Consider the following 57671-nt stretch of genomic DNA (forward strand, 5'->3'; position numbering starts at 1 on the left):
GTGTCCCCATGCTGCGGAAGAAAACTTTGGTGTCTCCTTCATGGCGGTTCATTCGTACGCGGTCTCCGAGTAAAGCGCCTCCACTAAACGGACTTGTTGGGTCAACAGCAAGAACAGCAACGGTCTCATCTTTTTTTCGTGAAACGTTGACCAGTTCACTTACGAGAGAGCTTTTCCCTGCACCTGGCGACCCTGTGATGCCCACTAGATGGCTCTTACCACTATAAGGGAACAGCTCAGCTAGCAACTGGTCTTTTTGCTCATGTTCATCTTCAATCCATGTAATCGCCCGTGCGAGGGCTCGCTGGTCTCCTGCTAGAATGCGCCGGCTTAGCTCAAGCATGTAGCTGCCCCCTCTCCTCGATTAAGAATATGTTCTACTCACTCAACAGCATTTTTGAGATAACAAGCCTTTGAATCTCATTTGTCCCTTCATAGATTTGCGTTATTTTTGCATCGCGCATGTAACGTTCTACAGGATAATCTTTCGTATAACCATAGCCACCAAAGACTTGCACGGCCTCCGTCGTTACTTCCATTGCCGAGTCACCTGCGAAAAGCTTCGACATGGCTGATTCTTTACCATATGGTAGTTGCTGGCTTTCTTTCCACGCTGCTTGATATGTGAGTAACCTTGACGCCTCAACTTTCGTCGCCATATCTGCAAGCTTAAAACTAACCCCCTGTTGTTTAGCGATCGGCTTTCCGAACTGCACGCGTTCTTTTGCATAGTCAGTTGCTGCATCTAATGCGCCTTGCGCAATACCAAGCGCTTGGGCAGCGATGCCGTTCCTTCCACCATCGAGCGTTTTCATCGCAATCTTAAAACCTTCCCCTTCTTTTCCAAGCAAGTTTTCCTTTGGAACACGGCACTGATCAAAGATGATCTCTACAGTTGGTGAAGAGCGAATACCGAGCTTGCTTTCCTTTTTGCCAAATGAGAAACCAGGCGTACCTTTTTCAACGATAAATGCACTGCAGCCTTTATGTCCTTCCTCAGGTTCTGTCATCGCAAAAACGACATAGATTTCTGCTTCCCCACCATTTGTAATGAAAACCTTCGATCCGTCTAGAATGTACTCGTCGCCATCACGAACCGCTGTCGTTTTCATGTTTGCCGCATCACTTCCGGACCCTGGTTCAGTTAAACCGTATGCGCCCATCTTTGTTCCTTCTGCGAGCGGTCGCAAATACTTTTGCTTTTGGTCTTCATTTCCGTACATATAGATTGGCCAACTGGCAAGGGAAATGTGGGCAGACAGTGTCACGCCTGTAGAAGCGCAGACGCGCGATAGTTCCTCGACGCTAATGACGTAGCTGACGTAGTCAGCACCGATGCCTCCGTACTCTTCCGGCCAGGGGATCCCTGTCAAACCTAATTCCGCCATCATACGAAAGAGATTGCGATCAAAACGCTCTTCTTCATCACGTTCAGCTGCGGTCGGACCAACTTCGTTTTCCGCGAATTCTCGAACCATCTTACGAATCATTTCTTGTTCATCCGATAGAAGAAAATCCATTCCCTCTCCCCCTCATTTCGTTTCTAATTAGCAAGCAACGCTTTACCGATCACGTGCTTTTGGATTTCACTCGTTCCTTCGTAGATCTCACAAACTTTAGCGTCACGGAAAAATCGCTCGACTGGGACATCGGTTGTATAGCCATATCCACCAAACAGTTGCACAGCTTCCGTCGTCACTTTCATAGCTGTTTTTGAGGCAAATAACTTCGCCATCGACGCTTGTTTTCGCGAAGGCAACCCTTTGTCATAAAGGTTTGCTGCACGGTAGGTGAGAAGTTTTGCTGCTTCTATGTTGGTCGCCATATCTGCAAGTTTAAAAGCGACCCCTTGCTGTTTTGCGGGCTGACCGAATTGTTTTCGCTCCTGAACATACGACTTCGCTTCTTCTAACGCCGCTTCCGCTATACCGAGAGCTTGGGCTGCAATGCCAATGCGACCTGCATTTAAATTGGCCATCGCAATGGCTAAACCATCCCCTTCATTGCCAAGAAGTTGCCTCTCAGGGACAGACGCATCTTCAAATGTAAGCGAAGTCGTATTCGACCCTTTTAAGCCCATTTTCTTCTCTTTTTTCCCAACCATGAATCCTGGGGTATCCTTTTCAACGATAAAAGCGCTAATATTTGACTTTGAACCTAGCTGACCCGTGCGTGCAAACACAATGTACGTATCCGCCTCTCCCCCGTTTGTAATAAACACCTTTGAACCATTTAAAATATATTCATTTCCCTTTTTAACAGCTGTCGTTTTTAATGCAGCAGCATCGCTTCCTGCACCTGGTTCTGTTAAGGCAAATGCACCGAGGTACTCTCCGCGAGCTAATTTTGGTACGTAGTGTCTTTTCTGCTGTTCTGTGCCAAATGTGTAGATTGGTTTTGTACCGACAGATGTATGGACCGACAAAATAACACCGACTGCAGCACTCACTTTTGACATTTCATGAATTGCTAAAATATAAGAAGTAAAGTCCATTCCTGAACCACTGTACCGTTCAGGGAGTGGAACGCCCATTAATCCGATTTCCCCCATTTTTTTAATAAGGTGACGCGGGAACTGATCTGTTGCTTCCATATTGGGTACTTCTCGAGCAACTTCGTTTTGTGCAAATGTACGAACCATATGACGCATCATTTCTTGCTCATTTGTCGATTGTAAGTTCATTTGCACACCTCCTTCTCAATGCAAATCACCTTTCATATACATAAAATCCACGACCTGTTTTTCGGCCAAGCCAACCTGCTTTTACATATTTTCTAAGTAGCGGACACGGGCGGTATTTATCATCACCGAAACCTTCGTGAAGGGTTTCCATAATATATAAACACGTATCAAGACCGATAAAATCCGCTAGCGTCAGCGGGCCCATCGGATGGTTCATACCGAGATTCATGACTTGATCGACATCTTGAGGCGAAGCGACACCTTCATAAACAGTAAAAATCGCCTCGTTAATCATCGGCATAAGAATTCGATTTGATACAAAACCTGGGAAGTCACTTACGTCAACGAATACTTTTTGGAGAGCCTTAGCCATTTCTTCGACCTTTTCGTAGACTTCTTCTGAAGTGGCAAGCCCACGGATAATTTCTACGAGTTTCATGACGGGGACGGGGTTCATAAAGTGCATACCTATCACTTGATGCGGTCGCTTCGTTTCTGCAGCAATTTCTGTGATGGGTAACGATGATGTATTTGTGGCTAATATTGTTTCCGGAGGGGCAAATTCATCAAGTTGCTGAAATAATGTTTTTTTCACTTCCATATTTTCGACGACAGCTTCAATCACGATATCAGCTTCTTCTGCTCGTTGCAGCTTTGTCGTTGTTTCAATCCGCGCATTGATTCGCTCTACTTCATCGGCAGCGATACGCCCTTTATCGATTTGGCGTTTTAATTGTTTGTTAATTGCTTCACTACCTTTTTGAACATACCGTTCGTTAATATCGTGCAGTATGACTTGATAACCATTCGTTGCACAAACTTGCGCGATCCCTGATCCCATTTGTCCTGCGCCAATGACCATCACGCGTTGAATGTCCATGTTATTCCTCCTTCGTTTATGTCGTTTAGACACGAACCATTACAGCATCTCCTTGACCACCACCGCTACAAATTGCGGCAACACCTATTCCTCCACCACGACGGCGAAGCTCGTAAATGAGTGTTAAAATGATTCGCGCACCACTTGCACCGATTGGGTGACCTAAGGCGATGGCTCCGCCATTGACATTTATTTTCTCCTCATTTAGCTCTGCAATGTCACTGCTAGCTAATACGACAGCTGAAAATGCTTCGTTTATTTCAAAAAGGTCAACGTCATCTGCAGTCATGTTCGTTTGTTTTAATAGTTTGTTGATAACAAGCCCTGGTGTTTTCGGAAAGTTTTCTGGTTCAACGGCTACTTGACTATGAGCGACAACTTCCGCTAACGGTTGCCACCCCTTGGCTGTCGCATGTTCGTCGCTTGTCAGCAACATGGCCGCTGCACCGTCATTGACCGCCGGCGCGTTTCCTGCCGTAATCGTACCGTCAGAGGCAAACACTGGTTTTAAGGTGGATAATTTCTCAATATTCGTATCTGCGCGCGGGCCTTCGTCTTCACGAATGACCAGTGGATCTCCTTTTCTTTGCGGCACTTCAACAGGGGCGATCTCCTCTGCGAAATTCCCTTCAGCGATTGCACGAACAGCTCGTTCGTGACTACGGTACGCCCACTCATCTTGACGTTCTCTTGTAAGACGATATTCACGTGCCACGTCATTTCCGTATTTCCCCATGTGAGCGCCTGTAAATGAGCAGGTTAACCCATCATGAACCATTAAATCGTGAAAAGGCTGCTCTCCCATGCGAAAGCCAAACCGTGCCCCTTTCACGAAAAAAGGCGCATGACTCATCGATTCGATCCCACCTGCCACGACAACAGAAGCCTCATCTGCTTGCAGCAACATGTGACCAAGTGTCACACTTCTCATGCCAGATGCACATACTTTGTTTATCGTCTCTGATTCAACGTGCCAAGGGATACCTGCTTCATGCATCGCTTGCCGTGACGGTAATTGCCCTTGACCTCCTTGTAATACCGAGCCGATGAGTACGTGACTAATGTCATCACTTTTCACGCCACCCCGATTCAACGTTTCCCGGATCGCTTTCCCCCCTAAATCAGCAACCGAAAATGAAGATAACTTCCCACCTAACTTCGCAAAAGGGGTTCTGGCGCCACTGACAACCACTGTTTTCAAACCAACCCTCTCCTTTCACTTAAAACAAAACCTGTACGATTGAGCGTTCAATCAGAGGATTTGAAAATCAATTTCAACAGTTAGGATGCCTAACGTTCTTGCTAGACACCCTAGTTTTCTAACTCTTCAACCTTTACAGTTTCATTCCTTAAGCGTTTTCAAAATCCTTTTTTATTTCTAGTGAACGCTCTAAAATTTCAACAATATCTGACGTGTTCACTTCTTCTTCCACTTCTTTTGACTTTGTGCCGTCGTTTAGCATCGTTAAGCAATACGGACATGCACTACTAATTGTCGAAGGTTTTACAGCTAGTGCTTGTTCTGTTCGCGCCTCATTAATGCGTGTTCCTGTTTCTTCTTCCATCCACATCATGCCGCCACCAGCTCCACAGCAAAGGCCATCTTCACGATTTCTTTCCATCTCGACGACTTTGACTCCTGGAATGAGGCGGAGGATTTCTCTTGGCGGATCGAAGACATCATTGTAACGCCCTAAGTAGCAAGAATCATGGTACGTAATCGTTTCGTTCACTTCATTTATTGGCTTGAGTTTCCCTTCCTTCATCCAATCGTAGAGAAGCTCTGTATGATGGTACACTTCGGCATCTAGACCAAATTCAGGGTATTCGTTTTTTAATGTGTTGTACGCGTGCGGGTCGATGGTGACGATTTTTTTTACATCATGTTTTTGAAACTCTTCTATATTTGCGGTTGCAAGCTCTTGGAACAAAAATTCATTGCCGACTCGACGCGGTGTATCTCCTGAATTTTTTTCCTTATTTCCGAGAATCGCAAACTTCACGCCTGCTTCATTCATCATCTTTGCAAACGATTGGGCAATTTTTTGACTTCTGTTATCGTATGATCCCATGGAACCGACAAAGAACAAATATTCGAAGGTTTCACCTGCTTTTTTCAACTCTTTGACTGTCGGTGCATCAATATCTTCGCGCCCTTCACGCCATTTTTCACGCTCTTTACGATTGATCCCCCACGGATTACCTTGACGTTCTATATTTGTAATTGTCCGCTGCACGTCTTGATCCATCTTTCCTTCAGTAAGAACAAGGTAACGGCGCATATCAATGATCTTATCAACGTGCTCGTTTGCAACTGGGCACTGGTCTTCGCAGTTTCTACATGTCGTGCATGCCCAAAGTTCTTCTTCTGTAATGACATCACCGATCAAATTGATTTCATTTGGGTCAATCGTTGCTGCAACCTCGCCTTTTGCGGATGCGATTTGATTTCCGTTCGTATTTTTAAATGCAAACGCTGGCATCCATGGCTGTTGTGAAGTGATGGCAGCACCTTTTTCCGTCAAGTGGTCGCGCATCTTCACGATTAAATCCATTGGAGAAAGCATCTTGCCAGTCCCGGTTGCAGGGCACATATTCGTGCAACGCCCGCACTCGACACATGCATAGAGATCTAGCAACTGCTTTTGGTCAAAATCCTCAATCATGTTTTTGCCGAATTTCTCGGCCTCTTCATCTTCGAAATTAATCGACTGCAGCTGACCTTTTTCATGGGTCGGCCCTAACCAAACATTCGCAGGGCCTGCAATTAAGTGGGCATGTTTTGATTGCGGAATATATACAAGAAATACGAGTAAAAATAAGAGATGTATCCACCAAAATAAGAAAAAACCTGCTGCTGCCGAGGTAGGCCCTAACCATGTGAACACTGTTGCTATTGATGAGGCGATCGGTTCAGCGATTGTCGCCTGCTTACCTAGCCAGATCATCTCCATCCCTTTAGCAAATAACTTTGAAATCATTAAACCTGCAATAAAGATCAGGACGAGCCCTGCCTTAAAATTTCGTTTAAGACGAACGAGCTTTTCAACATAACGTCGGTAAAACGCCCATAGAACCGCAAACAAAATCATAACGACGACGAGCTCTTGGAAAAAAGTGAAATATGGATAAACAGGGCCTAACGGAAGATGCGAACCAATTGCAAGCCCTTTCCAAATCACGTCAATCGCACTAAACTGTACAAGAATAAATCCATAAAAAAGCATGACGTGAATGATTCCGCTTTTTTTATCTTTTAATAACTTTTGTTGACCAAAAACTTGTGTAAGAACAGCTTGCCACCTTTCTTGTACTGTTCGTTTGAATTCCGCTTTTTGTCCAAGCTTAATATAAGCCAATCGCGACCTTACAAGTTTGCTAAATAAGTAAATCGCATATCCAGTCACAAGGAGGAACAGAATCCAATTCAAGAAGACGAGGTTCATGACAACAACTCCTTTCTAAGAAGACTCGTTAAAACAGGTTTTCAGAAAATATAAATATTCACGACAATCATTTAACACACCCTCGTTGTGAATGAGCATTCACTCAAGATCTTTTTCGCTTCCACCCACCTTGTGATTCCTAGTCACATTCTTATGTGTACGAGAGTAATTTCATGACGATTTGGGCAAATTACGGTTATGATTTTGATACTGAACGTAAAGGAGCCCTATAATGACATTACTCTTTTATATAATCCTCGCTCTTATCATTATGATATTTTTTGTCATCCTCGACTTTAAGCTAGGAAAACAAAAACACCGTAAGAGCATCCCTGCTTACGAAGAGCCTGAGATGAGACAAAGTGAATGTACATTTTTCGCTCATGGCGATGAATTATTCGATCATTTATTTGCAAGCATTCGCCAAGCGAACGATCACATACACATGATGTTTTATATCTTTCGGGAAGATAATATTGGCAAAAAAATGTTATCACTCATTGAAGATAAAGCAAAAGAAGGTGTGGAAGTCCGGCTGCTCGTCGATTGGGTAGGATGGAAAGTATCTAGAAAAACAAAAAAACGTCTCCTACGTGCCGGTGTCAGTGTTCAGCAATCAAATCGTCCACGTTTCCCTTTCATCATCTATAAATTAAATGAGCGTAACCATAGAAAAATTACCGTCATTGATGGAAAAAAAGGATACCTTGGCGGATTTAATGTCGGAGATGAATATTTAGGACGTGATCCTAAGTTTGGTTTGTGGCGTGACTACCATTTGTTTATCGAAGGAGAATCCGTTTCCGATTTGCAGGAACAATTTTTACTCGATTGGAAACAAAACACGGAAGAAGCGATTGAAAAAAATCAACGGCTGTTTCCTTCATTGCAACCTGGTTCCTTAAAAATGCAATTGAAGGCCTCAAATGGTGCGTATGTTGAAGAGTCATTTGCACAGTTGATTAATCAGGCTAAACGTTCACTATTTATCGGTAGTCCTTATTTCATACCTGGGGAAGCACTGCACGCCCGACTCATTGAAGCTGCAAAACGTGGCGTCGATATCCAAATCTTATTGCCCAAAAATCAAGATCACCCCTTTGTGCAAGAAGCTGCATACCCGTACTTCAAAGCCTTATTAGAAGAAGGATGTGACATCCACCAATTTTATCGCGGTTTTTTTCATTCAAAAGCAGTGATTGTCGACGATGAAATTTGTGATATAGGGACAGCCAATTTTGATTTGCGAAGCTTCCATATTAATTATGAAATGAATTGCTTCATTTACGATGAACAATGGATCGAACAAATTAAGCAAGAAATAAAAAAAGACCTCGTTTATAGTCAACGAGTGACGTTAGAGGACTTAAAAAAGCGTAGCGTATTCGATCGAATGAAAGAAGTTATTTCCAGTACACTCGCCCCGCTCCTGTGAATTTTTTATATTTTTAACATCTATCTTCCAAAATGGTTCAACTTTATCAAAAAACGTCGTATACTAAGAGCAAGATGATAATAAACTATACAAATTTAAAATCATTGTAGCACCTAAAACTAAATCACAATCTCTAACTCATAAGAGAGGATGGCTTTTCAAAGGCTGCGCCTAGTGTCGCAATTTGAAGTCATCCTCTTCGTCATTTGAGAGGAGAAATGACACTGATTTTTCTTATCATTTACAGGAGGGGAGCATATGAAAAACGAAGAACAACGGACAAATTTTTCATTGGCAGCTTGTAAACGCGCGTGTTCACACGGGGTTAAGCAAAGCTTAGGACCTCATCGTGAGTTGACCTTTGCATTGTTTGGTGGTCTATTCATGGTCATTGCATTCCTCTTTGACCAAACTGGCTACCTTTGGACAGCGACGACCATTTATGCCATCTCCTACCTTATTGGAGGATATTACAAAGCGAAGGAAGGACTCACCGACTTATTTCAAGACAAATCACTTAACGTCGAACTTTTGATGATCATCGCCGCCATCGGTGCCGCTTCTATTGGCTATTGGGGAGAAGGTGCAGTACTGATCTTCATCTTTGCATTGAGTGGTGCCTTGGAAACTTACACGCTGCAAAAAAGCGAAAGTAACTTATCCGCTTTAATGGAACTGGCTCCTCATGAAGCCAACTTGCTTTCTGGAAATGGAGAAACAAACGTCGTCCCAGTAAAAGAATTAAAAATCGGGAACCACATTCTTGTTAAACCTGGCGAGCGTGTCCCAGCTGACGGTGAAATTGTCTCGGGAACGAGTACCGTAGATGAATCCGCAATCACTGGTGAATCGATGCCTGTTCATAAAAATGAAGGTGGTGTCGTTTATAACTCAACGATGAATCAACGAGGCGTCCTAACGGTATCTGTCACAAAAGAAGATGAAGATTCATTATTTCAAAAAATGATCGCGCTCGTTCAAGAGGCAAAAGAAAGTCGCCCCCCTTCACAACGATTGATCGAAAAACTAGAAGGGCCTTATGTAATCGCCGTATTAGCGCTTGTTCTTATAAGCTTTCTTTTCACTTATTTAGCGCTAGGCTGGACTTTTGAAACGGCACTTTACCAAGCAATGGTATTGCTTGTCGTTGCTTCCCCTTGTGCCGTTGTCGCGTCGATTATGCCTGCGATGCTTGCTGCCATTTCTAACGGAGCAAAACAAGGCGTGTTATTTAAGTCAGGGATCTATCTTGAACAATTATCAAAAATGAAAGCCATCGCGTTTGATAAAACAGGAACGTTAACGGAAGGAAATCCAAGGTTAACAGACGTCCGATTAAAAGAAGGCATCGATGAAACGGATGTGTACAATGCCATTGCTTCGATCGAGATGCGTTCTGATCATCCGTTAGCCTCGGCGATTATTAACGGTATGAAAGAACGGCAAGACATCTCATTTGTTGAACCGACTGATTTCGAAGATACCCCTGGTTGGGGGATTGCAGCAGGTGTTGACGGTTATACGTGGCGAATTGGAAAAAAAGCTTTTATGACTGGTGATACAGCACGATTTTCCTATATTGAAAAGGAGTGGTCGAATACAGGAAAAACGATCGTATTCGTAGAAAGGGACGAGGAAGTACTCGCAGCGCTCGCACTAAGTGATATCGTGCGTGAACATACCCGAGCAACAGTAGCAGCTATTCAAGACAAAGGCATGCATACGGCCATGATTACTGGTGACCAAGAAGCAACGGCAAAAGCGATCGCAAACGATATTTCTTTAGACACGTGGCTAGCAAATCGACTTCCCGAAGATAAGGTCGAAGCCGTTGAAACGTTACAAAATGATTATGGAAAAGTCGCCATGGTTGGTGACGGTGTCAATGATGCGCCCGCTTTAGCAAAGGCGGACATCGGCGTTGCGATGGGATCTGGTACAGATGTCGCCCTTGAAACAGCAGATGTCGTGCTGATGAAAAACGACTTAACAAAAATGAATGAAATCATTCATTTATCAAAACGACTCAATCGTATCGTTGCACAAAACTTGATCTTCTCTATGAGTGTGATCATTTTACTTGTCATCGGAACGTTTTTTCAAAATGTATCATTACCGCTTGGCGTTGTTGGTCATGAAGGTAGTACACTTATCGTGATTGCCAATGGGTTGCGGCTGTTACGAACGAAGCGAAAACAGTCAATGCACCAACTCCCCGACTTCAACGCGCCGACAAAAGCTTAACACAATCGCGTTTAATTCACGGGAGAACCTTGTTGGCACTTGATGCTTAGCACGAGATACGTAGACGACTTCGACAGGAGCTGGAACACGCTTTTTAAACGCTTCTTGGTATTCGTGCACGTAATCATCCTTGGCACCATAAATGAGCAAAACTGGACATTTAATGTATGACAAACGTTCCGTTGCCTTATACTCGAGGCCAATTTGATACATTTCCGCCAGACGTTCTGGCTCCGTCCGTTGAATATACGCTCGTAATTCGTCACGATGCTTCTTCTCTTTTTCATGGGCCTTAGATAACACGTTGGAAAGAAACGTCGTCGCCTTTAGCTTTGCTGTCAAAATGCCAATTCTAAATTGATTTTTTAATAAAATCGTATGAACATCAGCAAAACCACCACTTAAAATCAACCCACGTACACGTTCCGGATAGTGAATCGCTAATTCTTGTACGATCGATCCACCGTTTGAGTAACCAAACACGTACGCCGATTTGACAGCGCAAGCATCGAGAACCCGACAAACATCTTCAGCTAATAAAGCCATTGTCAGTGATTCTTCGCCTGCTTCACTTCTCCCGTCTCCGCGCAAGTCGAGCGTGATGACAAAAAAGTGCTTTTTTAATGCATCGACTTGGTGACGAAATGTTACATGTCCCATACTCGGCGGATGAACAAAAACGAGCGGTGGTCCTTCACCGCTCGTTTCATAATAAATACGCGTTCCTGTATGTTCAGGCGTATATGGCATACGAACGATCCTCCTTATACAAACACTTGTATTGTTAGTGTTAGCATAAGTTTGCAGAATCATGTATGCGCTTAACAAAATTATTTACCAAACCATTGTGCGATTTGAGGTGCTAAATGGATATAACCTAAATAAATCCCTAAGATGCCCATAATGCCTGGAAATGCTGGTGGCGCAGGAACTGGTAGACGAATAACCCCAAATATGATACCGACAATTAAACCTGCGAGTACTGCTAATATTGATTCTTGCATGTTTTCACCTTCTTTTTATGATTTGTTCTTAGTAAGCGCTTAATTTTTTTCGACACTTTTTGCAAACCCTTTCTTATCTTAACAGAAAGATGTTCGTACATCTAGTGTTTTCCATATTTCTTTTTTATACTCACAAAATTGGTTTTCTTCACTTCTTATAATTTGTATGCAAAAAAATAGATCAAGACCCAATTAATAAGGCCTTGACCTAGTTGATATGCGTTTTTACTTACATTCTTTCAGGAGCAGATACTCCGATCATCTTCAACCCGTTTTGTAACGTCAACTGCACGGCTTTAATGAGCGCAACACGGGCTTCTGTAAGCTGTTGATTGTCTTTATGAAACACTTTTTCAGCATTGTAGAAGCTATGAAGGCGCTGAGCTAAGTCGTAAACGTAGTTTGTTAAGCGGTGTGGTGACATTTTTTCAGCAGCATCTGCAATCGCTTGTGGAAACATCCCCATCTTCTTCAACAAATCAACGTCTTTTTCTGATGTAAGAAGTGATACATCTGTTGTTTCATCGACGTTAATGCCTGCTTCATCTGCTTGACGGAGCATGCTGCAAATACGTGCATGCGCATATTGTACATAATAAACTGGGTTTTCGTTTGACTCTGCTCGAGCAAGGTCCAAGTCAAAGTCAAGGTGCGTATCAGAACTACGCATCGCAAAAAAGTAACGTGTCGCATCAATACCGACTTCTTCCATAAGATCACGCATCGTCACCGCGTTACCCGTACGTTTGCTCATTTTTACTTTTTCACCATTTTCAAATAGGTTAACCATTTGAATAATTTGAACGTCTAGCTGATCTGGGTTATAGCCTAGTGCTTCAACTGCAGCTTTCATACGCGGGATGTAGCCGTGGTGGTCCGCTCCCCAAATGTTCACGAGCTGCTTGAAACCACGACGGAATTTATCTTGGTGATAAGAGATATCCGGCGTTAAGTACGTATAGCTGCCGTCACTTTTTACGAGCACACGGTCTTTATCATCACCGTAATCTGTGGAACGGAACCAGACCGCACCATCTTGCTCATATGTGACACCTTTTTCCTGTAATACATCTAAAATTTGATCAATTTTCCCATCACTATAGAGCGACGTTTCTGAGAACCAGTTATCAAAGCTCACACGGAACGCTTCAAGGTCAACTTTCAATTGATCGAGTTCTCGTTTCAAGCCGTACTCACGGAAGAATGAGCGACGCTCTTGTTCGTCTGCATTAACAAAACGGTCATTGTACGTTTCAGCAATTTCCTTTGCAAAACCGCGGATATCTTCACCGAGGTAACCATCTTCAGGCATATCAGCTTCATATCCTAACGCTTGAAAATAACGAGCTTCAATGGATACAGCTAAGTTATCGATTTGATTGCCGGCATCGTTAATGTAGTATTCACGCGCTACTTCATAACCCGCTGCATCGAGAATGTTACACAACGTATCGCCGACTGCAGCACCACGGGCATGTCCTAAGTGAAGGTTACCGGTCGGGTTCGCTGATACAAACTCTACTTGAATAGGGTGATTTCCTCCATAGTCGGATCTACCGTACGCTTCACCATTTTCAAGAACAGTCTTTACAACCTCTGTAATTGAATCATTGCGTAAGAAAAAGTTAATAAAACCTGGCCCTGCAATATCGATAGACGCAATAGATGCAGACTCTTGATCGATTTGTGCCACAATCGCTTCCGCAATTTCACGCGGTGGCTTCTTGGCAATTTTCGTTAACTGCATAGCCATGTTCGTGGCATAATCACCGTGATTTTTATCTTTCGGTGTCTCAAGAACGACTTCTGGGCATTCTCCCTCTGCCGCTAATCCACTCTCAAGCACCGCTCGTGTAATTTCTTCTTTTAATCGCTGTTCAATTTCCTGAACTTGATTCATCGTTCTCCTCCTTGATTTTAACCTGCATATCGTGATAACCCGCTTCTTGCCCTTGTAAAAACAACTCATAACCGACGTGAAGGGAACCAGTTTTTTGGACAGGGTCCCACTCAACATCTACGTGTTTCGTTTTTGTCACCATACTTAATGGACCGTAAGGACTTTGATACATTCCTTCAGTTTCTTGATTTGAAATAAAACGCTGCTTCATCTCTACATCACCGTTCCGAATGACAGTCATTTCACCAGTTTGCGCTTTAATCGTTTGTCGAATCGATGCGTTATCATCGGTTTGTTCATCAAATCTGAGGAACAATCCAGAAGACTTTTCAAACAACTCACCAGCTGCAAACCAACGATTTGTATGCTGCCGACCTTCGTCATGGATCACAGTTTTCATTTCAATTTTCACGGGCACCTTATGCGTTGTGTCGCTCATTTAACGATCCCTTTCCTTTATCCAATACGAACATTTGTAACTAACATATTATAGCTGATACGAGGAAGGTAATTCAAGTCTCGGTAAGCAATGCCAAGTCCTCAACCGATCATTTGGTGTTCTTCGCTGAATCAGACGTTTTCTTGAAATCCATGCCTAGTATAATCGATTCTTTTTAAAAAGCAAATCACACAACCTTTATACATTCACGTATATCCCAATTCCTCCCGTGGCAAACTATGGAAGGATTATTTCATTTTTCGTTCAATCACTAATCGTTAATCATCAAGATGATCCCATATACAAAGAGGTGGATGCGATGGAGGTTCTTACAAGACGCGCATATCGACGTAAAAGAAGGTTCCTTCGACGAACAATTCGTTTCGCTTTACTAGTGACGGTACTTATTATGGCAGCAATTGCAAGTATACTCACGTATGCTTATGTACAAGAACCTCCGCCACTAACAGTTTCAGAATCGAGTGTTGTCTATTCTAGTAATGATGAAGTTATTGGAGAGTACCATCTAAACGAAAATCGGCGTTGGGTGTCCCTAGACGATATCGACGATTCAGTCATCCAAGCAACACTTGCCGTAGAAGACCGCAAATTCTTTGAACACACCGGTTTTGATATTACTGGTATTGCCCGAGCAGGCTTAACGAATGTAATGTCTGGTTCCATTACTCAAGGAGCGAGTACGATTACACAGCAATATGCTCGAAACTTATTTTTAACACATGACCAAACGTGGGTAAGAAAATGGAATGAAGCGATGTATGCATTGCGCCTAGAAATGAATTATTCAAAAAAAGAAATTCTAGAAGGTTATTTAAACACGATTTATTACGGTAACGGAGCATATGGCATCGAAGCTGCCGCCAACGAGTATTTCGGAAAGTCAGCTAAAGATCTTTCCGTCTCAGAAGCAGCACTGTTGGTCGGCATTCCGCGCGGACCGAGTATTTATTCACCATTTATTGATGAAGAGCGCGCTAAACACAGACAACATACTGTTTTAAAAAGAATGGACGAGGAAGGGTACATTACCGAAAAAGAACGCTACGAATATCAAGAACAATCCCTTTCTTATGCACATAGTGAGGGGGTAGAAAACGATGGTATTGCTCCCCATTTCCAAGATACTGTTTATCAGACGCTCGTCAATACGTATGGGATCGATCCAGAGAAACTACAGTCAGGAGGACTTGAAGTCCACACAACGATCGATACAGATATGCAACGTAAAGCAGAGGAATGGGTCCGTAAAGAAATCCCTGAAGATAGTCAGCTAGAGAGTGCTCTATTGGCTCTTGATCCACGAAACGGAAAAGTTCGTGCGATGGTTGGGAGCAAGGATTATCAAGAAAGTCAATTTAACCGAACGACTCAAGCGCTGCGTCAACCTGGGTCTACTTTCAAACCGATGTTATACGCAGCTGCCCTTGAAAATGGATTAAATCCTGCATCAATGTTAAAAAGTGAAGAAACAACATTTTTATACGATGAAGGGCGTGAAGACTATTCACCGGGAAATTTTGGTGATAGCTATGCAGATGACTTCATTACAATGCAACAAGCTCTAGCGGTTTCAGATAATATTTACGCCATGAAAACGCATTTCTTCTTAGGCTTTGACACGCTTGCTGATATTGCAGAACGTTTCGGTATTTCTACACCTTTAGCTACTAACCCATCTCTTGCTTTAGGGACAGGACAAGTATCAATGATAGATATGGTGAACAGTTACAGTCCCTTCGCCAATAAAGGAAACAAACCAGAACCAATTATGATCGAAAAAGTGATCAATAGCGATGGAGAGATATTGGTGGAAAACGAACCTGAATCTAAATCAGTCATCGACGCTGATATTGCCTATGTCATGACCGATATGTTAACAGGGATGTTTAATAACGACTTAAGTGCTGATTATGCATCAGTGACTGGTAGAAGTGTGCGTCACCTAATTGAACGACCGGTCGCTGGGAAGAGTGGTTCAACGTCGACTGACAGTTGGATGATCGGATATACACCTCAACTTCTCGGTGGTGTATGGGTTGGTTATGATGAAAAAGACAAACTTAAATATGAAGATACACAACATGCAAAAAGAATTTGGGCGCAATTTATAGAAGATGCATTGAGCGAAGAGTTGACATTGCCATTTTCTAAACCTGACGGAATCATCGAAGTTGACATCAACCCAGAAACAGGTCGTTTGGCAACTGAAGACTGCCCAGTCCAACACACGACTGCATTCATTGAAGGAACCGAACCTTCTATCTATTGCACAAAACATCTTGGAGATAAAGATGAAGAGGAGCAAGACAATTATCGCCAAGAAAAACGCGACCGTGAAAAACATAAAAAAGAACGGTTTATGGACAAATTAAAGAAATGGTTTGAAGGATCATCTTGATATGATTTTGATGATCGCAAAGCGTTTCTGAATGAGTGGGACGTTAAACAAAAGGTACGTGTTCAGTTATCGGGGTGAAAACACCGTATTTAGGGATGCAAATCGCATTGCGTTTAGCATCCCTATTTTCATTGGTGTGTCAGTGGTTAAGTGGTTTAACTTGTGCGAACACCGGTTCCGCTATTTCGCAAAAAAGATTCATTTTCTGGGGTAGAACGGACATGTATTCCGTTATTGGCGTTAAAGCAGTCTATTTTTAATTAAATTTCATGAAATAGCGGAGCTCATGTCCGCATTTCTCGCGTCTTTAAACTAAAGAAAACCAACCGCAAGTTACATACACGGTTGGTTCCTCTAAATTATGCGTCTGTGGATGGCCCATTGATTTACAATGCGTATTTTAGTTCTTGTTCAGAACGTTCCCACATTTTCTCATCAAATGTTTGTAAGTATTCTTTAAGCACGCCTTTTGATTTTTCATCCATTTTATCAACGATGATACGACGCTTTAGCGATTTGTCCATGTTATTCACATGTTCAGGAAGACTCTTATATCCTCTTCGGCGCTCTCGATTAACAGTCATTTCACAAGCAGCAACGCCAGCATAATATGGGCCTTCTTCTTTGTGATCAATCGTTACCCATACGAGCCAATACAGCTTTCCTTCTGGTGCTTCTTCTTTTGTCGGTAAAAATTTAATCCCTTTTTCTACAGAACTACGAGCGTGGAGAGCACCCATATCAACGAATGCTTCCTCTTCCTCAGGATCAATGAAAACAGGTGAAATGTTATTTAAGTTTAGAACACCTGTACCATAACCCCCATGACCATCTGTTGAGTCTGAACTAAGAATGTTAAAGCCTTGCCCTTTCTTTTTCCCTTTTGATTTATCATCGAAGAGATCCATGACTTATCCCTACCTTTTTTTGTTTCTTACAGTGTATCATACTCCTTTTTCACCATGCACATGTTATCAATGAGTTGATCCTTTTTACAAATGGTCTATCCCCCCATCAAGCAGGCGATTTACACAACTATGGAGGAATTGTTGTTTTGGTTGTAGAATTGGAAGTTGTTCGAGATTTTATGTTAAAAGGAGACGATTGTAATGCCAATTGTAACGGTAAAAATGTTAGAAGGTCGAACGGATGAGCAAAAAAAGCAACTCGTTGAGAAAGTCACTGACGCAGTAACAGAAACTACGGGCGCTTCTGCTGAGAGAGTTTCTGTTGTCATCGAGGAAATGGATAAATCCAATTTTGGTATTGCAGGAAAACGCGTAAGCGACCAATAAGTTGAAAACTAAACATCAGCAAAAATAAAACAAACCTCGAATTGGAAGAGGGACGTATCCTTCCAACTCGAGGCTTTTCATCGTGATTCCAGGAAACTAAGCACCTTTGTTGCCCGTGCGAATTTCTTCAATGAAATCATAAGCGCGTTCGACGTCTTCATCTGTATAATTTTGTTTCCGTTTCAATGTGAAGACTTTTTCTTTCACTTCCGCTTTCGATAACTCCTCAAAATACAACACCGTTGACACAAGCTCTAAAAACTTCGCCGATTGTTCATTTAACGTTTCGATCAATTCCTGGTGTTTTGGTCTTTCATACGGGGCCATACTTAAAAACTTGTCCCCTTCTTCTGATAACGAATAACGATATTGAATATAATTGCTTTTTGCTTCCTGCTGTTCATGTAAAAAACCTAAGTTACACATCTCTTCAATACGTAAAGTCAATTCTTCCGAATAGGGGCCGTAAATATGAAATTGATACCGTTCATAAATCGGTAAATTCATCTTTTTTGCAATGTAGACGAGTTTTTGTAACTTTTTACGACCTACAACTTCACCGGCTTGTCTAATCAGCGTCAAAAGCTTGGCATGATCCTGTAACAACGCCTATCCCTCCTGACTCATTAATAAAGTTAAAATCTTCTTTTTCGTATCCGCATGCGTGCGGTCATCTTCCAATAAGTCGAGCGGAAAATATAATTTATGGTCCGTTCGCTTTTTTCCAGATATCGCTTCAACGACATCAGATTCTCTCGAAAGCTCCCGGAATTCACCACCTGGCATTAACAGATGAATCGGTAAACGTTCCTCTTCCTCACCTGGACGGTAAAAATCATACGGCAAGTCCGAAGAGGAGTCGATAATGAAATAATACTCTGGGTCAATTTCTGCTTGTACAAATAAATCTCGCAACTCAAGCCAATGATTCATTTGTGTACTCGGGTCACATTCCACATATTTAAACAAGCGACGGTCTAGGAAACGTTGACACAAATCGCTTAGAATCGGGTCTGTTTCTTCCTGCCAAATTTGGAAGTAAAACATAATCACTGATTCATCTAACTTTAAATAATCTGACAATGTCATCGAACCATGAAACAAAGAGTAGAAATGCTTTGGTTCATCTTGAAATTGATAGCCGTCGTGATAAAGTTTTTTTGCACGGTGTAAAATCCGGCTTAAAATCACTTCTGCACTACGGGTAACAGGGTGAAAGTACACTTGCCAGTACATTTGATATCGGCTCATAATATAGTCTTCTACTGCATGCATACCACTTAATTTAATCACAGCTTGGTCTTCTGTCGGACGCATGACACGGAGGATTCTCTCCATATCAAAATGACCGTAGCTAACCCCCGTATAAAATGCATCTCGTTGTAAATAGTCCATTCTATCAGCATCGATCTGACTTGAAATCAGACTAACGACGAGTTTATTCGGATACGTCTTGTCAATCACATCAGCGACGTCTTGTGCAAACTGATCATCGACACCCGCAAGAACGCGATGGATTTCCGTATCACCTAGAATGATTTGCCGGGTCCAAGCTTCATGATCCATATGAAAAACTTTTTCAAAGGAATGAGAAAACGGTCCATGCCCAACATCATGAAGTAATGCCGAAGCAAGGCAAATCAGTCGTTCACGAGCATCCCATGTATCCGATTCTTCGAAGTTATCCAACATCCGACGCATAATTTCATAAACACCTAGTGAGTGATTGAAACGCGTATGTTCTGCACCATGGAATGTCAAATACGTCGTACCGAGTTGCCGAATACGGCGCAGGCGTTGAAACTCTCTCGTTCCTACTAAAGCCCAAATCAACTCGTCCCGTACGTGGATATACCGGTGCACCGGATCTTTAAATACTTTTTCTTCAGGTAACTTACCGTAGCATCCAACCATCGACCGTCTTGTACTCCTTCCCTTCAACAAAATAAACGTAACGTACGACAACTAATATATCTATTATACAAAAAATGACTTCCGTTGACATGAATGTTTTTTATTTCTTTATTTCCTGATTTGAAAAAGGCACTTCCAACCGCTTCTGACAACGAAAAAAATTTTATTTCCAATAAAAAAAGACACCCTTGCTTGGTAACGACCATCTTAAATCATAACTTAACTCAAGTCGAAATAAGACGAGCAAAGGGTATCTTCGTTAGCCACAAATGTCATTTCATTCGCTTCTCTACTTTTGGAATGAGTTGATCTTCATCAGGAGCCGTTACAGGGCGATCGTTGACAAAAACAAATGCCTTTTTCCGTCCTGGTCCACAGTAAGATTGACATCCAATATGAATATCCGCTTCAGGATCAAGTTTCTTTAAGCGGGGAAGCAATGTCTTTATATTTGTGGCTTGACAATCATCACAAACACGAAATTCGTTTGCCATGTGAATCACCACTCATTTATGTTTTTATTCTTCTTTTTGTTCGAAAAGATCATCGCTTATTGTACACTTAAACTATACTTCGATGCAATGTTTACAATCGGCAATACAAGAAGAAATTGTGCTATAATTGAGGTCGCGAATTTAATGAAGGAGTTACGCTCATGAACAAATTAAATACAGATTTACTTAAAAAATATGAGTGGGCGATTTATGACCAATCGACAGTTGGACTTATGATGAATGCTCTCGATTCGTTTGCAACCGATGATACGCTCTGTCAAACTGCCGGCGAACATGGACAGTTAGCGATTGCACGAACTTGGGTTCATGATCGAACGGTCGTCCTCGGTATTCAAGATAGCCGACTGCCTTACCTAGAAAAAGGGGTTCAGCTTCTTCGCCAAGCTGGTTATAACGTGATTGTAAGAAACTCTGGCGGGCTAGCTGTTGTGCTTGACCCTGGCGTTTTAAATGTTTCACTTATTTTCCCTGATGATAAGCGAATTGGCATCGATGAAGGTTATGAAGCGATGGTTGAGTTTACGAAACAACTTCTTTCCCCTTATACTGATGCGATTAAGGATGGGGAAATTACGGAATCTTACTGTCCTGGTCGTTATGATTTAAGCATTCATGGACGGAAATTTGCAGGGATCTCCCAACGGCGCTTACGCGGAGGGATTGCTGTGCAAATTTATTTAAGTGTGACAGGCAGTGGTTCCGAACGAGCAGAACTTATCCGGAAATTTTATAATGAAGCAAAGCGTGATGTGAATACGACGATCGATTACCCGACCATCGTTCCTGAAAAAATGGCGTCACTAACCGAGTGTACTGGCTATTCACTAGACGTAGCAACATTAACGAATGACGTTCTTAAGACCCTTCACCAATACGGAAAAGGGCTAAGGGCCTTTGAACTGAGCGGTACAGATTCAGAACGGTTACAAGTGAACCGTGCTAAAATTGAAAAACGTAATGATAAGTTTTTTTAACCATACAAAAGAGGCTGCAGATTGCAGCCTCTTTTTTTCGTCGTTATTTATTCAACCCTTGCATTGCTGTAATAATCGCAAGCTTGTATACATCTTCAACGTTACAGCCACGGGAGAGATCGTTCACTGGCTGGTTTAGACCTTGAAGAATTGGTCCAATCGCTTCGTATTCACCAAGACGTTGAGCAATCTTATAGCCAATATTTCCTGCTTCTAGGCTTGGGAAAATAAATACATTTGCCTCACCATTTAGAGGGGAGTCTGGCGCTTTTTTCTTAGCAACAGATGGAACAAATGCCGCGTCAAATTGGAATTCACCGTCAATGTTCAATTCTGGGTCTTTTTGTTTTGCGATATCTGTTGCCTCAATGACTTTGTCTGTCTCAGGCGACTTTGCAGAGCCTTTTGTCGAGAAGCTAAGCATCGCAACTTTTGGATCAATATCGAATACTTCTGCTGTCTTTGCTGCTTCAACTGCTGTCTCTGCTAAATCGTTTGCCTCTGGTGCAATGTTGATCGCACAGTCACCAAAGATATAACGCTCTTCACCTTTAACCATGACAAATACACCAGACGTTTTTGACACGCCTTCTTTTGTTTTAATAATTTGTAAAGCTGGGCGTACTGTATCGCCTGTAGAATGAGCAGCACCACTTACAAGACCACTAGCAATACCTTGGTAAACGAGCATTGTACCGAAATAGTTCGGTTGTAAAAGGATTTCTCGCGCATCTTCTTCAGTAGCTTTTCCTTTTCTTCGTTCAACAAAGCCTGTAACGAGTTCTTCGAAACGGTCATAATTGCTTGGATCATAAATGGTTACACCTTCGAGTGAAACATTAAGTTCAGATGCTTTCTTTTCGAGCTCTGAGGTTTCACCAACAAGAATTGGCTGTAAAATTCCGTCTTGTGCTAAGCGGCTTGTCGCTTCTAAAATTCGCTCGTCCTTTCCTTCTGGAAATACGATCGCTGGTTGTTCTGCTTTTACTTTCGCTGCGATAGGTTGAAAAAGATCACTCACAACAATTCCTCCTCATTCATCGGATTTTCTTTCCTCATTTTATACCCATTGTCCTCTGTTAGCAATCTCAAATATGTTGTATGTACGCATAACAACGTTTATGTATAGTTGCATCTCCGATGAGATTTTAACATCCACGATTTAGGGTACCCTTTGTCTATTTAGAAATCAAGACCCGATACTCAAATAGAGTGCGAATGATTCTGAATATTCAAACAACAACACCTGTTTTCGTTGCTTTTTGGTCGTTTTACTCACTCATACAAAGGGAATAGAATACAGAAGTGATCATCGATGGTCTTTTACAAACATGAAACTCACCCTTAAGAACAAATTTTTCGTTTTTCTTCAAAGTCCAATCGTATTTAGGAAGACGAAAGGATGAATTCCATGACAAAAAGCGTTTTATATGAAGTCCATGACAGCGTTGCTTATTTGACTCTTTACCGCCCTGAAGTAAAAAATGCCTTAAACGAAACCATGCACAAAGAATTGCGCGAGTCCTTAATTGCAGCAAAAGAGGATGATGAAGTGCTCGTTATTATTTTACAAGGTTCAAAGGGCGCGTTTTGTAGCGGAACAGATTTCAATCGTTTTTTTAATGAAGATCTATCTACATTTGACTATGGTGCTTATTTGCAACGAACATATCATCCATTAATTCACCTTATTGAATCTATTGAGAAACCGACGGTCGCTTTTATTAATGGCTTAGCCGCTGGATCTGGATTAAGTTTTACTTTCGCATGTGATTTTCGCGTTGCCGAACGAGACGCAAAGATGGTATTGGACTTTTTGGACATCGGATTATTCCCAGATACAGGAACTTCTTATTATTTACCTCACATCGTCGGCCACGCACACGCAATGCACTTGGCATTAGGTGATCCAATCTCCGCAGAAGAAGCGCATCATATTCATCTTATACAAGATATTGGTTCCCCTGATCGTTTGATTGAAAAATTGAAAAAGGTCCCTCATTACGTTTTTTCTGAAATGAAAAAAGCAATGAAATCGAGTTTTGAGTCCTCTTTAGAAGATGTGTTGTATCGCGAAGTGACCGTGCAACGTAAAGCAGGAAAGTCAGATGACCACTGGGAACGCGTCACCGATATTTATGAACGGAAAAATAAACAATAATGTTCGTTCCCAAACTGCCTGTATCCCTTAAGCAGTCAGTTTGGTTTTTTTTTTATACAAATGTATAATGAAACTGTTAACAACATGGGCGTCATTAGAATCTTGGTAAACGTTTTGACAATGGATAGGAGTGAATATGATGAGTGAACCTGCAAAAACAATAGAAGGTTGGTATGCATTACACGATTTACGCACGATGAATTGGGCTGCGTGGAAACGCCTAGATAGTGAGGAGCGCTCACAAATTATTGATGAGTTCCTCGCGACGATGGATCAGTGGCAACAAACGGCGGATCAACGTGAGGGAAGCCACGGTTTATTTACGATCGTCGGTCAGAAAGCAGATTTTATGATCGTGTTGCTTCGTCCAACAATGGATGAATTAAATGAATTAGAAAATGAATTCAATAAAACTCGTTTTGCTGAGTACACTGTTCCTGCTTATTCTTACGTGTCTGTCGTCGAGTTAAGTAATTACTTGGCTGCTGATAAAGATCCTGAGGAAGATCCTGAAATTCAGGCTCGTCTAAAGCCTGCTCTTCCAGACTGGCAATATATCTGTTTCTACCCGATGGACAAGCGCCGAGAAGGTAGCGACAACTGGTACATGCTATCTGGAGATAACCGACGCGAGTTAATGCGAAGTCACGGGATGATCGGACGCCAATATGCTGGGAAAGTTCGCCAAATCATTACCGGTTCCGTTGGTTTTGATGACTGGGAATGGGGCGTCACCCTTTTCGCCCACGATGTGCTTCAATTTAAAAAACTCGTTTATGAGATGCGTTTTGATGAAGTGAGTGCACGTTACGGGGAATTTGGTTCTTTCTATGTTGGTATGCGTTTGCCTGCTGAAGAAGTCGCCAAGTTTTTACACGTTTAATAGATAAGTAGTTGCATATATCGAGGCTGGCTGAATAGGACTTGAATGAGTCCTATTTCATGTCAGTCTCTTTTTTTATTTCATGAAAAAGCATACCTTGCTGTTTCTTCTCATAGCAATGCAATAGCGTGATGATTTTAATCATTTGATTCACACTATCGAACCTAGTCTCTTCTTTAAGCGTAAAAATTAAAGGGGGTGCCATAAATGGGTGTCATTAAAGCACGGGACCAAGACATCAAGATCCTTGCTAGATTGATGCGCGCTGAGGCAGAGGGTGATGGAGAACAAGGGATGCTTAATGCAGGTAACACAATGGTCAATCGCGTTCGGGTTAGGTGTTTAGATTTTGAGGACATCACAACTGTTGAAAAAATGGCCTTTCAATCACCTGGCGGTTTCGAAGCAGTACAAAAGGGTTACTTTTATCAGCATGCTCGTGATAAAGAGAAGCGTTTAGCAAGAAAGCTCGTGCAAGGAAAGCGCTATGAACCTGGCAAATATTCGTTATGGTTTTTCCGACCTGACGGACCATGTCCTGAACAGTGGTTTGGGTATTGGAATTCAGGTCGTTACAAAGCGCATTGTTTTTTCAATCCATTACCTAGTGAATGTCAGGATGTCTACGGCACTTATTAGTTTACCGATTAACAAAGGAGTGATTTGATGTATCCACAATCAGGTTTTCCACAGCAAATGCCAGGAAGTCCATTCAATCAGCAATTCATGCAAGGTGGTTTTGATCAACAACCAGGTTTTCCTGGCGGGCAAGCGCCACAATGGCAGCCTCAGCCACAGCAAGGATTTCCGCAACCGCAACAACCAGGCGTTCAACCACCACAACAACCGCAAACGCCAGGACAATTACCTATTGAGCAATCATTTATTGAAAATATTTTACGTTTAAACTTAGGAAAAGTCGGCACGTTTTATATGACGTTTGAAAACAATGAAAAATGGAATGCGAAAGTCTTTAAAGGGGTCGTTGAAGCTGCTGGTCGGGACCATATTATTATTAGTGACCCACAAACCGATAAGCGTTACCTTTTATTAATGGTGAACTTAGATTATGTAACATTCGATGAACCCCTTGAATATGAGTATCCATATGCTAATAGAGATGAGTTTGACGCCTTTGGGCAGCAAGGTTAATCATAAGTTGAAAAAGAAGCGGTGGATAATGATCCATACCGCTTCTTTTTGCGTTTATTAGACTTTGCTGCTTTAGCCTTCTTGAATGACGGCGATGACCATCAGTGCCCATCCTGTAAGGAAAGCAACCCCACCAATTGGTGTTATCGCTCCAAGTGGACGAATTCCTGTAACCCCCATCGCATATAAACTACCAGAAAAAAGGATGATTCCGATAAACATCGCCCAACCAGCACCATACAACAGTCCACTCGCCTGGAAATACCTCATTAAAATAGCAATCACTAGAATCGCAACTGTATGAATCATGTGGTATTGAACCCCAGTCTCATACTGAGCTTTGAGGCCGTAAGATTCTAAGCGTGGTTGTAAAGCGTGTGCGCCAAATGCGCCAATTGCAACAAATAAAAACCCACTAATGCCACCGAGAATAAGTAATGTTTTCATACAATTTCTCCTTTTATGTGAACTTTATTCGTAGCGTACCATATCTTTTTCTTTCCGCCAAAAAGGTTGCCTCACTTTCCTCTTGAGGTTGTCTTGCAGTGAGATTGCATTTTGACCTTCGACAATCCATTAACAACTGCATAAACACAATAAGCCCGTAAGACTAGAATTAAAAAGCTCTTTTCATAAACTTTATCGTTTTTGATAAAATCGAAGAAACGAAAATGTACGAGTTTAGGTTGACAAATGCATTCACGTCCATCGTGTCTGTACGCTGCAGACATTGTGTCCGTTCGCACCATTAATTTGACGCATTCGGACAACTCTACTGCTTTTTCTTCTCAAACTGTCCGAATATGCCCGGGGTTCGGACAACTCTACTGCTTTTTCTTCTCAAACTGTCCGAATATGCCCGGGGTTCGGACAACTCTACTGCTTTTTCTTCTCAAACTGTCCGAACTTGCCTGAGGTTCGGACAGCTCTACTGCTTTTTCTTCTCAAACTGTCCGAACTTGCCTGAGGTTCGGACAGCTCTACTGCTTTTTCTTCTCAAACTGTCCGAACTTGACCTGGGTTCGGACAACTCTACTGCTTTTTCTTCTCAAACTGTCCGAACTTGACCTGGGTTCGGACAACTCTACTGCTTTTTCTTGTCAAACTGTCCGAACTTGCCTGAGGTTCGGACAGCTCTACTGCTTTTTCTTCTCAAACTGTCCGAATATGCCCGGGGTTCGGACAGCTCTACTGCTTTTTCTTCTCTAACTGTCCGAACTTCCCCGAGGTTCGGACAACTCTACTGCTTTTTCTTCTCAAACTGTCCGAACACCCCCGAGGTTCGGACAACTCTACTGCTTTTTCTCCTCAAACTGTCCGAACTTCCCCGAGGTTCGGACACTTATACTGCTTTTTCTTCTCTAACTGTCCGAACTTCCCCGGGGTTCGGACACTTATACTGCTTTTTCTCCTCAAACTGTCCGAACTTCCCCGGGGTTCGGACACTTATACTGCTTTTTCTCCTCAAACTGTCCGAACACCCCCCGAGGTTCGGACACTTATACTGCTTTTTCTCCTCAAACTGTCCGAACACCCCCGAGGTTCGGACAATTATACTGCTTTTTCTTCTCAAACTGTCCGAACACCCCCGAGGTTCGGACAATTATACTGCTTTTTCTTCTCAAACTGTCCGAATATGCCCGAGGTTCGGACAGCTCTACTGCTTTTTCTCCTCAAACTGTCCGAACACCCCCGAGGTTCGGACAATTATACTGCTTTTTCTCCTCAAACTGTCCGAACACCCCCGAGGTTCGGACAGCTCTACTGCTTTTTCTTCTCTAACTGTCCGAACTTCCCCGGGGTTCGGACACTTATACTGCTTTTTCTCCTCAAACTGTCCGAACACCCCCGAGGTTCCGACAATTATACTGCTTTTTCTCCTCAAACTGTCCGAACACCCCCGAGGTTCGGACAATTATACTGCTTTTTCTTCTCAAACTGTCCGAACACCCCGAGGTTCGGACAGCTCTACTGCCTTTTCTCCTCTAACTGTCCGTAAAAATCACTAGATGGGAATCTTTATTTCCAACCATGTGAATTTCTATGTCATTCACGACCACTTAGTGATAAAACGTTGATGTAACAATAAAAAACGCATGAGATTTTCTGTGTAAAATCCCATGCGTTTCCCCTTTGTGTTTTGATTGTTTGCCCCTCTGAAAGAAACCAGTTACTATGTATGCTGCTCCCTTTTAGGATAAACGACTAAAAATCAAGTAGGCTATCACTCTCTGGCTTTTCATCATCATCATAAACATTGAGCTTCCTTGATGTTTCTACAGGCGTTTCTTTCCCTGTATTAGGTTGCTTTATATGCTGCACGTCAGCCGCACTTGCCTCCTGGACTTTCGGTACATACGTTGCTTGGCTGGATTGCTCCGCTTCTAAAAGCAAATCACAGTATGTTTTAATTGAGATCATCTGCTCACGAAAATCATTTGTGTTTGTACCTGCATGCTGAACGACACGGTGAGCTTCGTCAATCTTTTCATTCATTTTCCTTAGAACCGTCTCCGGTCGAATATCCACGATGGTTACCCCCTTTCATACTACGGAAGTCAAAGCTTTTATCTCTTTGGACTTCATTGTCCATTTTTTACAACGTCACTCTTGGTATAACACTTTACCTAATTGGCGGATTTTATCCGATTCATATATGTGTACGCCTTTACTTTCTTCTTGCGCTACGGTGACCATTACAGAAGAAACATATTTAGCTGGGATTGGCTTATATTTTTCAAACGGCCCTGTAAGTAATGGTGAAAGGGATTTACTAAATATTTCTGCTGTCTTTTCTTTTACACGGAATTCACTACGATGACCTGTCAAAAGCGATGGCCGAAAAATATGTAAAGATTCAAGCTGCAAAGCAATTAATTCTTCTTCTAGCTTTCCTTTAACTCTCGTATAAAAAAACGCACCATCTCGGTCAGATTTAATTGCTGAAACAATTAGAACTCGTGCCGCACTTTGAATTTTTGCTTCTTTGGCTAGCTTCAATGGATAAGTATAATCGACTTTCATAAATCCCTTTTTTGATTTTGCCTCTTTCATTGTCGTTCCGAGACAGATAAAAATATCATCAACACGAAGGTCTGACATATAGGTATGTAAATCATCAAAGTCAATCATGTATTCGCGAATCTTTTTATGATTTTGAAACCTCGTCGGTCGCCTTACAAATAAAATAACTTCATCATATACATCTTCGTTAAGCAAATCTTCAACAACACAATCACCAATTAACCCCGTCGCACCAGCTACTAAAGCCGTTTTCAACGCTACGTCACCTCTTAACGATATTCTTTATTTATACTTTAACATTTTGCTGTTGTCGAAAGAAAACGAAACTCCTAGTTTAGCCATTTTGCACAATAGGTAGTTGAATTTTGAAGGTCGTTCCTTCATTCAATTGACTGTTCACTTTCATTTTACCACCTATGTCTTCGATCATACGGTAACTCATTACTAAACCGAGACCTGTTCCATTTGGTTTCGTTGTATGAAAAGGAGTACCCAAGTTTTTTAATGTCTTTTCATCCATCCCTCCACCTGTATCAGTAAATGAAACGGTCAACATATTTGCTTGTTTATCTTCAAAGGCTTCTACCGTCAATGTACCTCCATCATCCATTGCTTCAATTGCATTTTGTACAATATTGACAAACACCTGCTGTACTTGGCTCTCATTCGCCCAAACGTAAGCACCATTGGACGAGTATTTTGTCTCTAATTTAATATGTTGATTTTGAAATGTAGAGCTATACAACATTAACAAATCATCGAGTTTATTCGGAATGTTGACCTTGACTTTTTCCACATTCGAGGTTGGACTAGCTAAGTTTAATAAATCATTAATAATCTGATTTACACGGTCAATCTCCTTTAAAATCAAAGAATAATAACGCTTTTCTTCTTCTGATGAAGCTTTTTGGTCAAAAAGCTGTATAAAGCCACGAATAATCGTGATCGGATTGCGAATTTCATGTGCTAACCCTGCAGATATTTGTCCGACAGCACTTAACTTTTCTGACCTTAGTAGCTCCTCTTGCATCAGTCGCTTTTCTGTAACTTCATTGAATATAACAAGCACTTCCCAGTCATCTGGGTCACCATCTATACTAGGTAATGTTGACACACTTGTAAGAAATGTTCGTTCATCCCCTTCAATAGAACATCTAACCTCAAATTGCTTCGTCTCATCATTTAAAACTTCGTGCAACTTCAGTTGTTCAATAAACAAATGAAATGGATGAGAACTTGGGCATATGTCATCAACTTTGCTTCCGATCATTTCATCTTTTAATATTTGAAAAACATGTTCACACGTTTGGTTAAATAAAGTGACTTCTCCTTTATTACGGTCAAAGGCAAACACGCCATTGTCTGTTGTTTCAATAATTAACGTTGATTTACGATGTGTTTTTTCCCTATCATGAAGGCGCTTTGTCATCGCGTCAAATGTTTGATTGAGTTTATTAATTTCTTCATAAGCTTGAACATACTTCGGTTGTAATCGCTCTCCCTTAGCGAATTTAGACGTCGTTTCTACAAGTTGTTTGACAGGGCGAACGATGTAATGTGACAAACGGACTGTAAAGAAGCTGGCTAGTAAAAGTACTAATCCGAATATGAGTACATATTGAAAAAGGAGACTGTCTAACGGCTGATACAATTTTGATCGATCAGCTGATACACCAATATACCAATTATGTGGAAAACCATCGACTTGCTTAACTTCCTTAAAAGCATATACTTCATTATTTTCAGCATATAAATATAACTCTTCATTGTCTCCATGTTCTTCGATGTGTTGCCGGCTAAGACCTAACCTTCTCATTTGATTTTCTTTTAAGATCCGTTCTTCTTCAGGATGGGCAATTAATTCCCCGCCTTCATTTAAAAGAAAAGATTCACCACTCGCATGTGCTGAAGCCCGTTCTCTTGCAAAACGATTTAATTTTTCATAAAAAACACTCAAGTTAAATACAGGAGACACAACCCGTTTAATCTCTTGATCTTGATTGTAGATCGGTGCCGATATGACAAGCGAAGGCTCACCCGTTGTTGGGGAGCGATAGAGGTCAGAAATATTTGTTTGTCCACTTACGCTATTTTCAAACCAAGACCGTTTAATGACTTTTTCACCGGTAATATTTAAATCTATATCAGAGACAACGACCCCAGAATCGTCTATGACGACGACATCATCATACGCTTTATGAGAATCGGTAAACTGTTCGATTTGTTGATCGATTTCAGCTTTGGTCGACTCGCTATCAACGAGTATAGGATTTCGCGCTAAGTAATCTACGCCTTCTAACCTTTCTTCAATCATTGACTCCACATCTGCTGCCAGTGCTTCAGCATATGCAAATAAGCGTTCTTCTTCACGATCGGTCAATGCTTGTTTCTGCCATTCGTAAGAAAGAACCCCCACAATAAAAAGAGGAATAATCGTAATGATTAGACAGAACGCAAGGAGTTTGGCGCGTAACGTTTTCAGCATTTACAAGACTCCTTTTATTTTCTACGCTCTTATTATAGTACATCTATTATAGACTTTGGGAATATTACTTGATTTTTTTATGGACAGTAAATGAATTTTTATTACAAGCATTTATCTATTTTCCTTTAAACTGAATTTCACCACTAAAATGGAACAGCGCCTTCTTTTTGAAGGCGCTGTTTTCAATAAGTGGAGGTGAACTTTCTACTCTTTCGTTTCACCAAGGTAATATTTAATTAATGCTTGGGTACCATGATCTTCTTCACCATTTTCAGCTAATTTCTCATACAAAGATTTGGCTAATTTCAAGGCTGGTGTATCTAAGCCCATTTCCTCTGCTGCTTCAATGGCAATTTTCATATCTTTAATAAAGTGTTTAATATAAAAGCCCGGTTGGTCATCCCCATGAATCATTTTTGGTGCTAAGTTACTTAAAGAGAAGCTTCCTGCTGCACCCGTTTCAATACTTTTTAGCACCCGTTCAGGATCGAGACCTGACGTTTTGGCATAAGCGACCGCTTCGCTTACTCCTAACATCGTACCTGCTACCGCGATTTGGTTACTCATTTTTGTGTGTTGTCCACTACTCGCCTCTCCTTGGAGGACGACGTTGGTTCCCATAACAGAGAGAACTGGTTTCATCGTTTCAAATACTTTGATATCGCCGCCAGCCATAATGGCTAGACGAGCTTCTTTAGCGCCAATGTCCCCACCAGATACAGGAGCATCAAGTGCGTACATCCCTTCTTGTTTGGCTCTTTCATCAATTTGCTTTGCAAGCTTCGGTGTCGATGTCGTCATATCAATGAGATATGTACCTTTACGTGCGTTCGCAAAGATTCCTTCGTCTCCAAAATACACTTCTTCGACATCGGCAGGGTAGCCAACCATCGTAATGACAACATCTGATTTTGCAGCTAATTCAGCAACCGTATCCTTTTTGACGGCTCCTTGTTGGACGAGGTCTTCTGCTTTTTTAGGCGTTCGATTATAAACAAGCAAAGAGTAACCTGCTTTCAGCAAATGACTAGCCATACTTTTCCCCATTACACCTGTCCCTATAAAACCAATTGTTTTTCCTTCTGACATCATCGTGTCTCCTCCCATTACATTCGTTTCGATTAATAAGATCATGTAGCGATGATTTTGTGACTTGTTTGTTTAAAAACTCAATTTGTCACTGTTTACCCGAAGTCTTTTGGATTAGGTCCGAAACGTTCACCTGTGTGTAAATTGTCAATGGCTTCAATATCCTCGGCTGTTAATTCAAAATCAAATATGTCTGCATTTTCTTCAATTCGTTTCGGTGTGACGGATTTAGGGATTGTAACGATTTCTTTTTGTAAATCCCATCGTAAAATCACTTGTGCTTCAGTTTTTCCGTGCTTTTCCGCTAACTGCTTAAGAACTGGATGACCGAATATGCGCGCGCGTGTGAGCGGACTCCACGCTTCAATTTGAATACTGTGATTCTTACAAAAAGCATGCAACTCTTCTTGTGTCAGACGCGGATGCAGTTCTACTTGATTGACCATTGGCTTGACTTCAGCATGTTCAAACAAGGTTTCCAGGTGTTCGATATTAAAATTACTCACGCCAATTGCTCGGACAAGCCCGTCATGATATAACTTCTCTAATGCTTTCCACGTATCAACGAACTTCCCGCCAACAGGCCAATGAATAAGATATAAATCGATCACATCTACACCTAATTTTTTACGACTAGATTCAAATGCTTGTAGCGTTTCTTCATATCCTTGTTCGTCATTCCATACTTTCGTCGTAATAAAGATATCCTCTTTCGGGACGCCAGAAGCTTCAATCGCTTCACCAACGCCCTGTTCGTTATGATAAAAAGACGCCGTATCGATACTTCGATAGCCTACGTCTAAAGCTGTTTGAACGGCTGTTTTTACTTCATCGCCGGCTTCTGCTTTATAAACACCGAGCCCAAACCATGGCATATCAACCCCATTTGCCAACTTCACCTTATCTTGAATATGTCTCATCTAAAACGCCTCCTCAGTAATCACTTTATGTAACTTGTTTAGGTAAGCACCAATCGATTGGTTCTGATCCGAGCTCCTGAAGCACTTCGTTCGTTTTTGAAAACGGACGACTTCCAAAAAAGCCCCGGTTAGCAGAAAAGGGACTCGGATGTGGAGAACGAAAAACATAGTGACGACGGTCATCGATAAATGAGGCTTTGTTTTGTGCGTGCCGGCCCCATAAAAGGAAAACAACAGGATGATGACGTTCATTCAACGCAGAAATCACTCGGTCGGTAAATGTTTCCCATCCGATATCTTTATGTGAATTCGGTTCTTTCATTCGCACTGTTAAAACGGCATTCAATAATAGCACACCTTGATCGGCCCATTTTTGTAAGTAGCCATGCTCCGGTATCGGACAACCAAGATCTGCTTGTAACTCTTTATATATATTTTTTAATGATGGGGGAATTTTCACACCAGGTTGAACAGAAAAACTCAAGCCATGAGCTTGTCCAGGACCATGGTATGGATCCTGCCCCAAAATGACAACTTTCGTATTTTCATATGAGGTTGAATGTAATGCATTAAAAATATTGTTCCTGTCTGGAAAAACAGTCTCGTGAGTATATTCATATTTCAATTTTTCACGAAGGTTTTCATAATAAGGTTTACTGAACTCATTCTTAAGATAGTTTCCCCAATCATTATGTAATATAGTCATTCTTTTCACCTATACCTTTAATAATCTATGTTCAGTATACCACAATCATTTTTTCTACTTACACAGTTATCATTCGATAGGACAGCTTTTAATCCTTTATTTTTCATTGATAATCCTTTCACATATTGTCATCAACCCTAATAATTTATAATATAATTAAGTGAAACAATTGACACTCCTGGGTATATCGGACTATAGTTATACAAGGAATTTATATTCAGATGTCGCGTTGTATTTTACAGAGAGGATGCTTGCAAATGGGGAAATTGTTAATTACTGATGATGCTGCATTTATGAGAATGACTTTAAAAAATATCGTCACTGCAGCGGGGTATGAAGTCGTCGCAGAAGCTGCAAACGGTTATGAAGCGATTGAGCAATATAAAGAGACAAAGCCAGACCTTGTAACATTAGATATTACGATGCCCGAATTAGATGGATTGGAAGCTTTAAAACAAATTAAACAACACGACCCTGACGCAAAGATCATCATGTGCTCTGCAATGGGCCAACAAGATATGGTGCTTAACGCCATCCAAAATGGGGCGTCTGATTTCATCGTTAAACCTTTTGATGAAAATCGAATTACCGAAACGATTGAGCGTACATTAAGCAAATAAGCGAAGGAATGAAAATCCTTTCTAATCAAAAAGGGTAGGTTCATTTGCAAAGTCAAATGAAAACCTGCCCTTTTTACGTCTATTATGAACGTCTTCTTTCGTGTTTTATGCTCTATGATTCACCTATACCAGTTGTATCGATCATCCTACTAAAACAACATGGTTCAATAATATCAAGTCATTATTGCAGAGATAACAGTGGAATCCTCTCTTTATACGGGTCGATTAAAGATTGGTTGTATTCATCAGCACCGTCGATATTTCCACTTCGTAAAACCGGTGGTTCGATTCCTCGTTCCACTAGTTGCCGAATCGTATCAGCCATTAATGACTGAACAATTGAAACGCCGAGCACTGTCGAAGTCGTAGCAAACAGAGCAGCTACACTTTCATGTTTTAAAACGGCATCTCCTTTTTCACTTAAGTTATCAATCACGATATCGGTACTAATCCACCTGCACGATAGAATACTTCTTCCGCTAATATATGAGAATGGCCTGCGCCGAAAAGGTGGATAACCCCACCTTGCTCGATCAAGTCACTCATTTTTCCCGCAACGGTTTCCAGGACATCCTCTTGCTCTTTCTTTAAAAGTTTTAACTTTTCTTCAAGATTATTTAAGTATGTTTCAACATTTTTCTCACTCCTCTGTTCAAGGTCATTTCTAGCCATCATTCACGGTTATTTTGCCCATCTTTAACGTACCAACAACTTGATTAGATGTCTATACCAGATAATAACCCATAGAAACAGACAAACAGCACATTTTTTAGTAGAATAGACCATAGACGTCATTTAGAATGTCTTTCACTCTCGAAAAGACTGAAGGGTTGCAAGCAGGTGGATCAAAACCGATTGCCTAAAATAGAGAGAATTGATAACAAAATTCGCCCATCTCTAAAAATGAGATTTTATAAAGAGGAGGATATACTTCGTGAAACCGATTGATAAAGACCTTGTTCAACAGCAATTAAATCAACGATCTAATCGACCGCAATATATTCACGTCGAAACGACAAACGGTGCCTATGCCTCCCACAAAAACGAATCGTTTTTTTCCGCGGGAGCTTTCTTGCGCAATGTTGAGTTGCAATATACGATCGGAAAAATCACTGGTTCCGGCCCCTATCGCGTTGGTTTAAAATTAGACGGCGGTTGGGTTTATGCAGAGGGGCTGACAGACTGGACAGTCGACGAAGAGGACCGTTTACTATTAGCTGGACATGATCATGACGGTAAACTTGCTGTAGCGCTACAATTAAGCGCAACACCTTTTCGCAATTAAGAGAAAGTGTCTTGATTTAGCTAGCACACTGGGCGAGCGGACATACATTCCGTTATTTAAGCGAAATACGCCATTTTTAGGGGGAGGATGGACCTGTGTTCCGTTAATTGTCCCTTTTGCAGGGGGTGAAGGATGATTTTTTACAAATAGCGGAACTCATGTCCGTAAAAAGCTCAAAATCAGCCTTTTTCAAGTAAATAACGGAATCAATGTCCATTCAACCATTCAACGATTGTTTCGCGTGAACGAACCCGCGCAACAAAATGAATAGAAAGGACGTGAAACCATGTCTGAACACGAACACGTACTCGTCGTTTTTCCGCACCCTGATGACGAAGCCTTTGGCGTTGCGGGAACGATTCTTTCTTATACAGAAAACAATATACCGGTGACATACGCATGCCTCACACTTGGGGAAATGGGAAGAAATATGGGGAATCCTCAATTTGCTAATCGGGAAACTTTACCTGAAGTCCGCAAACAAGAGCTAGACAACGCTTGTTCTTTACTTGGGATCAATGATTTACGCCGATTCGGTATGAGAGACAAAACCATCGAATTTGAGGACTTTGACGTACTGACGTCGAAAGTTGAAGAGGTGATTCACGAAATCAACCCTTCGCTCATTATCACATTCTACCCTGGTTATGCCGTACACCCTGATCACGATGCAACTGGAGAAGCGGTCATTGAAGCCGTCAAGCGTTTACCAAAACAATCACGTCCAATTGTGTACGCACTCGCCTTTTCCAACAATTGCGAAGTACATATTGGTCCTCCTGATGTTACTTTGGATGTGTCTAAATATGCTGAGCAAAAATTAAAAGTCATCGAAGCCCATGCATCGCAAACTGCAGGGACGATTGAAGTGATGAAACAACAATTCAATGAACAAGACGAAGCCGTCACTGACCGTCTAATGAAAGAGAGATTCTGGACATATCGTTTTGATGATGGATAATACAAAAAGGCTGAACGAGTAGATATGTATCTCCTTGTTTCAGCCTTTTTACCTTCTCTTGTTTATATTGTTGTGAAATTTTTTAACCGCTTGATCGTTTCCGTATGGACACCTTCGTGATAAAGGGAAAAACTAATCAGTTGCTCAACGGTTGATAACTGTAGTGAAGCAATTTGTATTGGTTCCTCAATTGTTTCATTTAAACGTGTGGCAAAAGTTTTCTTAATTCGGTCTTTTTGATCTGTTAATTGCTTCTTTAATTCATCCAACGAGGGTGGTTCTTCTGTCCAATCCGTTGGCTTTGTCCCAGGTCCAAACAACGTCGCATACGTTTGTGGCAAGTCTGTAGCTTCATTTGTCGCATGAAAGAGAAAGTACTCTTGTACGAATGCGATGTGGCCGAGGTTCCAACGGATACTATTGGAAAACCCTGTAGGTACTTGATCTGCTTGTTCTTCTGTTACGTCTTCTATTGCTTTCAATGTCACATGACGAATAAATGCAAGTTGCTCCATTAAATAGGATGACATGTTTTTTTACCTCCTTAACTTCTAAGATCACGCTTCTATCACGTTTCTTCGTACTTATAGGACTGTGACTTCCCCATCTTTTCATCTATGAGCTCTTTCAACTTCCCTTTAAATAATACGGTAAATGAAAATACACGATACCGATTTGGGAAACGTGCAATAATTTCGACCATTGATCGGTCAAACTGCCGCCTTACAATCTGATCGAGTTCAATCACTGTTTTCACCTTTCCAAAAACGGGAACAAAGAGCACATAATCACGCGTAAAGATGAGGTAACCTTTCTTCTCCTGTCCGTGTCTGAGCACATCAACGAGCGCTTCTGGTTTTTGTTTTACAATCTTGCGCGCTTTTCTTTTTACAATTTGACGAAACACAATATCAAAACCAAAAGTGACAATGAATGCTCCTAGAAAACTAGTCAATCCTAACCACATAGATGTTTGACCAAAGTAATAAATTCCGAATATTCCGAGAACTAACCAGCCTAAAATGTAACGAATATATTTATCTGCAAATGGACCTGACATCCCCCCCATACTCACGCCTCCTTTAGTTATTTTGAATACTATATCATAGGATATTGTCCAATTCCAAATAGAATGTTTAATTATTTTCCAAATAACACATAAATATCAAGTCGCATTTCACATATCAAGTCGCATTTCAAAAAATTTTCACTACCTGTTAAAATGTATGTAACCTTAAAATAAAGAGGAGGAACAATTCCCTTATGAGTGATTTTCAAACGAAACTAGATACATATGCTGACCTTGCTGTAAATGTAGGTGTCAATGTGCAGAAAGGTCAAACTCTCGTTGTAAGTGGTCCAATCACATCTGCTGACTTTGTCAGATGTGTCGTTAAAAAAGCATATGAAGCTGGAGCGAAAAATGTGCATGTTGAATGGAATGATGATGAGGTAACACGAACAAAATTTGAATTAGCGCCAGATGAAGCATTCCGTGAATTCCCTATGTGGCGAGCACGAGGCTTTGAGGAAATGGCTGAAAATGGCGCAGCATTTATGACGATTAAATCGACAGATCCTGACTTACTTAAAGGGATTGATTCGGAACGCATCGCGACTGCAAACAAAACGTCAGGGCAAGCGATGTCTACATTCCGCCAATATATTCAATCTGATAAAGTCAGTTGGTGTGTCGTCGCTGCACCTTCAAAGCCATGGGCTGCAAAGGTATTTCCTAATGCACCAGAAGAAGAACAAGTCAATAAATTATGGGATGCAATTTTTAAAGCGACCCGCGCTGACTTAGACGATGCCGTATCCGCTTGGGAAAAGCATGATCAAGCTTTACGCGACCGCGCCGCACACTTAAATGAGAAAAACTATGCAAAACTGCATTACAAAGCACCTGGAACCGATTTAACAATCGAGCTCCCTGAAAAACATCAGTGGGTCGGTGGTGGCGGACCAAATAAAGATGGTGTTCATTTCGTCGCAAATATGCCGACAGAAGAAGTTTTTACTGTCCCGAAAAAGGACGGCGTCAACGGCTATGTCACTAATTCAAAACCACTTAACTACGGTGGCAACGTCATCGATAACTTCACACTTACGTTCGAAAATGGAAAAGTCGTTGACTTCACCGCTGAGGAAGGCTATGACACGTTAAAACACCTCCTTGAAACAGATGAAGGTGCTAAACACTTAGGGGAAGTTGCACTCGTCCCTCATAGCTCACCGATCTCTCAGTCGGACATTCTTTTTTATAACACGCTTTACGATGAAAATGCGTCAAACCATATTGCTCTCGGCAGTGCTTACGCATTTTGTCTTGAAGGTGGTGCTGACATGTCAGAAGAAGACCAAGCAGCACACGGTTTAAATAAGAGTATTACCCACGTCGACTTTATGATCGGTTCTGACAAAATGGATATCGATGCGGTCTCCCAAAGTGGAGAGAGTGAACCACTATTTAGAAATGGTGAATGGGCGTTTGATGCATAACGAATAATAAAAAACGTGACTGTCTACAAAAGAGTAGCAGTCACGTTTTTTATTATAATTCGAGTTCAACTACACCCGATTGTTATTATACTTTGTAATAATCAATTTGACGCTGTAATTTCTGGGCGTTTTCATTTAACGTCTCCACTGTAGAAGTGATCTCTTCCATTGAAGCGAGTTGTTCTTGAGTCGCAGCAGAAACCGCTTGTGATTGCCCTTCTGTTTCTTGCGACATGTCTGCTGTTCGGTCGATGACTCTTACAAGCGCATGTAACTGATTATTAACGATATGCTGCAATTGACCTTCGACGCGCTTAATTTCTTGTTCCACAGCATTGGTTGACGCGACAATGTCAGAGAAACTTTCCCCAGATGCTTGTACAGATTGTACACCTTCATCCATTTGTTCTTCAACGCCTTTCATTGCAGACTCTGCTTGATTGACATCGTCTTGAACGTACGTGACCATATTGCGAATCTTTTCTGCCGATTTCCCTGATTCTTCTGCTAGCTTGCGGACTTCTTCAGCGACGACTGCAAAGCCTTTTCCCTGCTCACCAGCTCTCGAAGCTTCAATTGCAGCATTAAGTGCGAGTAAATTCGTTTGATCAGCAATCCCAGTAATGACATTGATAATGTCATCGATCTCATGTGAACGTGTTTTCAGCGTATCCATAAGACGTGACGTGTCTTGAACAGATGAGCGAATTTGCTGCATTTTATCGACGGTTTCTTGGGCAGATTGATTCCCTGTTTCCGCTCGTGCAGAAGACGTATCTGCCGACCTGGCCACTTCGGTCGCCGTTTCTTTCATAGATTCAAGGTCATTTGACAATGAATTAACTGTACTTTTTGCCTCTTCTGTACTTGAGCGTTGGGTTTCAATGTGGCTTGAGACATGATCCATCGATGCTGTCACTTGTTCCGACGATTGCGTCGTTTCCTCTGCAACTGCAGAGAGTTGTTGTGACGACGAATTGATATGTTCAGTTATTTGTTGATTCATTTTAATAATTTCTTTAAATGAATTCACCATTTTGTTTAAAGAATCGGTAATTGTTTTCATCTCGTCCTTCGTTTCTACCTCAACGAAGGCTGTTAAATCTCCATCTGCAATTTGATTGGTTGCCTGCTGAATTTTATCAATGTTTCGATGAACACTTGTATAAAAAGCAACAACTAAATATACAGTCAATAATGTGACAATAGAGACTGCGACGATCGTTAAAACAAACATTGATTGCAACTCTGTTTCACGATCCGCTAAAGACTGATCCAACATCGCCGATTGCTCATCTACCATTGTATAAAAGTCGTTAATGGCATCTGTCGTTAAATCATAAAAGTACCCTGAGTAAATATTGACGTTATTTTGTCCGACTAACTCCGCATCAACCATCATCGTGATCATATTTACATGGTTATTCATTTCGTCTCGCATAGCAAACATTTCTTCTTCGATCACTGGATTGTGGTTCGCGATCACGATACTTGACCGTTCAATATCTTCCATATAGTCATCAAGCGTTTGACTCAACGAAAACAGTTGTAAGTTTTCCTCTTCTCCCACTTGCCCATTGGCTGAAACGACGGTTCCTAACGTACGCGCTTCTCCCATATATTCAGTGACTTGCGGCAATGTATCGTAAATCAATGTCGCCATGTGTGAGTGATGCAAATTTTCATCTAAGGATAAATGAGACGCATCCGCAATATGAACGGACATCATCAGTAACTCTTCGATCACGTCACTGTGCTGTTGGGATGCCGTATCCATGTCTAGGGTTTCAACACCTTTGACAAGCTCTTTCCAATGAGATTGATTTGTCACTAAACCTTCTTCAATATGAAAAGGGTCTTCTTGTTGAAGGCGAGTTAAAATATTCTCATATGTATCATCTATTCGTGTTTGCACTTCATCTAACCTGTCATTGCCACTTTCATCACCATTAATGAGTAAAGCCGTTAAACTTCGATGCTCTTGCTTGAACTGAACGAGTTCTCGAATGTCTTGTAGCTCCGTTAAACCATCTCTCTCAAGCTGCGTTACTTGTACATCTTCATTAAGTGAGGATAACAAAAAGTAAAGAAAAAATGACATCGGGATCGCAATGATGACAAATATCGTCGTAAACTTCATCTTAAAGTTCATTCGTTGTAAGAATACATGCGCTGGTTTAAACATCTGTATAGGCCTCCTCTTCACCTCTTGCAGCGAATGTTTAAAAACATTACAGAAAACGCCAAATTTATACAATATCACACAATTATTTATAATATGGGAATTTATATCCAACGTCAAAGTTCTGTACTTTATGCTTTTTGGCGTATTATTGCGCATTCCCTCGAAATTGAAAAGCCTTTTGTAACATTGGCCCGTCACTTCATATTTATCCCTTTTTCCTTCATTTCATAGAAAAACGAAATAGGTTTTGTATAATCATTCTGAATTCTTCATATCTATTAAATTTTAATTGCAATTTGCTTTGAAACTTATTAAAATAAGTAACAGTGAATAATTATTAAATCAGGAGGTTAAACGAATGGACAATTCTCCATCCCCACAACCCGAACAAAATAAACAATCAACCTTAAAATTTATATTACCGTCGCTTATCGGCGTTCTTTTATTTATGACACCGATCCCTTACGGAGGAGAATTGACGATCCCGATCGCCCTTCTTTCCGATGGCTTATTTGAGGCATTAGAAACTCAGCTACCTGCAATTATGACGATCATCATCCTTTTCGCAACACTTGGATCGATTGTCGCAAAAACCGTGAAACCTAAGTGGATCACTGACAGTCCATTCTTTACGAACCTATTCGACGTCACCCCATTTTGGTTTATCACACGCATTGTCGCACTCGTATTAGCGATCATGACACTCTTTCAAATTGGGCCGGTATTCGTTCACGACGATTACACCGGCGGACTACTACTCGGCGACTTACTACCGATCCTATTTTCAGTCTTCCTATTTGCAGGACTGTTTCTACCATTACTATTAAACTTCGGCCTATTAGAATTTGTCGGCGCCCTACTTACCAAAGTTATGCGCCCACTATTCACCTTACCAGGACGTTCATCGATTGACTCATTAACATCCTGGCTAGGTGACGGAACCATCGGGGTCATCTTAACAAATAAACAATACGAAGAAGGCTTTTATTCAAAACGTGAAGCAGCCGTGATTGGAACAACATTCTCCGTTGTTTCGATCACCTTTAGCTTAGTTGTCCTTGGACAAGTCGACCTTATGCATATGTTCGTTCCGTTTTACTTAACGGTGCTCATAGCAGGGGCTGTGGCTGCATTAATCATGCCACGAATTCCACCGCTTTCTCGAAAACCGCAAACGTATTTTAATGATCAAAGTGGTGACGATCAAGAAATCATTCCTGCTGGTCATAGCCCACTTACTTGGGGCTTTAAGCAAGCGAAAAAACGCGCTAGCTACAACACAAGCGTAGGCGCATTTTTCCGTGACGGTGCGAAGAATATCCTCGACATGTGGTTAGGAGTCGTGCCAATCGTGATGGCTTTCGGAACAATTGCTGTTATTTTTGCAGAGTTTACACCACTATTTACATGGCTGGGTGCACCGTTTCAACCGATCTTACAACTGTTGCAAATCCCTGAAGCTGCAGCTGCTTCAGAGACGATGGTTGTCGGATTTGCGGATATGTTTTTACCAGCAGTTCTCGGTGCTAGTATTGAAAGTGAAATGACTCGTTTTGTGATTGCTTGTGTATCCGTCACTCAGCTTGTCTACCTTTCTGAAGTCGGTGGTGTTTTGCTCGGTTCAAAACTGCCAATTAACTTAAAAGATTTAATCATCATTTTCCTAGAACGTACAATCATTACGTTACCAATTATCGCTCTTATCGCGCATATCATCTTCTAAGAACGTCGACGACTGCAAGGTGTATGACACCAACTACAAAAAGCTGGCCAACTGGCCAGCTTTTTTATTTATGACATTTCACTGCTTCACCTGTTCTTGCTGATTCATATAAGGCACCGAGTAGTCGTTGAATCACTACTCCTTGTTCAGCTGTCGTTATTGGGCTCGATTGACCTAAGCAGCATTCAATAAAATGATCCATTTGTCGTTCGTGACTCGTACGATCGTCTAGATCGTGTAAGTAAGCAGGTTGTTTATCAAATAAAGCCCCATGCTTCTCTTCATAGATTCGTAATGGATAGCTATCAGCTCCAGCTTTGTCACCCATCAGTGAAACATTTAAATATTCATCTTTGGCCACATTCGCCGCATATGACGTTTCAAGTACGAGTGACATCCCGTTTTGAAAGCGAATCATCCCAGAAGCTAAATCCTCGATGGAATAATTGTCTGCATCCCATTCACCTAAAAGTCCAACCCCTGGACGCGTACCAATACGTTGATGAGTTTGTGCAAGCACGGTTTCTGGCTCTTGGAATCCCGTCAAATACATGGCGAGATCGAGCATGTGGACGCCGACATCGATAAGTGGTCCGCCACCTTGTAACTCCCGATTTGTAAATACACCCCAACCCGGTATGCCTCGGCGACGCATCGCCTGCACATTGACGTGATAAACGTTTCCTAACTCACCAGCATCAACAAACTTTTTTAACACCGTCGCTTCTAGATCATGGCGAAAGTGAAAACCGTACATAAGTATGCGACCGGTTCGATTGGCTACTTCTGCCATTTGTTTTGCCTCATCCTCAGTCATTGCTGGTGGCTTTTCGCATAAAACGTGACACCCTGCTTTTAATGCAGCAATCGTTCCTTCGTAATGAAACTTATTCGGTGTACAAATGCTAACTGCATCCAAATCATGCTGCTTAAACATCTCTTCTAAAGAATCATAAGCATGCTCAACGTCAAAATCGGCTGCGAAGGCACGTGCTTTATCTTTCGTACGCGACATAACCGCAACTAATTCTGTATGAGGGTGGTCAACATAGCGTTTTGCATGAACACCGTGAGCAATTCCCCCTGCTCCAACAATGCCTACACGTAAAGGTGAAACCACTTTCATCACTCCTACTCAAGTTATTATTTCTAGGAAAACTAATTATTTATTGAATCTTTCTAGGTAAACACATTCTCGACTGTTTCTGAAGAACCTTTTTTCACCTGAATGAATGTCATCATTCACAATTTCATTTACAATACGAACAATACAATTAATAGAAATAGAAATTGGCTCACCTCAGAAAAGTGTTCTAAGTCAAATATTTGGGTAGCATTATAACCTGCTTCTATAAATGAAGCAGGTTATTTTGTGAAACCAAAGGGGAATGATATTTTCTTTTTCTCAAGGATCTCGAAAATAATCCCTAAAACAATTCCGTGCAACATTACCCCAATCAATGTTATTGAGATGATGATTGCTTGCCCGATCATTGATACTGCTGTAATATCAGCATGACCAAACATAATGATCGCAAGAAATCCATATAAAAAAGCGTCATATAAAGAGGTTACAGTAGGCTCAAACACGTATAAAGAAAAACTTGATATTAGCGTTAGTGCCACCGGAATAACAAATCCCATAATCGATTTTTTCTGTAGTTTTTTAATAAAAGGTTTGGCGAAATATTTAGTTATTGTTTTAAGTCGAAAAAGATGTATAACTCTAGCAAAACGAGCGAATTGAAATACAGCATCTACAGGAATGATTGCTAATATAAGAAAAGGGTTCTTTTTTAAAAACGCTATTTTTTTATCACTATTCAAGATTCGAAATAAAAAATCGATAAAGAAGATGCCCCAAACAGTCCATATAATGTAGGGGTTGTAAGGTGTTTGGTGCCATATCGTAGATACAGCTAGAACTGCAAAAATAATCATAGACCATTCATAAATTTTTTTCACATTTATCACCTATTTTCATTATAACTTTTTGTTGCTTAGATGTGGTAGATAAGTTAACGCTGATTGACATTTGTGCGTGTGTGTGTGTGTGTTTTGTGATAAATCTGAATCTATGTAGAAGTAGTGCAGAAAATTCTGTAGTGCTTTTTTGTGCTCAAATTTTATTAAGTCCCCTACATCATAGAGACGAAAAAAATAGACCTAAAGCCTCTCACAGCTTTAGGTCTGACATTTTAATGGATTATTTCGTTTTAAATGTCGACACGGACTCTTTTAATGCAACTGCCATTTGACTCATCTCATCGGTACTCGTTGAAATATCTTGCATCGATGCGGTTGTTTCATTGATTGTTTCATACACTTCTTGGGCATTTGCATCTGTCTCTTCTACGACATTAGCCAATTCATCAATAAGTGCGACAATATTTTCAGAAGTCGTCACCTCTTCATTTGTGACATCCTTGATTCCTTGAATGTTCGTCACGGTACGCTTCACTGCAGCAACGATATCATCGAGCGCATCTCCTGCGATTGCAACTTCACGCACGCCTTCTTCGACCTTTTTGTCACTCATTTCAAAGGCTTGTGTTGCTTCTGAAGTCGTCGATGTAATCTCTTCAATAATTGACGTAACATTTTCTGCTTCCTTGGATGTTTGTTCCGCTAGTTTACGAACTTCATCTGCAACGACTGCAAACCCTTTCCCGGCTTCACCCGCACGAGATGCTTCAATCGCAGCATTCAAGGCCAAGAGGTTCGTTTGTTCGGATATTTTTGTAATTGTATCAACAATTGAGTGAATTTGTTTTGAATAATCAACGAGCGCGTTCACCTTATCTCGCGTTGTTTGCGATTCTGTTTGAATCGTTTGCATCACTTGAATCACATCTTCAACTTTTTGCTTTCCCACATCGGAAGATTCAGACATCTGACCTGCATTCATTTCTGTTGCGTCTGCTTTTTGTTTCGCTTGTTCGATAAGGGAAGAAAGTTCTCTAAGTGATTGAGACACATTTTTGATTGCAGTGTTACCTCTTTTCGCTTGTTTACTCATATGATCAGCACGGGTGCTTACATCTTCAGCACCTGCAGTCATTTCTTCAATTGCAGCAGTATTTTCTTCACTCGATGCAGCAACATTTTCTGCCGATTCATGCACAGATTGAATCGTATCCCTCATATTCACTGTTAAACGATTAAACCCCGTCGCTAAGTGACCTAGTTCATCTTGAGAGCGAATATCGACACGTTGCGTTAAATCTAAAGAGTTTCCTTGCATCGCATCTATCGTTTCCTCTAATTCACGAATCGGACGGGTGACAAACTTACGAATCCCGATCGTTAAAAAAGTGACTGTAATGATGATATTCATGATTAATGTAAAATACGTTTGTAATACGTTGTTCACAGTTGTACCTAAAACATCAAGCGCACCTGATTCAAAGATTGCCATTTGCATATAAGCAATCGGTGCACCTGCAATTAAACTAAAAAGCATTGCAGCAATAATCAGTAATGCCAGTTTTCTTCCAATCGTCAACTGTGTGCGTTTTCGCTTCGTTTGAGAAGTCTCTTTATGATGTGTGTTAAACATTTGTCTCACCGGTTTCCCCCTCATGTACTAACAACCACTTCTAGACATCCGTTAACTTGCAAAGAACATTCTCGCCTATGTCGAAATTATTCGAAATATGTCTACTTTACAATACCACTTTTAACGTAAATTTGCAGTATTGCATCGTAAAATATAAATTCCTTGTCTTGGAAACGTATGTAAATCGCTTTTTAGAGGAAACTTACTATTTAGAAGATCTTAGCAAAGGAGTGCTTCATTTGAACCATAGTGACCAACATCATCAGAATATCCCTCCTGAGTCGAAGCCGTATTGGCGCGAGGACATTGATATCCCGACATTTTCAGCGATGACTGAGGATCAAGAAACTGAGGTAGCGATCATCGGAGGCGGAATTACTGGGATAACGACCGCCTATTTACTCATGAAAGAAGGTGTGCGTGTTACCCTCATCGAAGCCGGACAACTATTTAATGGGACGACAGGTCACACAACGGCAAAGGTGACTGCCCAACATAGTCTTATATACAATGAACTCTTGTCGCACCTTGGTCATGAACAGGCCAAAAAATATTATGAAGCTTCATCGAATGCGTTAAATTTTATTCAACAAACGGTTGAGCAGCAAAACATAGACTGTGACTTTATAAAACAAGATGCCTACGTATATGCGACCACGCAACAAAAAGCAAAACAAATTGAAAAAGAAGGACAAGCTTATGAAGTGTTAGGGATTAACGGTGGACTTACTTCTTCACTTCCAATCTGGTTACCAATTGAATCCGCAGTCGTTATGCATAATCAAGCGCAATTTCATCCCCTCAAATATGTAAAATCGCTCACTGAGGCGTTCGTTGACGGGGGTGGAAAGATTTACGAACAGACAACGGCGGTAGACCTCAAAAAAGGAACGAAACCGATCATCACGATGCGTAACGGAGCGAAACTCACCTGTGATCATGTGGTTTCTTGCTCCCATTTCCCATTTCATGACGGCATCGGTTTTTATTTTTCTCGGATGTATCAAGAACGTTCTTATATTGTTGCTGTTAAACCAAAGCATGAGTATGCCGGTGGTATGTATATCAATGCAGAAAGTCCTTCTCGCTCATTACGCTCAACACCGACAAGCAATGGGCCGCTCATTCTCGTCGGCGGGGAAAACCATAAGACGGGGCAAGGGATCAATACGATGAGACATTATGAAGCGTTGGCATCATTTGCGAAAGAAACATTAAACGCTGACGATATCGTTTATCGTTGGTCAGCACAAGATTTAACGACGATGGATAATATTCCTTATATCGGACCACTTACAAGCGGTGATAATAACATTTTTGTCGCAACAGGGTTCCGTAAATGGGGAATGACAAACAGCACTGTCGCTGCACAATTGCTTTGTGATCAAGTTCTCAATCGCGAGAATCCATATCGTGACGTATTTGTCCCGTCGCGCTTTCACGCAGACCCTAGTGTACGGAAATGGATCAGTACAAATGCTGATGTTGCGGGTCATTTTGTCGCAGGTAAAGTTGGCATGAAAGATCGGCACCCAGAGGATTTACGTTTAGGAGAAGGTGCCCACGTGAATGTTCATGGTAAAAAAGCAGCTGGATACCGTGACGAAGACGGCAAACTCCACTTATTAGACGCAACATGCACGCATATGGGCTGTGAAGTTGAGTGGAACGAGGCGGAACGGTCTTGGGACTGTCCTTGTCATGGTTCTCGTTTCAATATTGACGGTGAAGTGTTGAACGAGCCTGCAGACAAACCACTTGCAAAAATTGAGGACGAACATAGAGAAGCATAACAGAGGACGTAAAGGGGGCTGTGTAACTAAAAATACACAGCCTTTTTACGTTCATTTATATTGAATCAATTTCATAATAGATGATGTAAAAATCATTTCCGAACATGGATTGTGATTTTCACTGCAGGCGGACGCTTTCCCAAGGGCTTGTCTTCAGCTAAATTCAGCTCCACAAACCGTCGCTGAATTGGATCTTCAGACTGCTCTGATCCTTTGGGAGTCGCCGCCTTTCGTTTCAATCACTTGTTCTAAAAACAGACGTTCACCTTCGTGATAACTGATTACATTCGTAATGTTTGTTAAAAACCTTCATTATGAAATGGGTTCATATTATTAATAACTCCAATTTAATACAATCATAACAATCACGATTAGTATCCCAAATAAAACAATACCGCTCGCGATCAGCCAAGCGCCGATTCGTGTTAGAGGTTGTTGCCACTCTCGTGTTATCCGAGCTCCAATGATACATAAAAGTCCCACGATAACAAGAAGGAGAGAAATATTTCGAAGTAAAGCACCATCCAGCCAATTCAACGGATCTCACTCCCTTTAGGGTCAGTTTTACGCAATGATAGCCGATTTTTACGCATTAAAACAATGATTTTACGCAATACAGTGAAACTTTCACGCAAAAAACTTGAATTTTTACGCAAACACCACTCCCACATCTAACACTACAATCGATGCTTTCCTCACAATTCGGCTATGAATCTCATTTGCCAGTTTAATATTGAAAGCGTATAATTTTCATTAGTCACTCGAAATAGGATCGCAAGGTGGATTAATACATAAAAGAGAGGTCATTTGGATGGAGGAAAACCAAAGTTACAGTAAAGTCCTGATTGCCGCATTACTCATATCGGGTTCTTTCATAGCGATCTTGAATCAAACTTTAATGATCACGGCGATACCGCCAATTATGCACGAAATGAATATTACCGAAAACACAGCCCAATGGCTAACGACCGTTTTTATGCTCGTAAACGGAATTATGGTTCCAGTTTCTGCGTTTTTAATTGAAAAATTTACGACACGCCAATTATTTATGACCGCGATGGGGATATTTGCTTTCGGTACACTTATCGGAGGTCTTGCAACCAACTTTCCGTCTTTAATCGTTGGTCGAACGATTCAATCCGCAGGTGCAGGCGTAATGATTCCACTCATGCAAACGGTGTTTTTATTAATTTTCCCTGTTGAAAAGCGCGGTACGGCTATGGGATACATCGGCCTTGTCATCTCATTTGCTCCAGCGATCGGTCCGACGCTATCGGGATGGGTGACGTCGAACTATGAGTGGCGCTTTTTGTTTTGGGGAATCTTACCACTGGCCCTCATTATGATTGTGATTGCCTATTTCAGCATGAGAAACGTCACTGAGCTGAAAGATCCGAAAGTAGACATTCCGTCTATCGTTTTATCTTCGCTCGGCTTTGGTGGCCTCTTGTACGGCTTTACTAGTGCTGGGAATAACGGCTGGACAAATCCCATCACACTCGTTGTACTTGCCGTTGGTACAGCAACCATTGTCTTATTTATACAACGACAGCTTCGTATGCAACATCCGATGTTAGAGTTCCGCGTGTTTAAACAATCGATTTTTACACTTTCTACAATTATTTGCAGCATCGGTTTTATGGGACTTATCGGATTAGAAACATTGATTCCATTGTATATGCAAAACATGCGTGAATTTACGGCTATGGAGTCAGGACTTGTGTTATTTCCTGGTGCACTTATAGCTGGGCTTATGGCCCCAATTACCGGACGGATTTTTGACAAAGTTGGCGCCAAGTGGCTCGCCATTCCCGGACTCATCCTAATGACGATCTCTAGCTTTGCCTTTGTTTTCATTGATACGACGACTTCGCTCGTTTACCTAGCCGTCATGTACGCAATTCGTATGTTTGGTTTTTCTATGGTCATGATGCCTGTTAATACAGCAGGGCTCAACCAAATGCCACAGAAGCTCATTCCACACGGTGCGGCTGTTACGAACACGATGCGGCAAATGGCGGCATCGATTGGTACTGCCGTGCTTGTCACAACGATGACGACAACGGCACAAACAGCTAGTCGCTCATCGGCAATCGAACACCCTGATATATTCGGGGCGATCATAGCCTTTGGTGTAATTGCCATTCTTACTGTTGCTGCATTATTTATGTCCTTTAAATTGAAAAAGACATATCCACCAACAGACGAAGAATGGGATGCCGAGCAGCAAAAAAGTGCGGGGTAAAATCCCCTTGTTTAAAAGATCCCGAGGGCGGCCCTCGGGATCTTTTAAACGTGAAATATTCACACTTCTTCTATTTACGATGATTTTTCATCGGCACTTCCGCCCTTTTCGATATCATTTTTGATTTGTTCAATCTGCTCTGTTAAAGATAAAATCAAACGAGTCAAACTAGATGTCACATGATTAAAATCATTAATAGCATTTCTCTGTTCTTTCGATGAAGCAGAAATCGTTTCAGTACTCGATTGATTTTCTTCAGCTACAGCCACCACTTCTTCCAAAGCTTGCTTGATATCTTCCATTCGATTCCCCATCTCTTTGGCTAAAGTGTAAGACGTTCGTGTCTCGTGTGACACAGCATTAATATTCGATACAATTTCTTCAAATATCGTCGCTGTTTGTTTTACTTTAGAGATGCCATCATCTGATTGTTTTTTCCCTTCCTCCATCACGTAACTCATGTTTGTCGCATCTTCCATGAATTCCTTGATAATGTTTGCAACACGATCTGCATAAGTTCTCGATTGGTCAGCTAGTTTCCTTACTTCTTCTGCAACAACAGCAAACCCTTTTCCCGCCTCTCCAGCGCGACTTGCTTCAATGGCTGCATTTAAAGCTAATAGATTCGTTTGATCAGCTATATCGGTCATTAACGAAAGTGTTTTTTGTATATCAACCGATCGCTCATTTAACCGTTTAGAGACTGTGTCCATTTGTTCGACGGATTTTGAAAGATTTGTGATCACTTCTTCAGTTACATGCATACTCTCTTTTCCTGTTTTTGCTCGCTCAACAGTTTTATCTGATGACTTTTCAGATTCTTTAACTTGATCAATGATTTTCTCAACATCGCTAGACATATCATCTAAAACGTTCATTGTTCGTTGTGATTCATTTAATTGGCTTTCAGCTCCTTGGGTCATCTCTTCAATCGATTCGGTAATGTCATCAATCGCAGCCGCTGACTCTTGGGATCCACGTTCAAGGCTACTAATGTTCGATGATACATCTTGAGACGTTTTCGAAATATGATTGATTAATTCTTCTATAATTCCTTTTTGCTGCGTTTCCTTTTCCTTAACGATTTGATCATGATTCTTTCGTGCTTGTATTTGAATGATGATGACTGCCGTCGTAAAAATAACAAAAACAATATGGATCATTAATAAGGTAAATGGATAGCTATCCGTTCCACAAACGAGTTCAGGAAAAGTAAAATAGCCAATGAAATGTTGAAGAGCAAAGATTCCTGCACTGATCAGTATTAAGCGGATGCTCTCATAGTAAGCGAGACTTGCTAATACCATGAAAATAGAAAAATGATATTCTATTAATCCATCGCCACCGGCCATAATCGAAATACATCCAAACGTTAATGACAGCATCACAAGCATAGGAATCGAACCGTGAGTATCGTTCTTTCTATAAATAAAGAATGATAACGCTAACAAAATAAAAGGTAAGATAAGTAAAAAGTTTAAAATCGGATCTAGGTGACTCGCTTGTTCTGTATGCATGTGTGATTCATGCACATATGCATCTAACCAACCAATATTACGGTGCATCACATGGACCAATAAAGATAATAAAGACACGAACAATGTAAAATAAAGCATGATTCTATTCTTTTTCCCTTGCATCATTATCAACTCCCCTGAATTTTTTCTAAAAATTCTACCTATTCCCCCTCCTCTTATTTTTACTTGTTCCATACGATAAATCAATGAAAAACTTTGTGACTGTATGACAAAAAACCCTGAGGTGGCCATTTACCTCAGGGTTTTCAAAGAATGCGATAAAGTTTTTAACTACTCTTTACGTTCTTGTTCATATTGAAACTGAGCAACGCTTTCCTTTAAGTTTTCAGCAAGTTTTGCGAGAGATTCACTAGAAGCAGCCACTTCTTCCATTGAAGCTGTTTGTTCTTCAACCGATGCGGACACTTCTTGTGTACCAGCGGCATTTTCTTGTGCAATGCTTGAAAGCTGATCAACAAGCGTGACAATCTCGTCTGATTTCTCTTCCATTTTCACACTCGATGATTGGATTTTCTCCATCGTTTCTTTTGCTTCTTCAATTGCATCAGCAACATTCGTGAATACTTGCGTTGTTTCGTGAACCCGAGCTGTTTGCGTTTCGGTCGCTTGTTTCGAATCCTCCATTGAAGCCACAGCCATTTTCGTTTGTTCTGTGAGTTCATTGATGACAGACGCAATATCTTCTGTCGATTTGTTCGATTGCTCAGCAAGCTTTCGGATCTCATCAGCCACAACGGCAAAGCCTTTCCCTGCTTCTCCTGCACGTGCTGCTTCAATGGATGCGTTAAGCGCAAGCAAATTCGTTTGCTCAGTAATTTCTTGAATCATTCCCGCAGCTTTCGTAATTTTTTTCGCAGATTCATCCGTACTTGCAATCACCTTTTCAACTTCCTGATTCGCTGATTGTGTCGTCGATGTCGCACCTGTCAAGTGTTCCATTGCTTCAAGACCTTGATTTTTTGCTTCGACAATTTGGTACGTGGCATCGTGTAATTCTTGAATGTGTCCCCGACTTGATTGAACGAGTTGTCCAAGCTCGTTAACGTTTTGCGCACCCTTCTCGGTCTCATCAGATTGGTTCGTTGCCCGCTTTGACATATCTTCAATCGTGTTGGCAATCTCTTGTGACGCTTTCGATGACTCATCACTGACTGCTGTTAATTCTTCTGATGATGCCGCCACTTGTTCAGAAGATTCATTAATGCTTTGAATCATTTCTGTAAAACGAGAACGTAATAATTGCACCGCTTGCGTCATCGTTCCGATTTCATCACGACGGTCTAAATATTTTTGTACATCTTGATCATAAGCTGCACGTAAATCTAAGTTGGCCATCGTTTTTAACCGTTCTGATAAATACACGATCGGTTGAGAAATCGAACGCGCGAGCCACACAATAAGTACCGCAAGCACGAGTAATGAAACCAACACAATGACAATCGCTTGCATCGCTGCTTGCTGTGCTTCAGCGGTTACTTCATCTGTTGGCACAGCAGTCGCAAATGACCACGGTGTATCAACATTTGCCACTTGTACAGGCGTAAATGCGACTAACTGCTCTTCACCTGACTCTCGTTCATCTGAAAAGCGAATTGACTGACCATTTTGGATTTGTTCCATAAGAGAATCTTGTTCAAATGTATCTGTAATTGGTGCACCCAACTGTTCATCATCTTCATGAGCTGCGATTGCACCTTCATGAGAGACGAGCATCCCAATGCCACTATCATAAAGTTCAATATCAGACATCATTGCTTGTAAATTATCTAAAGCAAAGTCAACACCTACGACACCGACCGTTTCCCCTTCTACATTAATAGGATAAGAAACCGAAACGAGCATCACGTCTTCGCCTTGTAAATCATAATTCGTCGGCTCAATGACTGCAGGTTCTCCTGTTTCAAGTGGGATGTTATACCAATCACCTTCAGACTCTGTCGATTCATAGCCTGTCCCTGTTGCTTCAAAAGCGATTTCACCACTACCGCGGTTCCAATACGGTGTGAAGCGACCTTCATCATTATGACCTTCTTCTCCTATATATTCTTCGTCGCTTCCATCAAATGCATCTGGTTCCCATACACCCCAAACGCCGACAAGATCTTCATTATCTTCTAACGTTGTTCCGAGGATATCAATAATCAAATCACGATCAGGATCGTCTCCTGTTTGAATCGTTTCGAACGTGTTCGTTAAATTCTCTGCCAGTTCATAACCACTTCCTAATTCTCGTAACGCCTGTTGCCCATAATTTTCGGCTTGCGCTTCAGCAAACTCATTGGCTTGCTCTGTCGCTTGTTGATAAGAACTATAAATGACATAACCAATTGTCACAGTAAATACAACCACAACGACAGATAAAATCATCGTTAAAATTTTAGCCTGGATCGATTTCACGTTTGTTCCTCCTCTTGTCAAAAAATATCAATATGAATGAATTTCATCATTCAAAATAAGATATTGAAATCCGAATAATGAATGGGCCTCCACTTCATACGGACGCTTTCCCGAGGGCTTACCTCGCATAAGTGGATCTTCAGACTGCGCTTGATCCTCTGGGGGTCGCCGTCTTTCGTTTCAGCCACCATTTATGATCCGTATATCAAATAACAGTTATATAGATATTATTCGTTTTATTGCTCATAAAACGGCATTATGAAATTGATTCATATATGTAAACAAATCATATAAGCAAACAGATTTTATTATATTAGCGTAAATGAGCGAACACAAACAATATCGTCTAAACAAAGATTTTTTTAAACCTGACTATTTCGACAATTATCAACAAAAATCCCCTCGAAGTTTTCGCCTACAGGCATCCTCGAGGGGGTGTTAGACTTATTGTTTTGGCTTTTCACGCATAAGACGCATGCCATTTAACGTCACGAGAAGCGTCGCGCCCATATCAGCAATAATCGCAATCCATAGTGTCAACCAACCAGGAATTACGAGTAACAGCGCAAGAGCCTTTAATCCAAGAGAAAAAGCAATGTTTTGTTTAATAATATTGAGCGCCTTTCTACTCAAACGAACGACAAACGGCAACTTCTCAAGGTCATCATTCATGAGCGCAACATCTGCCGTTTCCAACGCCGTATCCGTTCCCGCACCTCCCATTGCTATGCCGACATCAGCACGCGCTAAAGCAGGTGCATCATTGACACCGTCACCAACCATCGCCACACTGCGATGCTTCTCATTTAATTGCTCAATCAACGTCAGCTTATCTTCCGGCAACAATTCCGCTTCCGTCCTTGACACACCCATATTTTGCGCAATCGCTGCCGCTGTTTTCTTGTTATCACCTGTAAGCATCACCGTCTCACGAATACCCAGTTCATGCAGCTTATCAATCACTTGCTGCGACGACGAACGAACTTGATCAGCAACAGCAATGAGCGCAACAACCCGCTCAGGCGTAGCCGCTAGCATCACCGTCTTCCCTTGCTCTTGAAGCGCAGTCACTTTCTCCTGCAGCCCTTCACCTTCCTTCATTATTTTTGAGAATAAGGAAGGTTTTCCGACCGTGAACGGTTGACCGTTAACACGCGCCTCGACACCGCCACCGGTAAGCGACGTGAAACCTTCAACTGTAAAGTGACTGCCACTTCGTTTGTCACTTTCCGCTTTACGAACGATTGCCGCTGCAAGCGGGTGTTGTGAATGTGACTCGATCGCTGCAATCTTTGCAAATAATGAGTCATCTTCAATCAATGATTCATAATCTGTGACAACAGGCACCCCTTCTGTGAGCGTACCTGTTTTATCAAACGCAATCGCATTAAGTGCGCCTACCTGTTCTAAGTATATGCCACCTTTGACAAGTATCCCGTTCTTGGCTGCGTTACCAATCGCTGTAACGATCGATACAGGCGTTGAGATAACAAGTGCACACGGACAACCAACGACGAGAACGGCGAGCCCTTGATACACCCAAGTATGCCAATCTGCACCTAAAGCAAGTGGTGGAACGATAGCAACAAGCAAAGCGACAACCATAATCGCTGGCGTATAATACTTGGCAAAGCGGTCAATAAACGCTTGTGACGGCGCGCGTTTTGCTTGCGCTTCTTCAACGAGGTGAATGATTTTAGCTAACGTCGTATCTTCGGCGCGTTTTGTCACTTCAACTTCTAAATAACCTTCTTCATTTAACGTCCCAGCAAAAACGTTATCATCGATCGTTTTTTCAACAGGCATTGACTCCCCTGTGATCGCCGCTTCATTGATAGACGTTGTACCGCTTATGACAACGCCATCCATCGCGAGTTTTTGCCCAGGTCTTACAATCATGACATCTCCGACTTGGATATCATTGACGTGCACGGTCATCATCTCACCGTTTCGACGAATCTGCGCCTCTTTTGGTGCAATATTCATGAGCGAACGTATCGACTGGCGGGCTTTATCCATCGAATAACGTTCGAGCGCTTCACTGATCGCAAACAAAATCACAACGACAGCACCCTCTGCCCATTCACCGATGATGGCCGCACCAATGATCGCCACCGTCATGAGTGTTTTCATATCAAAGCGCAATTGAAATAAGTTCACGATCCCGACTTTAAAAAGCGAATAACCGCCAATTATGATCGATGCAAGAAAACTCGCCACAGTAAATGAGTGGTTTTCTCCATTTATACCGAACGAAATAAACCCAACAACGATAAAAAAAGACGCAATGATAAGTGAACGATTCGCTCGCCAAAAAGAAGGTGTCTCGCGCGTGTCTTCTTCTCCCTCTGGTGTGACACGTAAATGTTCAAATGCACCAGCTTTCTCTATTTCAGCAACTGATGTCTCCCCAAAAATGGTCAGTTTTGCAGCACTAAAGTTAACTTCCGCATCATCGACGCCATCCAGGCGTCGGACGTTGTCTTCAAACGTCTTCGCACAGTTTGCTCACGTAAAACCTTGCACACGGTAAATATGCTTTGATTGACTACTCATTGTGGTTCACCTCTTGTTCGTGCGCAAATGAGAGAGCAACAACCTGCTTGACGTGCTCATCGTCTAGTGAATAATATACGAGTTTGCCAACCTTTCGATACTTGGCTAAACCTTGCTTCTTTAACGTTCGTAAATGGTGAGAAGCCGTAGCCACCGAACTGTCGATCACGCTCGCAATATCACACACACATAACTCTTCTTCTTGTAAAAGGGCGTAAGCGATTTTTATACGCTTGGGGTCAGACAGCGCTTTAAACAGGGTCGCAACGTTCTTTGCTTTCTGCTCATCAATCAATGCGCGCTTCACTTTCTCTTTGTCTACACATGTCACTTCACAGACGTCACTTAATTGGATATGTTTATTTTGTTGGTTCATTGTCTCACCTTCATTCAAATGATCACTTGAGTATATTATATGCAAATGTTCATTTGAATGTAAACCATTAAAAATGGGGCAATGCCAAAAATGACACCGCCCCTTATTACGTTATTTAGAAATCATAATCCGTTTTTTTGAGGTCTTTCACATTCACTTGCTGCTTTTGAAGAACTTTCACTTCCATTTCTATAACCATTTTTTCTTGCAATTGCGTAAATGTTGCTTCTTCAAATGGTGCATCTAATTGTTCACCATCTTCATCGAATACTTCGCCCATATTCCAGTCTAGTTTTTCATCGTATTCGATAAATTTGCTTGAGAGCAGTTGACAGAATGGTAATTCGTTAAACTTCTCTTCAC

General features: G+C 41.5%; 50 protein-coding genes and 1 pseudogene (2 of these 51 cut by a window edge). 16 read left to right on the forward strand and 35 right to left on the reverse strand.

The genetic code is table 11. The features are described from left to right. From meaB to HNQ41_RS11310, 6 genes are all read right to left on the reverse strand, one after another. Nucleotides 1-343, reverse strand: partial view of a methylmalonyl Co-A mutase-associated GTPase MeaB gene (gene meaB, locus HNQ41_RS11285; protein WP_184664548.1) — the start only. It extends 614 nt beyond the left edge of the window; 343 of the gene's 957 nt are visible here — the first part of the coding sequence; it begins with the start codon at nt 341-343; the stop codon falls past the left edge of the window. Nucleotides 344-377: 34 nt separating this feature from the next. Further along, on the reverse strand, nt 378-1520 hold the full coding sequence (locus tag HNQ41_RS11290; protein ID WP_184664549.1) for an acyl-CoA dehydrogenase: 1143 nt from the start codon (nt 1518-1520) through the stop codon (nt 378-380). Between the two features lie 23 nt (nt 1521-1543). Next, nucleotides 1544-2683 carry an acyl-CoA dehydrogenase gene (locus tag HNQ41_RS11295; RefSeq protein ID WP_184664550.1) on the reverse strand — a complete coding sequence of 380 codons (1140 nt, stop codon included), beginning with the start codon at nt 2681-2683 and terminating at the stop codon, nt 1544-1546. Between the two features lie 25 nt (nt 2684-2708). Beyond that, nucleotides 2709-3563 (reverse strand): 3-hydroxybutyryl-CoA dehydrogenase, encoded by an 855-nt coding sequence (locus HNQ41_RS11300; protein ID WP_184664551.1) that lies wholly within the window; start codon nt 3561-3563, stop codon nt 2709-2711. Between the two features lie 25 nt (nt 3564-3588). Beyond that, nucleotides 3589-4764, reverse strand: a complete 1176-nt coding sequence (locus tag HNQ41_RS11305; protein ID WP_184664552.1) for an acetyl-CoA C-acetyltransferase — start codon at nt 4762-4764, stop codon at nt 3589-3591. Between the two features lie 148 nt (nt 4765-4912). Then, nucleotides 4913-7009, reverse strand: coding sequence for a (Fe-S)-binding protein (locus HNQ41_RS11310; RefSeq protein ID WP_184664553.1), 2097 nt, complete (start codon nt 7007-7009; stop codon nt 4913-4915). 232 nt (nt 7010-7241) lie between these two features. Between HNQ41_RS11310 and cls the strand changes: the two genes are divergently transcribed. Both cls and HNQ41_RS11320 read left to right on the forward strand, forming a co-directional pair. Further along, nucleotides 7242-8444: a cardiolipin synthase gene (gene cls, locus HNQ41_RS11315; RefSeq protein WP_184664554.1), complete on the forward strand. Its 1203-nt coding sequence runs from the start codon at nt 7242-7244 to the stop codon at nt 8442-8444. A 258-nt stretch (nt 8445-8702) separates the two neighbouring features. Continuing rightward, entirely contained in the window at nt 8703-10688 is a 1986-nt protein-coding gene (locus tag HNQ41_RS11320) for a heavy metal translocating P-type ATPase (protein ID WP_184664555.1), read from the forward strand. Here HNQ41_RS11320 and HNQ41_RS11325 read toward each other — a convergent pair. From HNQ41_RS11325 to HNQ41_RS11340, 4 genes are all read right to left on the reverse strand, one after another. After that, the gene (locus tag HNQ41_RS11325; protein ID WP_184664556.1) at nt 10644-11438 is read right to left on the reverse strand and encodes an alpha/beta fold hydrolase; all 795 of its coding nucleotides are present in this window, start codon (nt 11436-11438) and stop codon (nt 10644-10646) included. The two genes, HNQ41_RS11320 and HNQ41_RS11325, sit on opposite strands and share 45 nt — an antisense overlap. An 80-nt stretch (nt 11439-11518) precedes the next feature. After that, a complete protein-coding gene (locus HNQ41_RS11330) occupies nt 11519-11692 on the reverse strand; it encodes a XapX domain-containing protein (protein ID WP_184664557.1) in 174 nt (57 codons plus the stop codon). Nucleotides 11693-11921: 229 nt separating this feature from the next. Continuing rightward, entirely contained in the window at nt 11922-13592 is a 1671-nt protein-coding gene (argS, locus tag HNQ41_RS11335) for an arginine--tRNA ligase (RefSeq protein WP_184664558.1), read from the reverse strand. Continuing rightward, complete coding sequence (locus HNQ41_RS11340; protein WP_184664559.1) at nt 13570-14031, reverse strand: YwiB family protein; 462 nt, start codon at nt 14029-14031, stop codon at nt 13570-13572. The genes argS and HNQ41_RS11340 overlap by 23 nt, the downstream gene beginning before the upstream one ends. A 319-nt stretch (nt 14032-14350) precedes the next feature. Between HNQ41_RS11340 and HNQ41_RS11345 the strand changes: the two genes are divergently transcribed. Next, nucleotides 14351-16450 carry a transglycosylase domain-containing protein gene (locus HNQ41_RS11345; RefSeq protein WP_184664560.1) on the forward strand — a complete coding sequence of 700 codons (2100 nt, stop codon included), beginning with the start codon at nt 14351-14353 and terminating at the stop codon, nt 16448-16450. Between the two features lie 386 nt (nt 16451-16836). Here HNQ41_RS11345 and HNQ41_RS11350 read toward each other — a convergent pair whose 3' ends face one another. Continuing rightward, nucleotides 16837-17358 (reverse strand): YwhD family protein, encoded by a 522-nt coding sequence (locus HNQ41_RS11350; RefSeq protein ID WP_184664561.1) that lies wholly within the window; start codon nt 17356-17358, stop codon nt 16837-16839. Between the two features lie 201 nt (nt 17359-17559). On the opposite strand from HNQ41_RS11350, the gene HNQ41_RS11355 reads away from it, so the two are divergent. Next, nucleotides 17560-17745: a 2-hydroxymuconate tautomerase gene (locus HNQ41_RS11355; RefSeq protein ID WP_184664562.1), complete on the forward strand. Its 186-nt coding sequence runs from the start codon at nt 17560-17562 to the stop codon at nt 17743-17745. 96 nt (nt 17746-17841) lie between these two features. Here the strand turns inward: HNQ41_RS11355 and HNQ41_RS11360 are convergent, their stop codons facing one another. The 3 genes from HNQ41_RS11360 to HNQ41_RS11370 form a co-directional block, all read right to left on the reverse strand. Beyond that, on the reverse strand, nt 17842-18351 hold the full coding sequence (locus HNQ41_RS11360; RefSeq protein WP_184664563.1) for a YwgA family protein: 510 nt from the start codon (nt 18349-18351) through the stop codon (nt 17842-17844). A gap of 3 nt (nt 18352-18354) precedes the next feature. Then, nucleotides 18355-19659, reverse strand: coding sequence for an HD domain-containing protein (locus HNQ41_RS11365; RefSeq protein WP_184664564.1), 1305 nt, complete (start codon nt 19657-19659; stop codon nt 18355-18357). A 272-nt stretch (nt 19660-19931) separates the two neighbouring features. Further along, the gene (locus tag HNQ41_RS11370) at nt 19932-20153 is read right to left on the reverse strand and encodes a YuzB family protein (protein ID WP_184664565.1); all 222 of its coding nucleotides are present in this window, start codon (nt 20151-20153) and stop codon (nt 19932-19934) included. A 161-nt stretch (nt 20154-20314) separates the two neighbouring features. Here HNQ41_RS11370 and HNQ41_RS11375 point away from each other — a divergent pair, with 161 nt between their 5' ends. Continuing rightward, nucleotides 20315-21148 (forward strand): lipoate--protein ligase family protein, encoded by an 834-nt coding sequence (locus tag HNQ41_RS11375; RefSeq protein ID WP_184664566.1) that lies wholly within the window; start codon nt 20315-20317, stop codon nt 21146-21148. 43 nt (nt 21149-21191) lie between these two features. Here HNQ41_RS11375 and pta read toward each other — a convergent pair whose 3' ends face one another. Further along, complete coding sequence (gene pta / locus HNQ41_RS11380) at nt 21192-22169, reverse strand: phosphate acetyltransferase (protein WP_184664567.1); 978 nt, start codon at nt 22167-22169, stop codon at nt 21192-21194. A 390-nt stretch (nt 22170-22559) separates the two neighbouring features. Here pta and HNQ41_RS11385 point away from each other — a divergent pair, with 390 nt between their 5' ends. The 4 genes from HNQ41_RS11385 (at nt 22560) to gerQ (ending at nt 25344) form a co-directional block, all read left to right on the forward strand. Further along, a complete protein-coding gene (locus HNQ41_RS11385) occupies nt 22560-23309 on the forward strand; it encodes an enoyl-CoA hydratase/isomerase family protein (protein ID WP_246421644.1) in 750 nt (249 codons plus the stop codon). A gap of 139 nt (nt 23310-23448) precedes the next feature. Continuing rightward, complete coding sequence (gene hemQ / locus HNQ41_RS11390) at nt 23449-24192, forward strand: hydrogen peroxide-dependent heme synthase (protein ID WP_184664569.1); 744 nt, start codon at nt 23449-23451, stop codon at nt 24190-24192. Between the two features lie 207 nt (nt 24193-24399). Beyond that, nucleotides 24400-24831 (forward strand): cell wall hydrolase, encoded by a 432-nt coding sequence (locus HNQ41_RS11395; protein WP_184664570.1) that lies wholly within the window; start codon nt 24400-24402, stop codon nt 24829-24831. A gap of 27 nt (nt 24832-24858) precedes the next feature. Then, nucleotides 24859-25344, forward strand: coding sequence for a spore coat protein GerQ (gerQ, locus tag HNQ41_RS16700; protein ID WP_246421646.1), 486 nt, complete (start codon nt 24859-24861; stop codon nt 25342-25344). 72 nt (nt 25345-25416) lie between these two features. Here the strand turns inward: gerQ and HNQ41_RS11405 are convergent, their stop codons facing one another. The 7 genes from HNQ41_RS11405 to HNQ41_RS11435 form a co-directional block, all read right to left on the reverse strand. Next, a complete protein-coding gene (locus HNQ41_RS11405; protein ID WP_184664571.1) occupies nt 25417-25791 on the reverse strand; it encodes a DUF423 domain-containing protein in 375 nt (124 codons plus the stop codon). Between the two features lie 1758 nt (nt 25792-27549). After that, on the reverse strand, nt 27550-27873 hold the full coding sequence (locus HNQ41_RS11410; protein WP_184664572.1) for a DUF5327 family protein: 324 nt from the start codon (nt 27871-27873) through the stop codon (nt 27550-27552). 75 nt (nt 27874-27948) lie between these two features. Beyond that, nucleotides 27949-28623 carry an NAD-dependent epimerase/dehydratase family protein gene (locus tag HNQ41_RS11415; RefSeq protein WP_184664573.1) on the reverse strand — a complete coding sequence of 225 codons (675 nt, stop codon included), beginning with the start codon at nt 28621-28623 and terminating at the stop codon, nt 27949-27951. Nucleotides 28624-28702: 79 nt separating this feature from the next. Beyond that, nucleotides 28703-30853 (reverse strand): PAS domain-containing sensor histidine kinase, encoded by a 2151-nt coding sequence (locus tag HNQ41_RS11420; RefSeq protein ID WP_184664574.1) that lies wholly within the window; start codon nt 30851-30853, stop codon nt 28703-28705. Between the two features lie 204 nt (nt 30854-31057). Further along, nucleotides 31058-31945 (reverse strand): NAD(P)-dependent oxidoreductase, encoded by an 888-nt coding sequence (locus tag HNQ41_RS11425; RefSeq protein ID WP_184664575.1) that lies wholly within the window; start codon nt 31943-31945, stop codon nt 31058-31060. Nucleotides 31946-32037: 92 nt separating this feature from the next. Next, complete coding sequence (locus HNQ41_RS11430; protein WP_184664576.1) at nt 32038-32862, reverse strand: aldo/keto reductase; 825 nt, start codon at nt 32860-32862, stop codon at nt 32038-32040. A gap of 25 nt (nt 32863-32887) precedes the next feature. Then, nucleotides 32888-33568, reverse strand: coding sequence for a uracil-DNA glycosylase (locus HNQ41_RS11435; RefSeq protein ID WP_184664577.1), 681 nt, complete (start codon nt 33566-33568; stop codon nt 32888-32890). Between the two features lie 257 nt (nt 33569-33825). Here HNQ41_RS11435 and HNQ41_RS11440 point away from each other — a divergent pair, with 257 nt between their 5' ends. Further along, nucleotides 33826-34188, forward strand: a complete 363-nt coding sequence (locus tag HNQ41_RS11440) for a response regulator (protein ID WP_184664578.1) — start codon at nt 33826-33828, stop codon at nt 34186-34188. Nucleotides 34189-34369: 181 nt separating this feature from the next. Here HNQ41_RS11440 and HNQ41_RS11445 read toward each other — a convergent pair. Further along, nucleotides 34370-34860: pseudogene (locus HNQ41_RS11445) on the reverse strand (SIS domain-containing protein). Nucleotides 34861-35122: 262 nt separating this feature from the next. Here HNQ41_RS11445 and HNQ41_RS11450 point away from each other — a divergent pair. After that, nucleotides 35123-35473: a DUF1806 family protein gene (locus tag HNQ41_RS11450; protein WP_184664579.1), complete on the forward strand. Its 351-nt coding sequence runs from the start codon at nt 35123-35125 to the stop codon at nt 35471-35473. Between the two features lie 286 nt (nt 35474-35759). Next, nucleotides 35760-36434, forward strand: coding sequence for a bacillithiol biosynthesis deacetylase BshB2 (gene bshB2, locus HNQ41_RS11455; RefSeq protein WP_184664580.1), 675 nt, complete (start codon nt 35760-35762; stop codon nt 36432-36434). A 62-nt stretch (nt 36435-36496) separates the two neighbouring features. On the opposite strand, the gene HNQ41_RS11460 is transcribed toward bshB2, so the two are convergent. Both HNQ41_RS11460 and HNQ41_RS11465 read right to left on the reverse strand, forming a co-directional pair. Beyond that, nucleotides 36497-36964, reverse strand: a complete 468-nt coding sequence (locus HNQ41_RS11460) for a DinB family protein (RefSeq protein WP_184664581.1) — start codon at nt 36962-36964, stop codon at nt 36497-36499. 38 nt (nt 36965-37002) lie between these two features. After that, the gene (locus HNQ41_RS11465; RefSeq protein WP_184664582.1) at nt 37003-37503 is read right to left on the reverse strand and encodes a hypothetical protein; all 501 of its coding nucleotides are present in this window, start codon (nt 37501-37503) and stop codon (nt 37003-37005) included. Nucleotides 37504-37697: 194 nt separating this feature from the next. On the opposite strand from HNQ41_RS11465, the gene HNQ41_RS11470 reads away from it, so the two are divergent. Next, nucleotides 37698-38936 carry an aminopeptidase gene (locus HNQ41_RS11470; RefSeq protein ID WP_184664583.1) on the forward strand — a complete coding sequence of 413 codons (1239 nt, stop codon included), beginning with the start codon at nt 37698-37700 and terminating at the stop codon, nt 38934-38936. Nucleotides 38937-39021: 85 nt separating this feature from the next. Here HNQ41_RS11470 and HNQ41_RS11475 read toward each other — a convergent pair whose 3' ends face one another. Next, complete coding sequence (locus tag HNQ41_RS11475; protein ID WP_184664584.1) at nt 39022-41121, reverse strand: methyl-accepting chemotaxis protein; 2100 nt, start codon at nt 41119-41121, stop codon at nt 39022-39024. Between the two features lie 358 nt (nt 41122-41479). Between HNQ41_RS11475 and HNQ41_RS11480 the strand changes: the two genes are divergently transcribed. Further along, nucleotides 41480-42844: a YjiH family protein gene (locus HNQ41_RS11480; RefSeq protein WP_184664585.1), complete on the forward strand. Its 1365-nt coding sequence runs from the start codon at nt 41480-41482 to the stop codon at nt 42842-42844. Between the two features lie 64 nt (nt 42845-42908). Here the strand turns inward: HNQ41_RS11480 and HNQ41_RS11485 are convergent, their stop codons facing one another. From HNQ41_RS11485 to HNQ41_RS11495, 3 genes are all read right to left on the reverse strand, one after another. Next, nucleotides 42909-43964, reverse strand: coding sequence for a Gfo/Idh/MocA family oxidoreductase (locus HNQ41_RS11485; RefSeq protein ID WP_184664586.1), 1056 nt, complete (start codon nt 43962-43964; stop codon nt 42909-42911). A 245-nt stretch (nt 43965-44209) separates the two neighbouring features. Further along, entirely contained in the window at nt 44210-44809 is a 600-nt protein-coding gene (locus HNQ41_RS11490) for a hypothetical protein (protein WP_184664587.1), read from the reverse strand. Nucleotides 44810-45050: 241 nt separating this feature from the next. Then, nucleotides 45051-46403, reverse strand: coding sequence for a methyl-accepting chemotaxis protein (locus HNQ41_RS11495; RefSeq protein ID WP_246421655.1), 1353 nt, complete (start codon nt 46401-46403; stop codon nt 45051-45053). A 239-nt stretch (nt 46404-46642) separates the two neighbouring features. On the opposite strand from HNQ41_RS11495, the gene HNQ41_RS11500 reads away from it, so the two are divergent. Beyond that, nucleotides 46643-48196, forward strand: coding sequence for an FAD-dependent oxidoreductase (locus HNQ41_RS11500; protein ID WP_246421648.1), 1554 nt, complete (start codon nt 46643-46645; stop codon nt 48194-48196). Between the two features lie 333 nt (nt 48197-48529). On the opposite strand, the gene HNQ41_RS11505 is transcribed toward HNQ41_RS11500, so the two are convergent. Next, the gene (locus HNQ41_RS11505) at nt 48530-48733 is read right to left on the reverse strand and encodes a hypothetical protein (RefSeq protein WP_184664589.1); all 204 of its coding nucleotides are present in this window, start codon (nt 48731-48733) and stop codon (nt 48530-48532) included. Nucleotides 48734-49007: 274 nt separating this feature from the next. Between HNQ41_RS11505 and HNQ41_RS11510 the strand changes: the two genes are divergently transcribed. Next, nucleotides 49008-50441 carry an MDR family MFS transporter gene (locus HNQ41_RS11510; protein ID WP_184664590.1) on the forward strand — a complete coding sequence of 478 codons (1434 nt, stop codon included), beginning with the start codon at nt 49008-49010 and terminating at the stop codon, nt 50439-50441. Between the two features lie 74 nt (nt 50442-50515). Here the strand turns inward: HNQ41_RS11510 and HNQ41_RS11515 are convergent, their stop codons facing one another. From HNQ41_RS11515 to HNQ41_RS11535, 5 genes are all read right to left on the reverse strand, one after another. Further along, a complete protein-coding gene (locus HNQ41_RS11515) occupies nt 50516-52084 on the reverse strand; it encodes a methyl-accepting chemotaxis protein (protein ID WP_184664591.1) in 1569 nt (522 codons plus the stop codon). Between the two features lie 165 nt (nt 52085-52249). Further along, nucleotides 52250-54376, reverse strand: a complete 2127-nt coding sequence (locus HNQ41_RS11520) for a methyl-accepting chemotaxis protein (protein ID WP_184664592.1) — start codon at nt 54374-54376, stop codon at nt 52250-52252. 444 nt (nt 54377-54820) lie between these two features. Continuing rightward, entirely contained in the window at nt 54821-56932 is a 2112-nt protein-coding gene (locus HNQ41_RS11525; protein WP_184664593.1) for a heavy metal translocating P-type ATPase, read from the reverse strand. Then, nucleotides 56925-57308 (reverse strand): ArsR/SmtB family transcription factor, encoded by a 384-nt coding sequence (locus HNQ41_RS11530; protein WP_221301930.1) that lies wholly within the window; start codon nt 57306-57308, stop codon nt 56925-56927. The genes HNQ41_RS11525 and HNQ41_RS11530 overlap by 8 nt, the downstream gene beginning before the upstream one ends. A 115-nt stretch (nt 57309-57423) precedes the next feature. Further along, nucleotides 57424-57671: the final stretch of a CsxC family protein gene (locus HNQ41_RS11535; RefSeq protein ID WP_184664594.1), read on the reverse strand. The gene runs 550 nt beyond the window's last position; 248 of the gene's 798 nt are visible here — the last part of the coding sequence; its start codon lies off the right edge, out of view; its stop codon occupies nt 57424-57426.

Source organism: Texcoconibacillus texcoconensis, assembly GCF_014202575.1.
GTDB classification, from domain to species: domain Bacteria; phylum Bacillota; class Bacilli; order Bacillales; family Salisediminibacteriaceae; genus Texcoconibacillus; species Texcoconibacillus texcoconensis.

Bases quoted from the DNA above. Each gene is read 5' to 3' on its own strand.
- HNQ41_RS11295 (WP_184664550.1), bottom strand. From the start codon at position 2,683: ATGAACTTACAATCGACAAATGAGCAAGAAATGATGCGTCATATGGTT.
- HNQ41_RS11345 (WP_184664560.1), top strand. From the start codon at position 14,351: ATGGAGGTTCTTACAAGACGCGCATATCGACGTAAAAGAAGGTTCCTT.
- HNQ41_RS11495 (WP_246421655.1), bottom strand. From the start codon at position 46,403: ATGTTTAACACACATCATAAAGAGACTTCTCAAACGAAGCGAAAACGC.
- HNQ41_RS11385 (WP_246421644.1), top strand. From the start codon at position 22,560: ATGACAAAAAGCGTTTTATATGAAGTCCATGACAGCGTTGCTTATTTG.
- HNQ41_RS11355 (WP_184664562.1), top strand. From the start codon at position 17,560: ATGCCAATTGTAACGGTAAAAATGTTAGAAGGTCGAACGGATGAGCAA.
- HNQ41_RS11435 (WP_184664577.1), bottom strand. From the start codon at position 33,568: ATGACTATATTACATAATGATTGGGGAAACTATCTTAAGAATGAGTTC.
- HNQ41_RS11465 (WP_184664582.1), bottom strand. From the start codon at position 37,503: ATGGGGGGGATGTCAGGTCCATTTGCAGATAAATATATTCGTTACATT.
- HNQ41_RS11330 (WP_184664557.1), bottom strand. From the start codon at position 11,692: ATGCAAGAATCAATATTAGCAGTACTCGCAGGTTTAATTGTCGGTATC.
- HNQ41_RS11515 (WP_184664591.1), bottom strand. From the start codon at position 52,084: ATGATGCAAGGGAAAAAGAATAGAATCATGCTTTATTTTACATTGTTC.
- HNQ41_RS11310 (WP_184664553.1), bottom strand. From the start codon at position 7,009: ATGAACCTCGTCTTCTTGAATTGGATTCTGTTCCTCCTTGTGACTGGA.
- gerQ (WP_246421646.1), top strand. From the start codon at position 24,859: ATGTATCCACAATCAGGTTTTCCACAGCAAATGCCAGGAAGTCCATTC.
- HNQ41_RS11325 (WP_184664556.1), bottom strand. From the start codon at position 11,438: ATGCCATATACGCCTGAACATACAGGAACGCGTATTTATTATGAAACG.
- HNQ41_RS11480 (WP_184664585.1), top strand. From the start codon at position 41,480: ATGGACAATTCTCCATCCCCACAACCCGAACAAAATAAACAATCAACC.
- HNQ41_RS11420 (WP_184664574.1), bottom strand. From the start codon at position 30,853: ATGCTGAAAACGTTACGCGCCAAACTCCTTGCGTTCTGTCTAATCATT.
- HNQ41_RS11430 (WP_184664576.1), bottom strand. From the start codon at position 32,862: ATGAGACATATTCAAGATAAGGTGAAGTTGGCAAATGGGGTTGATATG.
- HNQ41_RS11350 (WP_184664561.1), bottom strand. From the start codon at position 17,358: ATGGATCTCTTCGATGATAAATCAAAAGGGAAAAAGAAAGGGCAAGGC.
- HNQ41_RS11470 (WP_184664583.1), top strand. From the start codon at position 37,698: ATGAGTGATTTTCAAACGAAACTAGATACATATGCTGACCTTGCTGTA.
- HNQ41_RS11370 (WP_184664565.1), bottom strand. From the start codon at position 20,153: ATGGCAAACGAATTTCGTGTTTGTGATGATTGTCAAGCCACAAATATA.
- HNQ41_RS11405 (WP_184664571.1), bottom strand. From the start codon at position 25,791: ATGAAAACATTACTTATTCTCGGTGGCATTAGTGGGTTTTTATTTGTT.
- HNQ41_RS11425 (WP_184664575.1), bottom strand. From the start codon at position 31,945: ATGATGTCAGAAGGAAAAACAATTGGTTTTATAGGGACAGGTGTAATG.
- HNQ41_RS11530 (WP_221301930.1), bottom strand. From the start codon at position 57,308: ATGAACCAACAAAATAAACATATCCAATTAAGTGACGTCTGTGAAGTG.
- HNQ41_RS11300 (WP_184664551.1), bottom strand. From the start codon at position 3,563: ATGGACATTCAACGCGTGATGGTCATTGGCGCAGGACAAATGGGATCA.
- hemQ (WP_184664569.1), top strand. From the start codon at position 23,449: ATGAGTGAACCTGCAAAAACAATAGAAGGTTGGTATGCATTACACGAT.
- HNQ41_RS11440 (WP_184664578.1), top strand. From the start codon at position 33,826: ATGGGGAAATTGTTAATTACTGATGATGCTGCATTTATGAGAATGACT.
- HNQ41_RS11460 (WP_184664581.1), bottom strand. From the start codon at position 36,964: ATGTCATCCTATTTAATGGAGCAACTTGCATTTATTCGTCATGTGACA.
- bshB2 (WP_184664580.1), top strand. From the start codon at position 35,760: ATGTCTGAACACGAACACGTACTCGTCGTTTTTCCGCACCCTGATGAC.
- HNQ41_RS11375 (WP_184664566.1), top strand. From the start codon at position 20,315: ATGAACAAATTAAATACAGATTTACTTAAAAAATATGAGTGGGCGATT.
- HNQ41_RS11320 (WP_184664555.1), top strand. From the start codon at position 8,703: ATGAAAAACGAAGAACAACGGACAAATTTTTCATTGGCAGCTTGTAAA.
- HNQ41_RS11340 (WP_184664559.1), bottom strand. From the start codon at position 14,031: ATGAGCGACACAACGCATAAGGTGCCCGTGAAAATTGAAATGAAAACT.
- HNQ41_RS11510 (WP_184664590.1), top strand. From the start codon at position 49,008: ATGGAGGAAAACCAAAGTTACAGTAAAGTCCTGATTGCCGCATTACTC.
- HNQ41_RS11475 (WP_184664584.1), bottom strand. From the start codon at position 41,121: ATGTTTAAACCAGCGCATGTATTCTTACAACGAATGAACTTTAAGATG.
- cls (WP_184664554.1), top strand. From the start codon at position 7,242: ATGACATTACTCTTTTATATAATCCTCGCTCTTATCATTATGATATTT.
- HNQ41_RS11290 (WP_184664549.1), bottom strand. From the start codon at position 1,520: ATGGATTTTCTTCTATCGGATGAACAAGAAATGATTCGTAAGATGGTT.
- HNQ41_RS11365 (WP_184664564.1), bottom strand. From the start codon at position 19,659: ATGGTTGGATGCTACGGTAAGTTACCTGAAGAAAAAGTATTTAAAGAT.
- HNQ41_RS11395 (WP_184664570.1), top strand. From the start codon at position 24,400: ATGGGTGTCATTAAAGCACGGGACCAAGACATCAAGATCCTTGCTAGA.
- argS (WP_184664558.1), bottom strand. From the start codon at position 13,592: ATGAATCAAGTTCAGGAAATTGAACAGCGATTAAAAGAAGAAATTACA.